This is a genomic window from Arthrobacter sp. ZGTC131 (assembly GCF_002929275.1).
Classification (GTDB): Bacteria; Actinomycetota; Actinomycetes; order Actinomycetales; family Micrococcaceae; genus Arthrobacter.
Window position 1 is genome coordinate 1 of sequence record NZ_PJIK01000006.1, and the last position, 57,671, is coordinate 57,671.

At 66.6% G+C, this 57,671-nt stretch carries 43 protein-coding genes (1 of these 43 running past the window's edge); 21 read left to right on the forward strand and 22 right to left on the reverse strand.

Annotation, left to right across the window (positions count from 1 at the left end; translation table 11 throughout):
• The 3 genes from CXQ90_RS09345 to CXQ90_RS09355 form a co-directional block, all read right to left on the reverse strand.
• On the reverse strand, positions 1–1,631 hold a 1,631-nt coding region (locus tag CXQ90_RS09345; protein WP_258064442.1), incomplete at its 3' end, for a 13E12 repeat family protein.
• Positions 1,632–1,812: 181 nt separating this feature from the next.
• Positions 1,813–2,673 (reverse strand): NAD-dependent epimerase/dehydratase family protein, encoded by an 861-nt coding sequence (locus CXQ90_RS09350; RefSeq protein WP_104138679.1) that lies wholly within the window; start codon positions 2,671–2,673, stop codon positions 1,813–1,815.
• 10 nt (positions 2,674–2,683) lie between these two features.
• Positions 2,684–3,604: an MSMEG_6728 family protein gene (locus CXQ90_RS09355; RefSeq protein ID WP_104138680.1), complete on the reverse strand. Its 921-nt coding sequence runs from the start codon at positions 3,602–3,604 to the stop codon at positions 2,684–2,686.
• A 280-nt stretch (positions 3,605–3,884) separates the two neighbouring features.
• Between CXQ90_RS09355 and CXQ90_RS09360 the strand changes: the two genes are divergently transcribed.
• Positions 3,885–4,412, forward strand: a complete 528-nt coding sequence (locus tag CXQ90_RS09360) for a hypothetical protein (RefSeq protein WP_104138682.1) — start codon at positions 3,885–3,887, stop codon at positions 4,410–4,412.
• Positions 4,413–4,913: 501 nt separating this feature from the next.
• Here CXQ90_RS09360 and CXQ90_RS09365 read toward each other — a convergent pair.
• A complete protein-coding gene (locus CXQ90_RS09365; RefSeq protein WP_104138683.1) occupies positions 4,914–5,606 on the reverse strand; it encodes a transglycosylase family protein in 693 nt (230 codons plus the stop codon).
• 325 nt (positions 5,607–5,931) lie between these two features.
• On the reverse strand, positions 5,932–8,739 hold the full coding sequence (locus CXQ90_RS09370; protein WP_258064443.1) for an excinuclease ABC subunit UvrA: 2,808 nt from the start codon (positions 8,737–8,739) through the stop codon (positions 5,932–5,934).
• A gap of 96 nt (positions 8,740–8,835) precedes the next feature.
• On the opposite strand from CXQ90_RS09370, the gene CXQ90_RS09375 reads away from it, so the two are divergent.
• Positions 8,836–9,840 (forward strand): adenosine deaminase, encoded by a 1,005-nt coding sequence (locus tag CXQ90_RS09375; RefSeq protein WP_104138905.1) that lies wholly within the window; start codon positions 8,836–8,838, stop codon positions 9,838–9,840.
• Between the two features lie 22 nt (positions 9,841–9,862).
• Here the strand turns inward: CXQ90_RS09375 and CXQ90_RS09380 are convergent, their stop codons facing one another.
• From CXQ90_RS09380 to CXQ90_RS09390, 3 genes are all read right to left on the reverse strand, one after another.
• Positions 9,863–10,477, reverse strand: a complete 615-nt coding sequence (locus CXQ90_RS09380) for a hypothetical protein (protein WP_104138685.1) — start codon at positions 10,475–10,477, stop codon at positions 9,863–9,865.
• Positions 10,478–10,616: 139 nt separating this feature from the next.
• Positions 10,617–11,393: a CPBP family intramembrane glutamic endopeptidase gene (locus tag CXQ90_RS09385; protein ID WP_104138686.1), complete on the reverse strand. Its 777-nt coding sequence runs from the start codon at positions 11,391–11,393 to the stop codon at positions 10,617–10,619.
• A gap of 121 nt (positions 11,394–11,514) precedes the next feature.
• Positions 11,515–12,342, reverse strand: coding sequence for a nuclease-related domain-containing protein (locus tag CXQ90_RS09390; RefSeq protein ID WP_258064444.1), 828 nt, complete (start codon positions 12,340–12,342; stop codon positions 11,515–11,517).
• A gap of 254 nt (positions 12,343–12,596) precedes the next feature.
• Here CXQ90_RS09390 and CXQ90_RS09395 point away from each other — a divergent pair, with 254 nt between their 5' ends.
• The gene (locus CXQ90_RS09395; RefSeq protein WP_104138688.1) at positions 12,597–14,894 is read left to right on the forward strand and encodes an FdhF/YdeP family oxidoreductase; all 2,298 of its coding nucleotides are present in this window, start codon (positions 12,597–12,599) and stop codon (positions 14,892–14,894) included.
• A gap of 137 nt (positions 14,895–15,031) precedes the next feature.
• On the opposite strand, the gene CXQ90_RS09400 is transcribed toward CXQ90_RS09395, so the two are convergent.
• Both CXQ90_RS09400 and CXQ90_RS09405 read right to left on the reverse strand, forming a co-directional pair.
• On the reverse strand, positions 15,032–15,415 hold the full coding sequence (locus tag CXQ90_RS09400; protein ID WP_219816651.1) for a DUF6457 domain-containing protein: 384 nt from the start codon (positions 15,413–15,415) through the stop codon (positions 15,032–15,034).
• 245 nt (positions 15,416–15,660) lie between these two features.
• Positions 15,661–15,951, reverse strand: coding sequence for a hypothetical protein (locus tag CXQ90_RS09405; protein WP_104138689.1), 291 nt, complete (start codon positions 15,949–15,951; stop codon positions 15,661–15,663).
• A gap of 262 nt (positions 15,952–16,213) precedes the next feature.
• Between CXQ90_RS09405 and CXQ90_RS09410 the strand changes: the two genes are divergently transcribed.
• Positions 16,214–17,080, forward strand: a complete 867-nt coding sequence (locus CXQ90_RS09410; RefSeq protein WP_104138691.1) for a glycosidase — start codon at positions 16,214–16,216, stop codon at positions 17,078–17,080.
• Positions 17,081–17,189: 109 nt separating this feature from the next.
• On the opposite strand, the gene CXQ90_RS09415 is transcribed toward CXQ90_RS09410, so the two are convergent.
• A complete protein-coding gene (locus CXQ90_RS09415; protein ID WP_104138692.1) occupies positions 17,190–18,383 on the reverse strand; it encodes a mechanosensitive ion channel family protein in 1,194 nt (397 codons plus the stop codon).
• Positions 18,384–18,608: 225 nt separating this feature from the next.
• Between CXQ90_RS09415 and CXQ90_RS09420 the strand changes: the two genes are divergently transcribed.
• Both CXQ90_RS09420 and CXQ90_RS09425 read left to right on the forward strand, forming a co-directional pair.
• Positions 18,609–19,331: a hypothetical protein gene (locus CXQ90_RS09420; RefSeq protein ID WP_258064445.1), complete on the forward strand. Its 723-nt coding sequence runs from the start codon at positions 18,609–18,611 to the stop codon at positions 19,329–19,331.
• Positions 19,332–19,383: 52 nt separating this feature from the next.
• Positions 19,384–19,686 carry an acylphosphatase gene (locus CXQ90_RS09425; RefSeq protein WP_104138695.1) on the forward strand — a complete coding sequence of 101 codons (303 nt, stop codon included), beginning with the start codon at positions 19,384–19,386 and terminating at the stop codon, positions 19,684–19,686.
• A 46-nt stretch (positions 19,687–19,732) separates the two neighbouring features.
• Here the strand turns inward: CXQ90_RS09425 and CXQ90_RS09430 are convergent, their stop codons facing one another.
• Together CXQ90_RS09430 and CXQ90_RS09435 are read right to left on the reverse strand one after the other, a co-directional pair.
• On the reverse strand, positions 19,733–23,509 hold the full coding sequence (locus CXQ90_RS09430; protein WP_104138697.1) for a TM0106 family RecB-like putative nuclease: 3,777 nt from the start codon (positions 23,507–23,509) through the stop codon (positions 19,733–19,735).
• 137 nt (positions 23,510–23,646) lie between these two features.
• Positions 23,647–23,931, reverse strand: a complete 285-nt coding sequence (locus tag CXQ90_RS09435; protein WP_056633635.1) for a DUF1540 domain-containing protein — start codon at positions 23,929–23,931, stop codon at positions 23,647–23,649.
• Positions 23,932–24,297: 366 nt separating this feature from the next.
• Between CXQ90_RS09435 and fdhA the strand changes: the two genes are divergently transcribed.
• Together fdhA and CXQ90_RS09445 are read left to right on the forward strand one after the other, a co-directional pair.
• A complete protein-coding gene (fdhA, locus tag CXQ90_RS09440) occupies positions 24,298–25,509 on the forward strand; it encodes a formaldehyde dehydrogenase, glutathione-independent (protein WP_104138699.1) in 1,212 nt (403 codons plus the stop codon).
• A 549-nt stretch (positions 25,510–26,058) separates the two neighbouring features.
• Positions 26,059–26,604 carry a YceI family protein gene (locus tag CXQ90_RS09445; RefSeq protein WP_104138701.1) on the forward strand — a complete coding sequence of 182 codons (546 nt, stop codon included), beginning with the start codon at positions 26,059–26,061 and terminating at the stop codon, positions 26,602–26,604.
• A 57-nt stretch (positions 26,605–26,661) separates the two neighbouring features.
• Here CXQ90_RS09445 and CXQ90_RS09450 read toward each other — a convergent pair whose 3' ends face one another.
• The gene (locus CXQ90_RS09450) at positions 26,662–27,393 is read right to left on the reverse strand and encodes a GntR family transcriptional regulator (protein ID WP_104138702.1); all 732 of its coding nucleotides are present in this window, start codon (positions 27,391–27,393) and stop codon (positions 26,662–26,664) included.
• Between the two features lie 161 nt (positions 27,394–27,554).
• Here CXQ90_RS09450 and CXQ90_RS09455 point away from each other — a divergent pair, with 161 nt between their 5' ends.
• From CXQ90_RS09455 to CXQ90_RS09490, 7 genes are all read left to right on the forward strand, one after another.
• Entirely contained in the window at positions 27,555–28,991 is a 1,437-nt protein-coding gene (locus CXQ90_RS09455) for an MFS transporter (protein ID WP_104138704.1), read from the forward strand.
• The gene (locus CXQ90_RS09460) at positions 28,988–30,022 is read left to right on the forward strand and encodes an L-idonate 5-dehydrogenase (RefSeq protein ID WP_104138705.1); all 1,035 of its coding nucleotides are present in this window, start codon (positions 28,988–28,990) and stop codon (positions 30,020–30,022) included. The genes CXQ90_RS09455 and CXQ90_RS09460 overlap by 4 nt, the downstream gene beginning before the upstream one ends.
• Positions 30,023–30,107: 85 nt before the next feature.
• Complete coding sequence (gene manD / locus CXQ90_RS09465) at positions 30,108–31,319, forward strand: D-mannonate dehydratase ManD (protein WP_104138707.1); 1,212 nt, start codon at positions 30,108–30,110, stop codon at positions 31,317–31,319.
• Positions 31,320–31,327: 8 nt separating this feature from the next.
• Positions 31,328–32,302, forward strand: coding sequence for a PfkB family carbohydrate kinase (locus tag CXQ90_RS09470; protein WP_258064446.1), 975 nt, complete (start codon positions 31,328–31,330; stop codon positions 32,300–32,302).
• Positions 32,303–32,373: 71 nt separating this feature from the next.
• Positions 32,374–33,759, forward strand: coding sequence for a mannitol dehydrogenase family protein (locus CXQ90_RS09475; protein ID WP_104138708.1), 1,386 nt, complete (start codon positions 32,374–32,376; stop codon positions 33,757–33,759).
• Complete coding sequence (eda, locus tag CXQ90_RS09480; RefSeq protein WP_104138709.1) at positions 33,752–34,378, forward strand: bifunctional 4-hydroxy-2-oxoglutarate aldolase/2-dehydro-3-deoxy-phosphogluconate aldolase; 627 nt, start codon at positions 33,752–33,754, stop codon at positions 34,376–34,378. The genes CXQ90_RS09475 and eda overlap by 8 nt, the downstream gene beginning before the upstream one ends.
• Positions 34,379–34,777: 399 nt before the next feature.
• A complete protein-coding gene (locus CXQ90_RS09490) occupies positions 34,778–35,863 on the forward strand; it encodes a serine hydrolase (protein ID WP_258064447.1) in 1,086 nt (361 codons plus the stop codon).
• A gap of 15 nt (positions 35,864–35,878) precedes the next feature.
• Here CXQ90_RS09490 and CXQ90_RS09495 read toward each other — a convergent pair whose 3' ends face one another.
• The 3 genes from CXQ90_RS09495 to CXQ90_RS09505 all read right to left on the reverse strand — a co-directional run bounded on the left by CXQ90_RS09495 (position 35,879) and on the right by CXQ90_RS09505 (position 39,798).
• On the reverse strand, positions 35,879–37,075 hold the full coding sequence (locus CXQ90_RS09495; RefSeq protein WP_104138712.1) for a TerC family protein: 1,197 nt from the start codon (positions 37,073–37,075) through the stop codon (positions 35,879–35,881).
• A 188-nt stretch (positions 37,076–37,263) separates the two neighbouring features.
• On the reverse strand, positions 37,264–38,013 hold the full coding sequence (locus CXQ90_RS09500) for an SRPBCC domain-containing protein (RefSeq protein ID WP_104138911.1): 750 nt from the start codon (positions 38,011–38,013) through the stop codon (positions 37,264–37,266).
• A gap of 120 nt (positions 38,014–38,133) precedes the next feature.
• Positions 38,134–39,798 (reverse strand): ATP-dependent DNA helicase RecQ, encoded by a 1,665-nt coding sequence (locus tag CXQ90_RS09505; protein WP_258064467.1) that lies wholly within the window; start codon positions 39,796–39,798, stop codon positions 38,134–38,136.
• Between the two features lie 280 nt (positions 39,799–40,078).
• Here CXQ90_RS09505 and CXQ90_RS09510 point away from each other — a divergent pair, with 280 nt between their 5' ends.
• The 3 genes from CXQ90_RS09510 to CXQ90_RS09520 all read left to right on the forward strand — a co-directional run bounded on the left by CXQ90_RS09510 (position 40,079) and on the right by CXQ90_RS09520 (position 45,091).
• Entirely contained in the window at positions 40,079–40,525 is a 447-nt protein-coding gene (locus tag CXQ90_RS09510; RefSeq protein WP_258064448.1) for an ester cyclase, read from the forward strand.
• Positions 40,526–41,016: 491 nt separating this feature from the next.
• On the forward strand, positions 41,017–42,111 hold the full coding sequence (locus tag CXQ90_RS09515) for a TM2 domain-containing protein (protein WP_104138714.1): 1,095 nt from the start codon (positions 41,017–41,019) through the stop codon (positions 42,109–42,111).
• A gap of 277 nt (positions 42,112–42,388) precedes the next feature.
• A complete protein-coding gene (locus CXQ90_RS09520; RefSeq protein ID WP_104138715.1) occupies positions 42,389–45,091 on the forward strand; it encodes a hypothetical protein in 2,703 nt (900 codons plus the stop codon).
• Positions 45,092–45,181: 90 nt separating this feature from the next.
• Here the strand turns inward: CXQ90_RS09520 and CXQ90_RS09525 are convergent, their stop codons facing one another.
• Positions 45,182–46,261 carry a glycerophosphodiester phosphodiesterase family protein gene (locus CXQ90_RS09525; protein WP_104138717.1) on the reverse strand — a complete coding sequence of 360 codons (1,080 nt, stop codon included), beginning with the start codon at positions 46,259–46,261 and terminating at the stop codon, positions 45,182–45,184.
• A gap of 171 nt (positions 46,262–46,432) precedes the next feature.
• Complete coding sequence (locus tag CXQ90_RS09530) at positions 46,433–47,338, reverse strand: helix-turn-helix transcriptional regulator (RefSeq protein ID WP_104138718.1); 906 nt, start codon at positions 47,336–47,338, stop codon at positions 46,433–46,435.
• Positions 47,339–47,564: 226 nt separating this feature from the next.
• On the opposite strand from CXQ90_RS09530, the gene CXQ90_RS09535 reads away from it, so the two are divergent.
• Complete coding sequence (locus tag CXQ90_RS09535) at positions 47,565–48,950, forward strand: MFS transporter (RefSeq protein ID WP_104138915.1); 1,386 nt, start codon at positions 47,565–47,567, stop codon at positions 48,948–48,950.
• Positions 48,951–49,029: 79 nt separating this feature from the next.
• Here the strand turns inward: CXQ90_RS09535 and CXQ90_RS09540 are convergent, their stop codons facing one another.
• From CXQ90_RS09540 to CXQ90_RS09550, 3 genes are all read right to left on the reverse strand, one after another.
• On the reverse strand, positions 49,030–50,553 hold the full coding sequence (locus CXQ90_RS09540) for a serine hydrolase (RefSeq protein ID WP_258064449.1): 1,524 nt from the start codon (positions 50,551–50,553) through the stop codon (positions 49,030–49,032).
• A 77-nt stretch (positions 50,554–50,630) separates the two neighbouring features.
• Entirely contained in the window at positions 50,631–51,707 is a 1,077-nt protein-coding gene (locus CXQ90_RS09545; RefSeq protein WP_104138720.1) for a hypothetical protein, read from the reverse strand.
• A 136-nt stretch (positions 51,708–51,843) separates the two neighbouring features.
• Positions 51,844–54,306 (reverse strand): Ig-like domain-containing protein, encoded by a 2,463-nt coding sequence (locus tag CXQ90_RS09550; RefSeq protein WP_258064450.1) that lies wholly within the window; start codon positions 54,304–54,306, stop codon positions 51,844–51,846.
• A 246-nt stretch (positions 54,307–54,552) separates the two neighbouring features.
• Between CXQ90_RS09550 and CXQ90_RS09555 the strand changes: the two genes are divergently transcribed.
• Both CXQ90_RS09555 and CXQ90_RS09560 read left to right on the forward strand, forming a co-directional pair.
• Positions 54,553–55,917: an MFS transporter gene (locus CXQ90_RS09555; RefSeq protein WP_104138920.1), complete on the forward strand. Its 1,365-nt coding sequence runs from the start codon at positions 54,553–54,555 to the stop codon at positions 55,915–55,917.
• Positions 55,918–56,215: 298 nt separating this feature from the next.
• Positions 56,216–57,671 carry the 5' portion of an MFS transporter gene (locus tag CXQ90_RS09560; RefSeq protein WP_181038503.1) on the forward strand. 56 nt of this gene lie beyond the right edge of the window, so only the first 1,456 of its 1,512 coding nucleotides appear in the window; the start codon lies at positions 56,216–56,218; its stop codon lies beyond the right edge, outside the window.

Below are 57,671 nucleotides of genomic sequence, written 5' to 3' on the forward strand. Positions count from 1 at the left end.
AGGATGGGGATGATGTCGGCGTCGCAGGCGATTTTGCGGATGGTGGCGGGGGTGACGGGCCCGGTGTAGGTGAACGTCCCGGTGCCGGTCGCGGTGCCGGGCAGCGGGCCTGCCGGGGACCCGGGGTAGTTGCCGCTGGCGGCCCCGGGGCCGGGGTTTCCGGTGGTGGTGTAGCGGGGTCCGTTCGTGGCGGCGGTTTCGAGGCGGTTGAGGAGGTCCTGGTAGCTGATGGTGGCCATGATCTGGGGCCGGAGTCCGCCGGTGGCGGGCAGGCATCCCGCGGCCAGGGCTGCCTTGCAGGCGCCGACGAGGCCGTCGAGGAGTTGTTGGGGCCGGGTGCGGCGTTCGAGGTGGACGTTTTCGGCGGCGTTTTCGGCCGCGGCGCCGAACCCCGGCCCGGCGTGAGCTCCCGCCCCGGTGCCTTCATTCGTGTCGGCGCCGGTGCTGGCCGCTGTGACGTCAGTGCCGTCTCCGCCGTCTCCGCTGCTTTCCTCGCCGGTGCCGGGGCCGGTGGTGGGTTGGGTGCGGGGGTTGGTGGCGGTGTTCATGACGGTGAGGAGGTGTTCGTATTGCTCGGGTGTGGCGAAGATTTCGAGGTGGTGGAGTCCGCGGCGGTGGCGGCGGAGAAACGCGCCTTGGCGGTGCCGGAGGTCCTCTTCGGAGGGTTCGGTGCCGTCCTGGTCGATGGCGTCGGCCCAGCGGTGGGTGACGCGGGTGAGGAAGTCCTGGTCGTTCTCGATCGCGGTGCGGGTAAGGACGTGTTCCATCCGGGCCAGATCCTCCGGGGCGGCGATGTGCCGGACACGGTCCAGGGCGGTGGTGATGATGGTCCCGGCGCGGGAGGCGATGGACCCCTCGCCGAGGGCGGCGGCGGTTTCCTCACAGACCGGCGGCTGGGGCAGGCCGGTGATGCCGGTGCGGGGGAGGACGGCGGAGGCGAGGGCGAGGCGGCGGCGGGCTTCTCCGGTGCTGATCCGCAGCCGGACCCGCAGGAACTCCGCGGTGTTCCGGCACCCGTCATCGGCCGGCGACACCCCCGAAACCGCGCCGGTGCCGGCGGCGGGGCCGGACACGGAAGCGGACGCGGCAACGGCCTCTGGAGAAGCGGCCTCGGCCTCGAAGGCGGCAGAGCCTGACGGGGCAGCAGAGGATTCGGTGTCGTGGCCCCAGCCGGTGATCCAGCCGGCAGCTTTGCCTGCCGGCCCGGCGGCGTTGCTGATCGCCTCCGTGCGGGTGCGGTCCACTGCCGCCGCGCCGAGGACCTGGAGGTATTCGAACCGGCGGGAGATCTCTTCGGTCAGCCCGGCGAAATCCGCGGCCTCCGCGAACCCGGCCAGGGCCAGCTCCTCCCGCGCGGACTCGACCGCGGCCTCCAGCAGCCCCCGGCACCGCCGCAGATTCGCCATCGCTCCGCCGCTGAAAACTCCACCGGTAAAAGCTGAATCAGCGGCGGCAGCACCGCCGTCGACGTTTGTGTCCGTCAGCGCTGGTGCGCCGGCTAGGGAAGCAAGGGGGAAAGCCCCGGAATCAGGGACGCTGCGCAGCGACGTAGCACGGCGGGCGGGCATTGCTGCCGCGTCCGCTGCTCCGCGGCCAAACGTACCGCTTACGCCTTCCCCAATGGCTTCCATAAGGAAACTCTCTCAGAGGGGGCTGACAATTAATGCTGGTCGGATTAGACCGCCCCCACAAAAGTCAGACTGAAGTAAACAGCAGAGCCCGCCGCGACCCGGCCCTACGTCTCTGCGACCGCGGACTTCCGCCGCTGCGAACCGGACTGCTCATCACCCCCGGCCAAGGGCAAACGAACACCTACGGATGCCGTACCCCAACACCTGCGAGAATGTCGCGGTACCCTTCGCGGAAAGTGGGGTAGGCAAACGAAAATCCCGTGCCGCGGAGCAGGGTGTTGCTGCAGCGTTTGTTGCCGCCGCGTGCTTCGCCGGCACTGCCCGACGGCGGGACTTCAAGTCCCAGCTCCGAGGCCAGGAAGCGGAGGACGGCGCCCAGTTCGGCGGGATCGTCATCCACACCCACATATACGGGTGCTGGCTCCCCGGCCATGGTGCACAGATGCACGATCGCGCGCGCGGCGTCGTCGCGGTGAATGCGGTTGGTGTACCGCGGGTCGTCGGGAATGACTGCCGTTCCGCCCCGGACCTGGTCAATGAGCCGCGTGCGGCCCGGGCCGTAGATGCCGCCCAAGCGGAGCGACACGGGCGCAGTCCCGGTCCCGCGCAACCGTTTCTCCAGCAGTTCCTCCGCCTCGCGGAGGATACGGCCGGAGAACCCGCCGGGTGCCGGCGTCGTGCGCTCGTCCACCCAGCCTCCGCCGGCGTCGCCATACACTGCGGTGGAGGAGACGAAAAGGACGCGGCGAGGCGTCACGCCGTCACGCTCAAGGGCATCGAGGACATTCGAAAGCCCGTCGACGTAGGCGGCGCGGTAGGCCGCCTCAGTAGGGGAATCGGCAGCAACGGCGACGACGACGGCGGCGGTGTCCGCCGGGACCGGCGGCAATTCAGCTGTGCTCAAATCAGCCGCCGCGCCTTCAATTTCCGCCGGCAGTTTCGCCGGCGTACGCCGCCAGCCCACAACTCGATGTCCGGCGGCGGCAAACCGCAGCCCCGCCTCGGTGCCCAGGTCGCCGCAACCGGCGAGGAGGATAGTCATGCCCCCGGGTTCAGAGGGCCGGGACAGGGAAGAAGACGCGGGGGTCCTGGAGCAGGGCGGGGTAGTCGAACGCTGAGCGGTCCACAACGTCGGTGACTTTGAAGTTGCGGCCGAAGCGGCCGTCGTCGAGCGTGATGGGCCGTCCCAGCACCATCCCGATGGCGAACTTGCTGCCGTTCTCGAGGGGGATGGCAATGGCCGACTTGCCAGGCAGGGTCGAGAAGGCCGCTTCCTGGCGCTGGCGTTTCCTCGACGGCTTTTTGACGAGCTTTTTCGGGAGCTTGCGGGCCACTTTTGCGGGGCGGCGCGATCCTGTGTCGGCGTATACGAACTGGTAGTCGTCGTCGCCGGAGTCCCCGCTGCCGGAAGCCTTGCCGGCCGCTCGGCCCACCGCCGGCAGGGCGACCTTGTCGATCCGCTCGGGGTCGGTCTCGCCCACATGTTCGCGCAGAATCCACAGGACATCGCCTTCGGGATCCTGCGGCAGGAACTCATGCCGTGGCTCGGGCCAGACGTACTCGAGGTCCGCCTCGGTGCCCGGGAACAGCTCTGAGTAGAAGCGCGGTTCCTTGCGGATGAGGTTCGAGCGGTGGCTCAGGTGAAGCTCGGGATCGCCGAGCCAGGGCGGCATGGGAATCTTGGCGGCGTAGTCCGGGTGGGCGGCCTGCGGTGCGAACTCGCGGATGTTCGCCCCGGTGTTGTCGGCGAATCCGCGTTTGGTCCATTCATCCACCATGGCCAGGCCGTACATGGTGAGCGCCGGAACGTAGCCCATCCACATCCGGATCGCGGGGTGGGACTGCCAGCCGTACTCCGGGATCACCAGCGCGCGGAGTGTCTGCAGCGCCTCGACGCGCTGCTTGCCGAGCCTGGCAGGGTCCAGCGCGGCGGCACTTTGCCGGAAATCGGGGTACGGAAGGAAGGTTTGCATCCCTTCAGTCTGACGCCCCGGGCGCGATGTGCCAATTGTGGTGGCCGGGGCCACATGATGGCAGGGGTGCCGGCAGCCGCGCTAATTGCGCTGAGGTGTTCACATTGTGGACCGGTGCATACGGCGAGGCATGTTAACCACTAAGATAGCCGAAACCTCCCCAGCGTCCGGAAGCCTTCACATGACTCTTACCTCGCCAGCGCCCCTTTCAGCCGCGTCCTCGGAGCCGAATTCACACGCGTCACAGGAGCCTCAGCTGTTCGTTCCCAAGTACGGCCGGATGCTTGGCCCCGACGCGAACGGCATCCTTGTTCTCGACGAGTTTACGCTGGATCCCGCGGCCGCACGCAAGGAGCAGCACCGCTTCCGCACCGCATTGGCCTCAGTGGCATTGACCCTGCGCCGGCTGGTTGCCCTCCGGATTGTGATCGCCGTCGTGGCCATCGCCAATCTTCCCCTGTTCCTGATGTCTACGGGTTGGTGGATTTACGCCGTGTCGCTGTCCCTGGTGATCGGTGTGCACCTGGCCGTGAACTGGCTGAACCGCCACGAACCGCGCGTGAAGCAGCGCCACGAACTTGAACTGCACCGGCACCGCGAACGCAGCGCCAACTACCGCAAGGTGCGCGACGCCGTGAAGTTCGTCATTGACACCCCCTCGCGCATGAACGAGCAGCTCTACCTCGAACTGCTGAACGCGAAGCGCGTTGCCCTGCATCTTGCCTCCGGCACGGTCGCGCTCCTGGATACGAGCGACGACTCCGCCTGGAAAGTTCGCATCGTCCGGGAACTTCCGACCACGGCCTAGGGGAACGTCGCGGGCAGGAGGCAGTGACGCAACGCACTCCTGCCCGACGGTAGGCTCAACAGCTAAATACAACGCAAGAAGTACGACGCTGGGCGTCCCCGCAGGAGGGGGACCGCCCGGCGTCGTACTGCTTCGCCCGGCGTCGTACTGCTTTAAGCGGCGCGACCAGGGACGCTGTGAACCGCTTCCGACGGCGCTGCCATTCGGCGTACGGCACCAAGCGGCGCGGCCACGGCGCTGCCACTGCGGGGGCGTTTGTGGTTGCCGCGTTGCGGAGGGCGGACTCAGCGACTTGGCTGCCCTCTTAGGCCGAATTCCTTAGCAGCCGATTCCCGTGAACAAACGACGCCGGGCTTAAACGAACGACGCCGGGCGCCCCTCAAGAGGGGACGCTCGGCGTCGTAGTCACAGTTAAGATGGTCGCCGTCGTGACAAGTGAGCCTGCCACGTCAGAGGCTTACACTCCGGACGGCAAGCCAGTCAGGCAACCAAACCTGTCAATTAGGCAGGCAGCTGCAGAACCTGGCCGACCATAATGAGGTCAGGATCAGTGACGGTGTCAGCGTTGGCGTCGGCGAGGTGCTGCCATCCGCCGTGAACTCCGACCTTCTCGGCGATCTTGCTGAGGGTGTCGCCACTCTGCACGGTGTAGGTCTGGCCACTCACAGCGACCTCGGCAGCGTGCCTGGCCTGGGTCGGGGCCTCGGCGACCACCGGGGCCTGGGCCACGGGAGCAGCCTGGACCTGGACGGGTGCTGCCTGAACCGGTGCAGCCTGGACCGGAGCGGCCTGGACCGGCGCGCTCTGCGGCTGGATCTGCGGAGCAGCTGCTCCACCGCCACCGCTCAGGCCGAGCTTGGCGGCGCAGGCGGGCCATGCGCCCCAGCCCTGGGTGGCCTGGACCTTCTCGGCTACAGCGATCTGCTGGGCGCGGGAGGCGTTTTCAGGCGAACCCGTACCGCCGAAGCCAGCCCAGGTCTGCGGGGTGAACTGCAGGCCGCCGGAGAATCCGTTGCCGGTGTTGGTGGACCAGTTGCCGCTGCTTTCACACTGGGCGAGGGCGTCCCATGTGGAGCCGCTTGCGGTGGGCACTGCCGCGTTTGCGGCTGTGGCGGACAGGGCAAGGCCTGCGGCGGAAACGGCGGCAAGAGTTACTCCGCGGCGCGCGGCAGTGCTGAAAGTTGATTTCTTCATGGTGTGGGATGCTCCTGAGGCCACCCGCGCTCGGTCCGTCCCCGGACGTTGTCGCGCTACCGCCCGCCCCTGACAAACTAGAGGTCATTACGGTGTCCGCCGGCCGGGCAGTAACTGGTGGAGGCGGCACCGGGCATTCATGGGCCCGCGCGTCGCGGGCATGTGTCCACGGTAAGGCAGTCGCGCTCCGTTATCAAATCGAGATCTTTTGTGACAGTCAATCCGACGTGGGCAGTGGAGGCGGCGTCGATGAGGAGGGCGGCGGCCGGCTGGCATCCCGGGGCGGGCGGTTGCCCGCCCGCCACCTCAGGATGCACGGCCGATGTTACGACGCCAAGGCAGCGGCCAGATAGGGTGCCGTTCGGCTGGCAGGTGAAAGCGCGACGGCGGCTGCCGTCCCGGCGGCGACGATCCTACCGCCGGCGTCGCCACCGGCAGGTCCAAGGTCAATGACCCAGTCCGCGGCGGCCACGACGTCCATTTCGTGTTCCACCACGATGACCGTATTGCCGGCGTCCACGAGCCGGTTCAGCTGCGCCATCAGAAGCTGGACGTCCGCCGGGTGGAGGCCGGTGGTTGGCTCGTCCAGCAGGTAAAGAGTGTGGCCGCGGCGGGCACGCTGGAGTTCCGTGGCGAGCTTGATGCGCTGGGCCTCGCCGCCCGACAGTTCAGTGGCAGGCTGGCCCAGGCGGAGGTAGCCGAGGCCTACCTCGAGGAGGGTCTGGAGGCTGCGGGCGGCCGCCGGGACGTCGGTGAGGAACTCGGCTGCGGCGTTGACGGTCATGCCCAGGACTTCGGCCACGTTTTTGCCGCGGTACGTGACTTCAAGCGTGTCCGGGTTGTAGCGCGAACCGCCGCATTCCGGGCAGGGGCCGTAGCTTCCGGGCAGGAAGAGCAGTTCCACGGCCACGAAGCCCTCACCCTGGCAGATCTCGCAGCGGCCCCCCGCCACGTTGAACGAGAAGCGTCCGGCGCCGAAGCCCCGGGCCTTGGCCTCGTCCGTAGCCGCGAACTCCTTGCGGACCGCGTCGAAGAGTCCCGTGTAAGTGGCGAGGTTGGACCGCGGCGTACGGCCGATCGGCTTCTGGTCCACCTTCACCAGTCGGTCCACCTGGTCCAAACCGGACACAGGACCCACCGTCAACGGTGCGGCGAGCTCACCGGAATCCTCCGCCCGTGCCGTGTCCGCTGGTGCTGTAGCCCCTTGTGACGGGTCCGCTTGTGACGTGTCCGCGGGGTCCGCCGGGACGGCGCCGCCGTCGTCCTGTCCCGGGTGCAGCAGTGATCCCACGACCTCTGCGAGCACCTGGCTGACCAGCGTCGACTTGCCGGAACCGGAGACGCCGGTGACGGCGGTGAGTACGCCCAAGGGGAAGTTGGCGTCAAGCTCCCGGAGATTGTGGCGGCTGATGTCGCGCAATTCCAGCCAGCCGCCGGGCTCCCGCGTACCGTCAGCCGCGCCGCCGTCAGCCGCGCCGCCGTCTCCCGCGCCGTCGTCGCCAGCGATATTGTCGCGCGCGCCACCGTCGGACGTGTTTCCAGCAGCCGAACCGGTGGTGCGGGAGCCGCCGTCGTTCTTCTTTCCGGCGGAACCCTTCGAAGCGGCTGAACTGCCAGCACCGTTCGGGAACAGGAACGGCCGGGTCAGGGAGGCCTCAACCTCGGCGAGGCCGGCCACGGGGCCGCTGTAGAGCACCTCGCCGCCGCCCTCACCGGCGCGCGGGCCGACGTCGACGAGCCAGTCCGCGTGGCGCACAATGTCCATGTTGTGCTCCACCACGAACACTGAGTTGCCCGAGGACTTGAGCTGGTCCAGGACGGCGAGGAGTGGTTCGGCGTCGGCGGGGTGCAGTCCGGCGGACGGCTCGTCCAGCACGTAGATCACGCCGAAGAGCCCGGAGCGCAGCTGCGTGGCGATCCGGAGCCGCTGCATTTCGCCGGGGGAGAGGGTGGGCGTGGATCGGCCCAGCGCCAGGTAACCCAGCCCGAGCTCCAGCAGCACGTTCACCCGCTGCAGGAGATCGCGGGTGATGGCCACCGCCACCTCGTTGCTTTCGGGCGAATCCTGCTTGCCCGAATCGTGCTTGGCAGAGTCCTGCTTCCGTGAAGCGGGCTTGCGCGAGGCAGTTCCGGCCTCCGTGAGCTCAGTGGTGGGGCGGATAATGTCCGCCAGTTCGGCCATGGGCACGGCGTTGAGGCCGGCGATGGTGTGGCCCGCGAAGGTCACGGCCAGCGCCTCCGGAGTCAGCCCGGTGCCGCCGCAGCGCGGGCAGGGCCCGGTTTCCATGAACCTGAGCACGCGTTCGCGCATGGTGCTGCTTTTGGAGTCGGCGAGGGTGTGGAGGACGTAGCTTTTGGCGCTCCAGAACCGGCCTTTGTAGGGCTTGGCCACTCGGTCGCGCTCGGGCGTCACTTCCACCACGGGCTGCTCCTCGGTGAAGAGGATCCAGTCGCGCTGCTTCTTGGGAAGCTTCCGCCACGGCGTGTCCACGTCATAGCCGAGGTGGCTGAGGATGTCCCGCAGGTTCTTGCCCTGCCAGGCACCCGGCCACGCCGCAATGGCGCCGTCACGGATGCTCAGCGAGGTGTCGGGGACCAGCGACGCCTCGCTGACGGTGTGCGCGATGCCGAGCCCATGGCATTCCGGGCAGGCACCGGCGGCGGTGTTGGGGGAGAACGCGTCGGAGTCCAAAGGTGCCGCGCCGGAGGGATACGTGCCAGCGCGCGAAAACAGCATGCGGAGTGAGTTTGAAAGCGTGGTCACCGTGCCCACGGTGGACCGTGAGCTGGGTGCGCCGCGGCGCTGCTGGAGGGCGACGGCGGGTGGCAGCCCGGTGATCATTTCCACCTTGGGGTTGTGCCCCTGCTGGATGAGCCGGCGCGCGTAGGGCGCCACCGATTCGAAGTAGCGGCGCTGGGCTTCCGCGTAAATGGTGCCGAAGGCCAACGAGGACTTGCCCGAGCCGGAGACGCCGGTGAAGGCGACGATCGCATCGCGGGGAACGTCCACGTCCACGCTGCGGAGATTGTTCTCGCGGGCACCCCGCACGCGGACGAAGCCGTCGGTGTGGTGGTCCGGTGCCAGCGTGGTTGTCAGCTCGGGCAGATAGTCAGCAGGCTGTTCACTTCGCATCTGTTCGACTCTAGCGGTGATGTCTCTGCCGGGGTCTATTCTTGCGGTGTGGATACTTACGACGGCGCCGCCGAACCGAACGATCAGACCGCACTGTTGAACGAACCGGAGGCTGCGGCAGCGCCGCCCGTCCTGCCCGTGGCTGAGCTGCACCTGCACATTGAGGGCACCCTGGAACCTGAACTGATCTTCGCGCTCGCGGAGCGCAACGGCATCGAACTGCCGTACGCAGGCCTGGACGAGCTGCGGGCGCGGTACGAATTCACGGACCTGCAGTCGTTCCTGGACCTGTACTACGCCAACATGGCCGTGCTCCGGACCGAGGCGGACTTCGCGGACATGACCCGGGCCTACCTGGCGCGGGCAGCGGCCGCTGGGGTTCGGCACGCGGAAATCATGATGGATCCGCAGGCGCACCTTGCCAGGGGAGTCTCGCTGGAGACCTGCGTCAACGGCGTTGCCTCGGTGCTGGCCACGTCCCAGGAGGAGTTCGGGATTTCCACGCTGCTGATCGCCGCCTTCCTGCGCGACCTGTCCGAAGAGTCTGCGCTGGAGGTTCTTGAGGCCCTGCTGGCCATGAATGCGCCGATCGCCGGCATCGGACTGGATTCTGCCGAGGTGGGAAACCCGCCAGCCAAGTTCGAGCGGCTGTTCGCACGGGCCGGCGAAGCAGGCCTGCGGAGGATCGCCCACGCAGGCGAAGAGGGCCCGCCGTCGTACATTATTGAGGCGCTGGATGTGCTGGGAGTGGAGCGGATTGACCACGGTATCCGCTGCATGGAGGATCCCGATCTGGTGGAGCGGCTGGTGGCCGACCGCGTGCCGCTGACGGTGTGCCCGCTGTCCAATGTGCGGCTCCGTGCGGTGGACATGCTCGCCGACCATCCGCTTCCTGCGATGCTGGCAGCCGGGCTGAACGTCAGCGTCCATTCGGATGATCCGGCGTATTTCGGCGGCTATGTGGACGACAATTTTGCCCAATTGGAATCGGTGATGTTGCTGTCCGAATTCGACCGCGTCCGCCTCGCTGCGAACTCGATCGGTTCCTCCTTTGCCACAGACGAGCGCAAGGCGGAACTGCTGGCCGAGCTGTCTGGCTGAGCTAGCCGGCTACGCTGTCTGGCTACGCGGGACGTTCGGACTGTGCCGCCGTCCTGCCTCCGGTGCGCACGATCCACCAGCCCACGGCAGCCAGGGCCAGCCCAATGGGGATACCGTACGGCGGAAGGCCCGCGTTGTAGCCCAGGAAACCGGCCACGATGAATGCCACGCCCGCCCACGCCGGGAACATCCGCGACCGCCAGCCGGCGATGCCGAAGACTATCCAGCCAAGGGCAAACAGCACATAACTGGACAGTCCGCCGATGGCCAGCATGCCGGAGCCGCCGGCGAGGATGGCGCCTGGCGCGACGTCGGCGATCCACGGCCCGGCGAACCCGTCGAACCACATGTTGCCTGCCATGTCCAGAGTGCCCACCAGCGCGAAGCAGAAGCCGACGGCGCCGAGTCCCCCGGTGCGGCTCGCAGAGCGGAAGTACACGGAGACGAGGGCGAGGACCAGCCCGATGAACACCACCCAGTACAGTGCGTTGGCCACCTGGAACGGTGGCTGCCGCATCATCTTGAGCCGGTCGAGGCTGCGGTCGGCGGTGAGCAGGCGCGCGGCGTCCGCGGCGGCGAAGGCGAGTCCCGCCACTAGGGCGATCGGACCGGCGGCCGAGGCTAGTGGTGAAGACATCTTCTCCTCCTGGGGATCGGTCGTGACGACGAGCGCGGACGCGGGGTTCCGGGCCGGGGCGCGGGCGCGGACACGGGGCTTCGGGGCCGCCGGTTTACATGGGACGCATCCTGAGGGAAAAACGCCGGACGGCGGTGGCTCAGCGGGGTGCCTTGCGCCAGGCTTCCCGGTCGAACAGCACGGTGGCAAGAACCGCCAGGACGACAACGACGAAGTAAATCAGTTCGGCGCGGCCGGCGTCTGCGCCCGTGAAGCCAAAGGAACCCACGGTGAAAGTGCCCTGGCTGGTGTGGAACAGGAGTGTCAGCAGGACGCTGCCGCCCGTGTGGTTGAACAGCCACACGTATAGGAAGGTGATGGCGAACGTCGTCGGAAGTCCGATCAGGCTCAGCCCCTGGAAGAGGACCAGCGGCAGGTGCCAGAATGCCACCAGGACACCAAGAATAGCCGCGGACTGCAGCGGCGGGCGGGCGGCCTGGAGCAGCGGAAGGGCGTAGCCGCGGAAACCAGGCTCTTCGCCCAGCGGCCCGTCCATGGGATTGATGAGGCGGATCGCAAACACCATCAGCATCCCGCTCCACGTCAGGCGCGCAAGGCCCGGTGCCGACGCCCCGAGGGCTATGGTGGCGAACGCCGTCGCCAGCACCATAACGGCCGGGAGCAGCAGGGCCACGGCGTACCAGACCCAGCCCACGCGCCAGCGGATAAGCCGGCGGCCCCATGCCCGGAATCCGGCTCTGCCCTCCGTCAGGGCTATCACGATGATCGCGGCAGCCAGCGGGCCTATCGGCAGGAACTCCATCCGCGGCATCAGCCCCGCCGCGTAGGCCGGCCACGAGGACCAGGAGATCGCATACGCCAGGACGAAGAAGGCCAGCAGCCTGTGGTGTTTCAGCCAAGAAGTGGATCGACGCATGACGGGCTCCAAACGATCATTGTTTGGTGGTCCGATTGTCCGCCCCGCCCGCGCGGGGGCACCAGAGGAGACGGGCTTCACCGATGCGTAGCAGCGCTGGGTGGGGACCGCTGGGGCGTCACTAGCGCGAAATCACTGCCGAGGCCACGGACAACACGTTGCTGGCCGCCAGGGCGGCGCCCGCGAGGAAAGCAAGCAGCCATCCGATGCGTCGTCGCCGGGCGCCACGCACCTGATCCCGCAGCTCGACGAAACCGGCCGCGACGTCGTCGTCGTTATCGCCGCCTGCAGGGCTGCTGTGCCAGGTATCCGGAAGTACTGCCACAGCGGCTACTCGAGCGACCAGATCCGGGCTCAGAACGGGCTTTCGTGTGCGGAGCCAGCGCATTAGCTGATTGTGGGTCAGGACTGTCACCTGAGCCGGTTTTTCACGGATGGTCAGGGACTTGGGGTCCACGATCACCACCAGTCCCGCGACGGGTATCGCCAGCCCCGCGCGCTTGGACAACAGCCGTGCTGCCCGCGTTGCCTCGTGCGTTGCATTGCGAATATGGGGCTGCCTTTTTCCCGCAATCATGAGGGTCTGACCAGCAACCCACACCGGCTGGTCAGAGTGATTTTTTGTATTGATCGTGAAGACGCCCGGCGGCCCGATCACCACGTGGTCGATGTCGGACGACCCTGTACCAACCGGAACGGCGTGAAGCACGGTCCATTCCGGCCCCAGGTTGTCCAGGGTTTTTCCGACGGCGATTTCGCCGAGTGCGCCTTTGTACCAAGCGGACGTTTCCACAGTCAGGGGGCTTACGCCGAAGAGCCGGGCAAGCCTGGATTGCGGTTCCTGGCCTGCCTGGAGACGCAGGAGTTCGCCCATCACCGCCTGGCCGGGAATCCTGGAGCTAAGGAGCGGCTGGACGGGATGTTGGGAATTGCTGTTCGAGGTCAGCACGGATCGCCCCCAAAAGTACGTGTCATGAGGCGATCCTATTCGGGAGGGACAGCCAACCGGCGGACGCCTCCTGCAGTCACACGCCGCGGCGTCGCAGTCACGCGCGGCGGCCGGAGCGGCCAGGGCGGAATGCGAACACGGAATGCTTGCAGCGGCCTGCCATACCTGCTACGCCTGTGAAAGGGGGAACACAAAGGCGGGTCCCGGGCCGGAGCAGCAGGAACCCGCACGGGGCGAGTCAAGGAGTGTGCAGCATGCCGCGCAAGAACCCGCGTGTGGAAAAGGCTGACGAAAAAGACCTTGAGGTGGGCAAGCCGAAGGAATGGGTCGCCGGAATGCCGGGCGTCTACCACTCGATGCAGCCGGCGCTGAAGCACATGGGCGTGGGCAGGACCGGAAAAACGCTGCTGGGGCTGAACCAGAAGGACGGCTTCGACTGCATGAGTTGCGCGTGGCCTGATCCCGGCGACCGCAAGAGGTTCGAGTTCTGCGAACAGGGTGCCAAGGCCGTGACGTGGGAGGCCACGCCGGTGGTCATTGCCTCGGAGTTCTGGGCGGAGCACCCGGTCAGCGAACTGCGGCAACAGCCTGAATACTGGCTCGGAATGCAGGGCCGCCTGACGGAGCCGGTCTTCAAGCCGGCCGGGGAGGACTACTACCGGCCGGTGAGCTGGGACGAGGCCTTCGGGATCGTTGGCGGCAAACTAAAGGGTCTTTCCAGCCCGGACGAGGCCGCGTTCTACACCAGCGGCCGGACGTCCAACGAGGCCGCGTTCCTGTACCAGCTGTTCGTGCGGGCCTACGGGACCAACAACCTGCCGGACTGTTCCAACATGTGCCACGAGTCCTCAGGTTGGGCCATGGGCCAGACCATCGGCATTGGGAAGGCCACCATCTCCTACGACGACTTCGCCAAGGCACAGCTGATCATCATCATGGGCCAGAACCCGGGCAGCAACCATCCGCGCATGCTCACCGCCCTGGAGGAAGCGAAGAAGGCCGGCTGTGAGATTGTCGGCGTCAATCCATTGCCGGAAGCCGGGCTCATGCGCTACAAGAACCCGCAGAAGATCAGCGGAATCGTGGGCCGCGGCACAGAACTCGCGGACCAGTATCTGCAGATCCGCCTGGGAGGCGACATGGCGCTGCTGCAGGCCCTCTCCAAGCGCGTCCTTGAGGCTGAAGCGAAGAACCCCGGAACCGTCCTGGACAGCGAGTTCCTCGCGGAACACTGCCAGGGGCTGGACGAACTCAAGGTTCACCTTGCGGAACTGGACGAGGAGACCGTCCTCCAGGCCACGGGCCTGCGCAGCGACGAGATTGACGAGCTGGCCGCACGCTATTTGAAGGCCGAACGGGTCATCATCACGTGGGCCATGGGCATCACCCAGCACAAAAAGGGCGTCGCCACCATCAAGGAGATCATCAACCTGCTGCTGCTCCGCGGCAACATGGGCAAGCCCGGCGCCGGAGCCTCTCCCATCCGCGGGCACAGCAACGTCCAGGGCGACCGCACCATGGGCATCTGGGAGCGGATGCCACCCGCATTCCTCGACGCACTCGGCAAGGAGTTCGATTTCGACCCGCCGCGAGACCCGGGAGCGGACTCCGTGGAGACGATCCGGAAAATGCGCGACGGCGGCATAAAGGTTTTCGTGGCATTGGGCGGCAACTTTGTCTCCGCCATTTCGGACACGCATGCTGCGGAAGCAGCCATGGAAAACACCGACCTCACGGTCCAGATTTCCACGAAGCTCAACCGGTCGCACACCGTAACGGGCCGGGCCGCGCTCATTTTGCCGACGATGGGACGCACCGAGATCGACATGCAGGCGTCCGGCCCGCAGTTCGTCTCCGTGGAGGACACAGTCTGTGCCGTGCACGCCTCCGAAGGCAGGGTAAGGCCCGTTGCGCCGAACCTGCTGTCCGAGGTGGCCATCGTCTGCCGCCTTGCCCGCGAGACCGTGGATGGCAAGACCAGTGCGGACTGGTCAGGGTTCGAGAAAAACTATGACCTCGTCCGCGAACACATCTCCCACGTGGTGGCGGGCTGTGAGAACTACAACGACCGGATCAGGCAGGAAGGCGGCTTCGTGCTGCCGAACGGACCAAGGGACTCCCGCACCTTCACCACCCCCACCGGCAAGGCCATGCTGACGGTCAACCACCTGGAGCATGTGGAGCGGCCCCCCGGAACCCTGATCCTGCAGTCGGTCCGGTCGCACGACCAGTTCAACACCACCATTTACGGCTACAACGACCGCTACCGGGGGATCAAGAAAGGCCGCGACGTGGTCTTCGTCAGTCCTGAGGACATTGCCGAGCTCGGGCTCAGCGACGGTCAGTTCGTCGATCTCCACGGGGTTTATGAGGACAACGTGGAGCGCGTGATGCGGAAGCTGCGGGTGGTGTCCTATCCCACGGCCAGCGGATGCGCGGCAACGTACTATCCCGAGTCCAATGTGCTGGTTCCGCTGGACAGCGTCGCGGAGGGAAGCAACACCCCGGCGTCGAAGGCGGTCATCGTGCGGTTGGAGCCCAGCACTCCGTGAGGACGCTGCGCTTAGAGAGCGCCGCGCTGGAGAAGCACTGCGCCAGACCGGACGTGAAGAAGCCGCGTCAGGACAACGCGCTAGAGCGGACGTGACCCCACTCAGGACACTGCGCTAAAGCGGACGTGGGGCGGCGGTCACTGCCCGGTGCTCGACCAGCCCCCGCTGTCCGGGCCTCCGTCGGCTCCGTCCTCGCAGAGCCGCAAAGCCACTTCTGCGGCGGACTGGACTGCTTCGGTAGGAGTCGTGTTTCCGCTGCGCGCAGCCAGACCGGCCGCGTAGCCGACGAGCAGGGCAGTGACCGGTCCCGCCCCGCGGTTGACAGCGCTGGCGGATCCGTCCGACAGCCGGTCAACCAGCTTCTGGTCGAGATCCAGGTCCAGGATCTGGAGCGCCTGCGTGAGCCGCTGAGTCCACTGGGACAGCTCCTGGTCCTCGGAGGCACCGCTGGCAGCGTCGCCGGTGCCGCTGGTGCTGCTGGTGCTGGTGGTGCCGTCTGTGCCCTCGATGTTGCCCGTCATTGGTTCCCTTTCGGTTGCTACGTCGGATGCCGAACGGACTACGTCCTGGGCTCAGGGATGTGCAGACCGCCACTATAGGCACTCCGCCTCTGGGGCCACAACGGCCGGGCCATCGTCGACAGCCGCATTTCTGCACCACTATGGCCGGACGGCGCCGCCGGCGCGCCCGTGTTTAGGCGGGCCGGGAGTGGCGCAGCAGCCCAAAGAGGTGCAGAAATGCGCGCGGCGGACCAGGGAAGCGGAGGTTACTGCTCCGCGCCGCCGTGCAGCCCGTCGTCGCTGCTGTCCCCGGAAGCTATATCGCCCGTGTCGTCGGACAGGTCCATGTTCCCGCGCGCTTCGTCCATGGTGGGCCCGCCTGCGGGGACGTTGTAGGTTTCGGGCCGGATGCCGTGTGCCTGTTCCTCGATCAGCGCCTGTTCTTCGCTGAAGCGGATCACGTTCGCGTCATCGCCGGCGTCACCCGGAATGTCTTCACGGATCTCCGAAGGGTTCGGAATTACAAAGCCGTCTTCATTCGAGCTGTGTTCGGTCACTGGTTCGTCCCTTCCTTGCGGTGGCTTACATGGTAAGCCTACTTTCTATTTCACATCCCCGCGCAAATCCGGCGGGTCGCCCGGCCCCAAACAGCAGCATCCGGAAGGCCGCAGACGCCCGCGGATCTGAGACTTCAGACTCAGTTAGGGTGTAATCCTCGTCATAGTCGGTCACGACACGAACTGTTTACCATTTCAAGTCGCCAGATTCACCGTGTTCTTGGCAAACTACTGTGGGAACAATCGCTCTATAAGGGGAACCATGCGCAAGACCGCCGCAGAAAACACCAACTTCCGGCTCAAGACCGTGCTGGACGTTCTGGCAGAGGGGGAGCTGTCTGGTGATCCCCAGAATGCCGGCTCCGTCCTGGCTGAAGCTCTCATCCGGGTTCCGCTGAACGCATACGAAGCCGAGCTGCTCAGCGGGGGAATTCCCCGCGGCCACAAGTCGCTCACCACCGCAACGGCCAAGCTGGTCAAGGCCGGCTGGCTGATCAAGGGCCGCTCCGGCTGGACCATCACCGACGACGGCCTGCGGGCCACTGTCGCCTTCGCGGATGCTGAGACCTTCTCCGCAGCGCTCGACGCCGGCACTCCGGTTCCGGCCGGCACGCCCCTTCCGGTGGCCGCGGCCGCCAAGCCGGCCGCCGAGAAGGCCCCGGCCAAGGCGGCGAAGTCCGAGAAGGCACCCTCCAAGGCCGCAAAGGTCGTGGACAAGGCTGCCCAGCTGATCGAGGACGCGGTGGCTCCGGTTGCCAAGGCGGTGCGTGGCAAGAAAGCTGCGGCCGAAACTGAAGCCGCCGCCGTCGCAAGTTCCGCTGCAGCGGTCGAGCAGCCGGAAGCCGTTGCGGTTGCCGGCGACTTCAACACCCTGCTTGGTGCCCCGGAAAACTGGGCGCCGCAGTACGACGAAGCGCAGATGCAGCTGGACGTCCTGGACCAGCTGTGGGAGCTCTCGGCTGACATCCCGGCCGGTTACTACACCTTCAAGATCGCGCTGAACCGCTCTTGGGAAGAGAACTACGGTGCGTTCGGCGCGTTTGATGGTGCCAACCACGAACTGCACCACGACGGCGGCCGGCTTACCATCCGCTACGACCACCGCACCAGGGACATCACCGTCAACTGATTTCCCGCTGAGGAAGCAACGACCGGCCGGGTCGAGAACCCGGACAGTCTGAAGCCCCGTTGCCGCAACCGCGGCAGCGGGGCTTCGCCGTTCCCGGCCGGCGGGCTTGTCACTCGTGTGCGGAAAGAGTCTTTTCCCTGTCCTCGAAGACCTGTTCACCCGGGCCGGTGAAGGCACGGGACCGTTCCACAGCTTCGATGGAGCCGGTGAAGAGCTGGGAATCGTGGGGGTCGGAGGGCTGCCGGGGATGGGCGTCCAGCTGCGGCCGCTGCAATGGCGAGGGCCGTACCTCAGCGGAACTAATGGTCTCCCAGCGCAGGTGGGGGAGGGCCTGCGGATGGTGCTGCTGCAGGAATCCGACCAGTTCTTCCCTGATGAGGCAGCGCAGGTCGAACAATGCCGCGCTGTCCGCGGCGCTGACCAGGATCCGCACGCGGACGAAGCCGCTGGTGGCATCGGTGACCTGGAGGATTCCCACGCGTTCGTCCCAGAGCTCCGTGCCGGCCAGCAGCGACTTGAGCTCGGTGCGCATGGCCTCCACCGGCGCGCGCCAGTCGAGGTCGAACTCCACGGTGCCCATGACTTCGGAGCGGCGGCGCGTCCAGTTTTCGAAGGGGGTGGTTGTGAAGTACGTGGAGGGCAGGATGAGCCGGCGGTCGTCCCAGATGTGGACCACCACGTAGGTCAGCGTGATTTCTTCGATCCGGCCCCATTCCTTCTGCACCACCACGACGTCGTCCACGCGGATGGCGTCGGTGAAGGCAAGCTGGACCCCGGCAAAGACGTTGACCAGGGCTGACTGCACGGCCAGCCCGGCCACGATGGAGAGCAGCCCGGCCGACGCCAGGATGCCTGCGCCAAGGGCGCGGACGTCGGGGAAGGTGAGTAGCGTGATGCCGAAGGCAAGGATCACGATCAGGGCGATGCCGACGCGCCGCGCGAGGATCACCTGGGTGCGGAGCCGACGGGCGCGGCGGTTGTCTGCCACGTCCACGCTGTAGTGCGTGAGCATGAGCGCTTCGATGATCATCAGGATGGCCACTGCCAGCCAGGCAACGGAGGCGATGAGTGCGATCAGCAGGACGTGGTCCACATTTCTGCGCCACTCGGCATCCTCCGTGGTCAGCGCCAGGGCGATCCGGACGCCGATGAGGCACAGGGTCAGGCGAAGCGGAACCCGCCCCATCCGGGACGTTTCGCGGAGCGCGGTGAGCCTGCGGTTGAGCCGGACGAGAACCCGGCGGAGGAGCCACGAGAGGAAAAGTCCTGCGGCCACGGCAATGGCGATTGCGAGAAAGGGCATTGCTTGGTCTAGGAGGTCTGGCATGTCTTAACCTCTATCAACCTTCGCCGCGGCCCTGAAATCGAGCCTTGAACGAACCCCCCTTCGTTATGCGGGCAACGCTTTGGATTCAGTAGGCTTCTGTCTCTTTCCGAATCGATGGATAAACCTCCAGAATTGGGAGCACCGTTCGCATCTCAAGGAGGAGCTTTGCGTCATTTAGGGAATTTGTCAGGGGCCGCGGTTGTGGCTGCCGTCGTTATTACGCTGTCCGGCTGCGGGCCGGCCTCGCCCGGGGCCGGAGAGACGGTGTCGCCAACCGTTTCGCCGGGCGCTTCCGATTCCACCACCTCGCCGGGGACCGGGTCCCAACCGGCGACCGACAGCCCGGCGTCCGCCAGCGCCTCGGGCTCGGCGACCCTGCCGGCGGGCTGGAAGACGTTCACGACGTCCGATGGCGAGTTATCGTTTGACCACCCGTCCGAGTGGAGCATCAAGGACCCTGCGGGCGCCACTCCGCAGGGCGGCGGCGTGTTCGTGGAGGTTAAGAACCCGGCGGGCAAGTCGATGGCAACATTGCGCACCAACATGGTCACCGGCGCGGAATGCACCACGAAGCAGCCGTACGGCATGCTCGATTCCGAGCCGCTGCCTGCCCTCAAGCAGTCAGGCAGCACGCCGCGGTTCACCTTCGAATCCAGGCAGGACAGTACCGCAACCGACCCTGCGAAAATGACCGTGCTGGCCTACGGCATAACGTCGGCGCCGGAACCCACCGGGCCCACGGCCTGTCCGATCTTCCACTTCTTCACTTGGCCGCCGAGCGGGGCGATGTTCGGCGGTGTCTACAACCCTTTTGACACGACGCCGGGCAACGCGCCCAACGTGGACACGCCCGAGGCATACATGGGTACGCCTGAATACAAGAACATCCGGGCCATGATCACGTCGCTTCGCCCGGCAAGCTAGTCCTTGCTGGTCAAGCCTGTCGAGACCCCGGCGCCGGCGCTACATTGGATCCATGACTGACTCCAAGGCTTCAGAACCGGCCATTGTCCGTCTCACCGCCCGCGTCACGGGCATGGTCCAGGGCGTCGGCTTCCGCTACTGGACGGCCCGGAAAGCCGACGAACTGGGCCTCACCGGCGCGGTGAGGAACGACGACGACGGCGCGGTTTCCCTTGTGGTGGAGGGTCCGCAGCCGGACATCATCGAATTCCGGCGCTGGCTGAGCTCACCGCAGGCGCCGGGCCAGGTTGCGCACGTGGACGAGAGGATGTCGCCTGCGGAGGGCGGCTTCAAGAGCTTTCAGGTGGTCGGCTGAGTGCAGGTTGGCAGTTAAGCGCGCGTGGTTGGCTGAGCGCAGGTGGTCAGCTGAGCGCACGTGGTTGGCTGGGCGGCCGCGGGCTGAGCCCAATGAACGCGCCGAGCTCCTCCAGCGCCGACGGCCTGGTGGGCATGTAGTTGGTCAATTCGGGGGAGCGGACGATCACCGCACGCCATTGGCCCCGCGAAACAGCTACGTTGATGCGGTTGCGGTTCAGCAGGAATTCAGCTCCGCGCGGTGCCTCGGCAATGGCAGAGCATGCCATGGACACGAGCACCACGGGCGCCTCCTGGCCTTGGAACTTGTCCACCGTGCCCACCCGCACGTCCGCGAGCCCGGCGTGGTCGAGGGCGTGCCGGATTGCCTGCACCTGGGCGTTGTAGGCGGCCACGACGAGGATGTCGTTCGGTTCCAGCCGGCGCACGGGCTCATCCCTGCCCGGCGTCCATTTGAGCCCGATGTGGTCATTTGCCTGCCGCACGATCATCGCGGCTTCCTCACCTGAGCTGGTGGTGTTGCCGCTGTGCTCAACAAGCACCGTTTCCACTCCGGCCGGAGCCCCGTCCAGCTGGCGCAATGACGCTGCCGGAGCTGACTCCAGCTTGGCGTCGTAGCTCAGCTGGGACACCGCCTTGCACAGCTGGGGGTGCATCCGCCAGGAATCGGCAAGGAAATAGCCCAGCTCGGCAGGCATGGTGGCGTGTCCGGCGGACAGCCAGCCGAGCGCCGACTCGTCAACCGGCTGGGGATGGGACCCTTGGGTGACCTGAGGCAGTTGCTGCGGGTCGCCGAGCAGCAGCAGGCGCTTTGCGGACCTGGCCACCGCAAGCGTGTTGGCCAGCGAGTACTGCCCGGCCTCGTCAATCACCAGGAGGTCCAGCGATCCGGCCGGCACGCACTTGCCGGTCATGGTCCATGCCGTCCCACCGATGAGGCAACCGCCCTGACCGTCCAGGAGGCGGACGATGTCGTCGTCGGCTGTATGCGTCCACGGAACGTCGTGCGGCTGCGCCAGCCGTTTGGCCACAACCCGTGGATCCACGCCGGCCTTCTCGATGGCGGTGCAGAGCATGTTCTCGACGACGGCGTGTGACTGGGCAACGACGCCCACCTTCCACCCGCGGCGAACCAGGCGGGCGATGACGTGCGAGCCGACGTGCGTCTTGCCGGTGCCCGGCGGTCCCTGGACGGCGAGGTAGGAACTGTCCAGATCTTCCAGCGCACTGGTGATGGCGGAGGCGTAGTCGGCGTAGCCGGAGGCATCGTGCGTCACCGGCGGGAGTGTTGGCAGCGCAGCCAGCCGAGGGGGCACTCGGCGAAGGATGTCGACCCCGGCGTGGTTGGGCAGCGACGGGAGAGTGGCGCCGACGAGCTGGGCGAGCTCGGCCAGGGCCGCTTCAATGCTCGCGGTGGGGATGGGCCGGTCGGGGGTCAGCGCCATCGGAAGCTGGAAGTACGGCGGGACCCGTCCGGAAGATTTCTCCGTGAGGGTGATGACGGTCTTGCCTGGTAGATCTGGATGGTCCTCGACCGCCTCTACGACGGTGCCGAAGATTCCGTCCCGGGAGAGTGCCTCCCTCGCGATTCCGGCCTGCGGCGTGCCATCAGCGGCGAGCCCGATGCCGTGAGCTGCGGGCCGCGGCGTGCGTCCGCCGTCGACGTCTCCGAGGCCGTCAGGCAGGGGGTCCTCGAACATGCGGAACCACGTGGAGCCGGCACGGAACTCGGAGGCCTCGCTCATGACTCCGGTGAGCCGCAGCGTCCTGGATTCCGTGCGGGCACGGGCCGTGGGCGGCGCCCAGTCCGACAGCACCTCAGCCGAGTCGACGATGAAGACGTTCCGCTGGTCCGACCATCTGTCCACCTCGGATTCCAAGCGGTCGAAGTGCTCCCACCAGAACTGCTTGCGCTCCCGGCGGTGGTAGCCCGTGGCCGCCGCAACCATAGCCACGGCTTGCTCGTCGGCCGTAAGCTCCCGGGTGTCCGGGACGGCGTCCAGGTACGCACGCAGGCGTTCCTCCTCGGCGGATGGCTCGGCGTCGGGCTCTATGGCGGTGATCTCCGGCGAGGAAAACGCCGCCTGGTCGGCAGCAGCATCCCCGGCAGCAGCCGCCGCGACAGCAGCCCCCGCGATATCACTAGGGACGGCGCCGGCGGCGACGGCAGGCGGCAGGCCCTGCAGGCGCAGTTCCAGCAGCCAGGCGCGGAGGCGCAGCGTGGAGAGGCAGTCGTACTCGTTGTAGTCGGAGATGGACGCGAGTATGGCAGCGGCCTCCGCTTGGGTCCCCGGTCCGCCGTCGCGCGCGGTGCAGTACGCCGCATAGGCAACCACGGAGGCGCCGGCGTCCTTGACGTCTCCGGACCGCAGGTTGTTGCCCATGTACAGCGGCTCGAGTTTCTTGATGGAGTAGGAGGCCTCGGAGATTCTCAGCGAGTGCCGCACCGTGGCGTAAAGATCCACGAGCAACCCTTCGCGAAGCCAGCTGTCCACGATGTCCTCACCGGCGACGTGGGTTAGCGAGAGATTCCGAAGCGCCGTCTTCTCGTAGGGGGCGTAGTGGTAGACGTGCATGTCCGGGTACCTCGCCCGGCGCTGTTCCACATAGGCGAGGAAATCAAGAAAAGCCTGCCTCTCGCCTGCACGGGAGTGTGCCCAGAAGGGCCGGAACGTCGGCTTGGCACCGGGAGGGTCGCCGGGCAGCGGTGCCTCGATGACGCCGAACAGGTATTCCAGCCCCCATTGACCCGTGGCGGGATCCTGCCACAGCGGATCGCCCTCGAAATCGAAGAAGATGTCCCCTTCGCTGGGCTCGGGGATGCTGGCCAGAGCGTTGTCCGCGAGCACTTTGTAGGTGACCGTGTGCTGCTCGCCGTCTTTGACGAAGGTGCGGGAGCCGTCCGGATCCTCGCGGCCGGTCTGCATCCTGGCCTGATCGCGCAGGCGGCGCCTGGATCCCGTGGCCAGCTCTTGGGGGAGCTCGGCGAGGGCATCGATGGTGGTGACGGCGTCGGCTATGAGCTTCTTCCGCTGCACCGAGGTCATGCCCGCCACCATGAGCAGATCACGGTGCTCGGCCACCTGCTGGGCGCAGTAGTCGCACCTGCCGCAGTGGCCGATGCCTGGCTGCTGCCACCTCACCGGCGTATCCGCGGCGCGGTGGGCTGCCGTCAGATCGCGGAACCGGATTCGGCGCTCGCGGTATACCGGAAGCAGGTCGGCGAGTGAGTGGATGCTGTGTTTGAGGTTGCCGAGAACCAGCGTGACATGCGGCGCCGGGGTGAGCCCGAGCTGGATCAGCTGGTCGCCGTAAGCGGCCAGCTGCAATAGGGCGCCCACCTTGGCGTGCCGGGCCAGCTTGGTGTCCCACACTGCATAACGGCCGGCGGGGTCTACGGCGGCGCTGCCCTCCTTGATCAGGAAGTCCGCATAGCCCAGGAATTCGCCGTCGAAAAAGGTTGCCTGGAAGACGACGTCAGCACCTGCATGGAGCGCGGCAGCTGTCTCCTGGTGTTTGCTCGTCAGATCGGTGCGGTCAGTGGTTCCGCGTTCCACGGAGTAAACCCCCGTGCCGCGCGAAGCATCCCAGTCGCCGTACTCGGCGATGAGGCCTGCCAATACCTTGTGCTCGTGGCGATCGCCCAGCTTTCCGGCGCGCGCCTGCATCTCGTCGGCGGGAAACTCGGCCTTGGGGGAGCGTCCCAGCTTCTCGTCGAGGATCCGGAGCGTGCGGTATTCGCACTCGCTGGCGGCCACAAGGTCGCTTGCCGAGAACACCAGATCAGCGGGTGCTCCCGGCGTAACAGGATCGAGCAGGAACATGGGGCCTCCCCATTGGCAGCCTCGCTCCGGGACGGTTTCCCGGTGCGCTGATTCGAATCTAGCAAGAGGCTATGACATTAAAGGCGATGCCAATGAAGAACCCAGGGTGCCTGCGTTTGTTGAGGATGCCTGAGGGTTTACGTGTGGGCGTAGGTGAGGCAGTCGGCGTTGTCAGGACCCGGACCCACATGGACTTCCGGGGCGTTGCACATCAGGTGGTCGTTGTGGACGCACTCCGAGCGCTGGCAGGCCCCGACATTGGCGAGGACCTTGGGCAGGCCGCCGTGAATGCCCGTGTCAATGAAAGTGGCGCAGGACGCGTGGTCGGTGGTGCCGCCAACCGTGATGGCCTCGGCGTTGCAATGAGTGTGGTCGTTGAAGGAACAGTTGGTGACGCTGCAGTCTGCGACGTGCGTGCTCATGGACTTCCTCCGCGATTGAGGCCGCCCGGGCTGGGCGACTCGCTGGTTCCAACGTAGGCCTGTGCGGCGCAATCAAAAAGACCCAATAGTGTTGCGTATTTATTCGGTTCCGCGCGCCAGTTGCCCGTTGGCCGCCCCGATGGTTCCGGCTCGGCAGCTGCCGATGAGGTTGCACTATCAGTTCCAGTTTTGATGCCGTAGACCTCACGTCCGTAGGAGTCCTAGACTGGCCTAACCCTCTACTGTCCAGGCACTGACGACGGCGTCCGGCCTGCCGCCGGGACCTGCCCGGGAGGGCGCATCAGATCGCTCATGAATCACCACCGACCCTTCATCGGGGAGGGTCCGTGACGCCAGGAGGAAAAGATGGAAGGGAACAAAGCCGTTGCCTACAAGGGTCCCGGCAAGGTGGAAATCATTGACATTGACTACCCAAGTTTCGAACTGAAGGACGGGCCGGGCGTTAATCCGGCCAACGTGGGGCGCCAGGTTCCCCACGGCGCAATTCTGAAGACGGTGGCAACCAACATCTGCGGTTCGGACCAGCACATGGTGCGCGGCCGGACCACCGCTCCGCCGGATCTGGTCCTGGGCCACGAGATCACCGGCGAAGTTGTGGAAGTGGGGCCGGGCGTTGAATTCATCAAAGTGGGCGATGTCTGCTCGGTGCCGTTCAATATCGCCTGCGGCCGCTGCCGGAACTGCAAGGAACGCAAGACCGGCGTCTGCCTCAACGTGAACCCGGACCGTCCGGGGAGCGCGTACGGATACGTGGACATGGGCGGCTGGGTGGGCGGCCAGGCCAACTACGTGCTGGTGCCGTATGCCGACTGGAACCTGCTCAAGTTCCCGGATAAGGACCAGGCCATGGAGAAGATCCTTGACCTGGCCATGCTGTCGGATATCTTCCCCACGGGGTATCACGGGGCGGTAAGCGCCAACGTGGGTGTGGGCTCCACGGTGTACATCGCCGGCGCTGGTCCTGTTGGACTCGCAGCGGCGACCAGCGCGCACCTGCTGGGTGCCGCCGTCGTGATTGTGGGCGATCTGAACAGCGAGCGGCTGGCGCAGGCCCGCAGCTTCGGCTGCGAAACCGTGGACCTGACCAAGGGCGGCCCGGTCGAGCAGATCGAGCAGATCCTGGGTGTGCCGGAGGTGGACTGCGCCGTTGACGCCGTGGGCTTCGAGGCGAAGGGCCACGGCCAGGGTGCCAAGGAAGCCCCGGCCACGGTGCTGAATTCGCTGATGGACATCACTGCTGCGGGCGGCGCGCTGGGCATTCCGGGCCTCTACGTGACCGGTGATCCGGGCGGCATTGACGAGGCCGCGAAGAAGGGATCGTTGAGCCTGAGCCTCGGCACGGGCTGGGCGAAGTCGCTGAGCTTCACCACCGGGCAGTGTCCGGTGATGAAGTACAACCGGAAACTGATGATGGCCATCCTGCACGACCGCGTCCACATCGCCAAGAACGTCAACGCGAAGCCGATCCTCTTGGACGACGCTCCCAAGGGCTACGCAGAGTTCGACGCCGGCGCGGCCACCAAGTATGTCCTGAACCCTAACGGCTACCTGAGCTGAGGACGTACCCCGAAGGATGATGGGGTGGCGGTCCGAGCGTCGGGTTGCCCGACAGCCGGCCCGCCGCCTCCGCCAGACGCGAATAGCCCTGCCCCTCCCGAAGGAGTGGCAGGGCTTTTCGCAGCCAACGCACCGGCCGGCGCCCGGCTCTCGCCGCAGGGCGCCGCCCAGCCCGGCGCCCCCACTCGCCGTAGCTCGCCCGGGACAGCAGAGAGCCCCGTACTGCCTTACGGCGATACGGGGCTGCTCCTAGCGGCAGGACCATCACGGATGGGGGATCGCGGTGGACCTATGAATAAGGCTACGGACGTTTCCTGAAAATTAGCTAAGAGTTTGGCGGGCCTGCGGCAGCCTTTCGGGGCGGTCCGGTGCCGGGTGCGGGGACCAACGCTGGGGCTGCGGGGATCGAGGGGGCCGTGGGGGGCCCACGCGGGGTCGCGGGGGTCAACATTCCCCAGTCTCATGTTGATCCTTGACTTCCCCGGCGTGCCGAACAAGTGTTGAAATCACATTATTCGGCAGGTTTTTCGACTCTAAGGAGACACGGACATGACTCTTCCTGCAGGCTTGACCCCCGGCACCTGGACCCTCGATACGTCCCACAGCGAGATCGGATTTACGGTTCGGCACGCCGGGATCAGCAAAGTCCGTGGGCGGTTCACCGAGGCTACCGCCGAGGCCCACGTGGGTAATTCGCTGGCGGCTTCATCGCTGCACGCCACCGTCAAGACTGCCAGCTTCGACTCGGGGGACGCCAACCGCGACGCCCACGTGCGCGGAGCCGATTTCTTTGACGTCGAGCAATTTCCCGAGATGACGTTCCGGGCAACGAGGGTTGAGGGCGACGGCGAGGACTACACAGTGACGGGGGACCTCACCATCCGGGGCATCACCAAGCCGGTGGAACTGGAAGTCGAGTTCACCGGGGTGGCTGTGGATCCGTTCGGTGCCACCCGCGCGGGCTGCGCTGCGGAGGCTGAAATCAGCCGCAAGGAGTTCGGTCTGACGTGGAACGCCGCGCTGGAGACCGGAGGCTTCCTGGTCAGCGACAAAGTGAAGATCGACATCAATGCGGCGCTGGTCAAGCAGGCATAGGGTCGGGCAGGCATAAGGTCACGAACAAACAGGGTCAGGAAGAGCCCCGCACAAGCCTCAGGACAGGCGCGCGATGCTCCGCCGGACAGGGCGGGATGCCGTGCCGTCCGAGAACAGGTCAGGCGACGACGCCTGGATGCGTTTGACGTCCTCGAACACGCCGCGGAGGTGGATGCGGAGCGAGCTGTCCGCGTCCGCAAGGTTGTTGGCTTCCAGCGCATCCACCACCGCCGTGTGCTGTTCGATCAGCGTGGAGACCGGCCGGGTGTCGATGAGGCTCAAACGCCTGGCGCGGTCCAAGTGCGCCTTGGCTGAGTTGACGGCCGTCCAGGCGGACTCGTGCCCCGCCAGCCGGAGGAGTTCGCGGTGGAAGTCCTCGTCCAGCCGGAAGAACTCCTCGACGTCGCCCTTGGCCTCGGCGGCGTGCTGGCTCGCCAGGATGTCCCGGAGCCCGGCTATCCCGGAGGCATCCAGCACCATGTCCCCGAGGGAAGCGCACTCGATGGCCTCGCGGACAAACTGCGCCTCGGACACGCGCCCCAGGTCCACCAGCGAGACAAAGGAACCGATCTGCGGAAAGACCTGCACCAGGCCCTCTTCCCGCAACAGAATGAGGCTTTCGCGCACCGGCGTCCTGCTGACGCCGAGCTCTTGGGCAAGCTCGTTTTCGGACAGCGGCTCACCCGGCGGGAGCTGCAGCGAAATGATCCGACGCCGGAGGGTCTCCAGAGTCTGGTCGCGCACCGAGAGCCGTGCTGATTGTCCTTTTTCGGGTTTGCCGGTTGCCATGTAACCAGTCTAGCGATCGTTGACAAACTAGAATGGTAGTGCTTGTATGGTAGTAAGAAGCCGCCGAAACGCAGTCTCGTGCGCTATCCAGGATGGCGGCCACCTTCGCACCGCAGAACTCTCCCCACCTTCCTTTTTCATCGCCTGCAAAGGAGCAACAGATGACCGAGAGCATCGCACCGCCCACTACCACCAAGAAGGAATCCAGGACCACCCGGGACCTTGCCAAGGTGGCGGTTTCCGGCTGGTTGGGAACGGCCATGGAATTCATGGACTTCCAGCTCTACTCCCTGGCCGCGGCCATCGTCTTCAACAAGATCTTCTTCCCTGAAGTCAGCCCCGTCATTGGCCTCATCGCCGCGATGGCCACCTACGGCGTCGGGTATGTGGCCCGCCTTGTGGGCGCCGTCTACTTCGGCCGCATGGGTGACAGGATCGGCCGCAAGAAGGTCCTCTTCATCACGATTGCCCTCATGGGCGCGTCCACCACTCTCATCGGCGTCCTGCCCACCTACGCAATGATCGGCATCTGGGCCCCGATCATGCTGGTGACCCTGCGCCTGATCCAGGGCTTCGGAGCCGGCGCGGAAATCGCCGGCGCCACGGTGATGCTCGCGGAATACGCTCCGGTCCGCCGCCGCGGCCTGATCTCCTCGCTTGTTTGCCTCGGCACCAACTCCGGAACCCTCGCGGCCTCCGCCCTGTGGGCCATCCTGGTCAGTGTGCTCCCCGAGGACCAGCTGCTCAGCTGGGGCTGGCGCATACCGTTCCTTGCCAGCTTCGTGCTGATGATCTTCGCGGTGTGGATCCGCCGCTCACTCAAGGAAAGCCCGGTCTTCGAGCAGCGTGCAGACGTCGTGGACGGCGTCGCGCTCTCCAAGGCAGAGATCGCCAAGCAGGACCTTGCCAAGCGGGAAGCCGCGCAGCAGAACACCGCCAACCCGGCGGTTCCCGACCTCGCCGGAACCAGCACCATCGAAGCCGCCCTGCACCAGCGCAAGGGCAAGGCCTTCCTGATCGCCCTCGGCCTCCGTTTCGGCCAGGCCGGCAACTCCGGGCTCATCCAGACCTTCCTCATCGGCTACCTGGCAACCGTCCTGCTGGTCGACAAGTCGGTCGGCACCACGGCCATCGTCTACGGCTCCCTGCTGGGCTTCGTCACCATCCCCATCATGGGCATCCTGGGTGACCGCTTCGGCCGCCGGCCCCTCTACCTGGCCCTGAGCACGCTGACCGCTCTGTTCTCCATCCCCATGATGCTCATGGTCACCAGCGGCAACACCACGCTGATCACCGTTGCCATCGTCGTCGGCCTGAACCTCGGCGTGCTGAGCCTGTTCGCCATGGAAAGTGTCACCATGGCCGAGTTCTTCGGAGCCCGGACCCGCTTCACCCAGCTGGCCCTGGCCAAGGAAATCGGCGGCATCCTCGCCACCGCCATCGGCCCGCTGCTGGCCGCCACGCTCACGGCCGTGACCGGACACTGGTGGCCGCTGGCCGCGATGCTGGTGGGCTACTCGCTCATCACCTTGGTCTCCGCCGCCGTCGGTCCCGAGGTCCGCGGCCGCGACATGGTCCGCCTGGAAGACGCGGTATGAAAGCGGTCGTAGTCCACGGCGCCAGCGATCTCCGCATCGACGACCGCCCCGAGCCCGTTGCCGGGCCGGGGGAGGTAGTGCTCGACGTCGAATGGGGCGGCATCTGCGGATCAGACCTTTCGTACTGGCGCCACGGCGCCTCGGGGACGGCGGCGCTGAAGTCGCCGCTGGTCCTCGGCCACGAGGTGGCCGGCCGGATCGCCCAGCTGGGCGCCGGCGTCGAAAACCTCGACGTCGGCCAGCCGGTGACGGTGCACCCTGCGGAACTGGTGGGGGACGGGATCATGCCCGAACGCCTCAAGGGCAGGACGAATCTCTACCCGCAGATCCGCTACTTCGGCTCGGCAGCCTTCGACCCGCACACCGACGGCGGATTCAGCGAACGGAAGCTCGCCAGGGCTTCGCAGATCCGCCCGCTGCCCGACGGCGTGGACACCCTGCACGGGGCGCTCGCCGAACCGCTCGCCGTCGCCATGCACGCCGTCAGCCGGGCAGGTTCGCTTGCCGGCCGGGACATCCTGGTCAACGGTGCCGGGCCCATCGGCTCGCTGGTGATCGCGGCGGCCAAGTACGCCGGTGCGAGGACCGTCATCGCCACGGACATCAACGACGCCTCGCTGCGGATTGCCAAGGCCATGGGCGCCGATGAAGTCCTGAACGTCTCCGGCGGCGGCGCCCTGCCCCAGGACATGGAGCTCGTGTTCGAGGCGACCGGCATCCCGGCAGTGCTGGGCGGCGTCCTCCGGGCCACCGCCCGCGGCGGAACCCTGGTGCAGGTGGGCAACCTGCCCGGCACCCCGGCCCCAGCAGCGCTGGGTGATCTGGTGACGCGGGAGATCACCTGGATCGGTTCCTACCGGTTCGTGGACGAGATCGGCGACGCCCTCCGTGCCATGGCCGGCGGCCTGGACGTCTCCCCGGTCATCACCCACAAGTTCGGCATCGACCAGGCGGAGGAAGCCATGCGCGTCTCCGCGGATCCAACCTCCGGCAGCAGCAAGGTCATGCTCCGCCTCAGCCCAACTGAGTAGCAGTAGGTGCCGTTTTGAGGGTTCATAACGGCACCTACTGCGACCCTACTTGCATAGCTTCCACCATCATCCGAAGGACCAACCAGTGAAGATCACCGACGCACGGGTAGTGGTTTCGTCGCCAGGACGGAATTACGTCACACTCGTTATTGAAACCGAGGACGGCGTTACCGGCATCGGCGACGCCACGCTCAACGGCCGCGAACTGTCCGTGGCGTCCTACCTCTCCGAGCACCTGTGCCCGCTGCTGATCGGCCGCGACGCCCGCCGCATCGAGGACGCCTGGCAGTACTTCTACAAGGGCGCCTACTGGCGCCGCGGGCCGGTGACCATGACCGCGATCGCCGCGATCGACGTCGCGCTGTGGGACATCAAGGGCAAGGTGGCCGGCATGCCGGTCTACGAACTCCTGGGCGGGGCTGCCCGTGAGGGCGTCATGGTCTACGGGCACGCCAGCGGCTCAACGTTGGAGGACCTCAGCGCCGACTTCCAGCACCACCTGGACCTCGGCTACAAGGCCATCCGGGCGCAGGCCGCCGTGCCGGGGCTGGAGAAGACCTACGGGATCGCGCCGGTGGACGGCAAGACGTACGAGCCGGCCAGCGGCAACGTCCCGCAGGAGGACATGTGGGAAACCACGTCGTACCTGGACTTCGCGCCCAAGATGATGGCGCACGTACGCGGGGAGTTCGGCTACGGCGTGCACGTCCTGCACGATGTGCACCACCGGCTGACGCCGATCGAGGCCGGCCGGCTGGGCGCCTCGCTGGAGCAGTACCGCCCGTTCTGGATCGAGGATCCGACGCCGGCCGAGGACCAGTCGGCGTTCCGCCTGATCCGCCAGCACACCACCACGCCCATCGCCGTGGGCGAGGTGTTCAACTCGATCTGGGACTGCCAGCAGCTGATCACCGAACGCCTGATCGACTACATCCGCACATCCGTCTCGCACGCCGGCGGCATCACGCACCTGCGCCGCATCTTCTCGCTCGCGGACCTGTACGGCGTCCGGTCCGGCTCGCACGGCGCCGGCGATCTCTCCCCGGTTTCCTTCGCGGCGGCCCTGCACGTGGACATGAGCATTCCGAACTTCGGCGTGCAGGAGTACATGGGCCACCGGGATCCGGCAGGCGAGGTCTTCAAGACGTCCCACACCTTCACGGACGGCTACATGCACCCGGGCGACGCACCTGGCATCGGCGTCGAGTTCAACGAGGAAGCGGCCGCCGCGTTCCCGTACGATCCGAAATACCTGCCCATCAACCGCCGGCTCGACGGGTCGGTGCACGACTGGTGAGCGCCTCCATGCAAGAGAACCGGGCCTTCGACGTCGTCGTGATGGGGGAGATCCTCGTTGAAGTGGCCACCGACGTGGCGTTCGGCCACGGCGTTCCCGCCCAGCTGGGCATCTCCGGCGACGCGCTGAACGTCGCCGCGGCCGCTGCGGCTGCCGGAGCCCGCACCGGGCTGCTGGCCGTGCTGACCGACGACGACCTCGGCCAGGCGATCGCCGCCAGGATCCGCGAACTCGGCATTTCCGACGAACTTCTGACGTTCCGGACCGGCCAGCAGGGCGTCTACCTGGTGCACTGCGATCCGGACGGGCAGCGGGAGTTCTCTTACGCCCGCTCCGGCAGCGTCGGTTCCACGCTCGGCCCGGATGACGTCGATCCGGCCGTCTTCTCGGCGGCGGGGGCCGTCGCTGCCGGCGGGATCGCGTGCGCCATTTCCGCGTCGTCGCGCGCAGCGGTCCTGAAGGCTGCGGCCCTGGCCGGCCGCTTCGTCTTCGATCCCAACTTCCGCCCCCGGCTTACCTCCGTGGAGGAGGCGACGGCGGTCCTGGCCGAACTGGCGCCCCGGACCTTCCTGGTCACTCCGTCTTTTCCGGGCGAAACGTCCGCGCTCCTCGGCTGTGACTCGCCGAAGGAGGCGGCCGTCAAGCTGCGAAGCCTGGGCGCTGCCAACGTCGCCGTGACCTGCGGGGCGGAGGGAATCCAGCTGGACGGCGACCTGCCGAATGGCGAGCACGACTCGTCCTGGGTCGGCGCGATTCCGGCGCCGTCAGTGGTGGACCAGACCGGTGCGGGCGACGCCTTCGTGGGTACGCTGACCGCCCGGATGGTGCTCGGCGACGCCCTTCCCGCCGCTGCCCGGTTTGGCGCGGCCGCCGCATCGCTCGTGGTGGGCGGCAAGGGCGGCACCGGCTTCATCCCCACCTTTGAGCAGACAAGCGCACATGCCCTGCGCGCCACAGAAGGAGAGCTGTCATCGCACGCCTGAGCGCCGATTCGCTGGCTGCCGGCGGCGGCCAACAGGAACTGCTGCCGCGCGAAAAGCTGCGGCCCGGCATTGTGCACCTCGGCCTGGGCGCCTTCGCCCGCGCCCACACGGCCGTGTTCACCGAAAACGCGATGCTGGCCTCCGGCGATCTTAATTGGGGGATCACCGGAGTCACCCAGCGCTCGGACACCGTGGCGCGCCAGCTGGCGCCGCAGGACGGGCTCTTCACCGTGACCGAGAGGGGGAGCGGTGCTGCGCCGCTCCGCGTGGTGTCGAGCATCGTGGAGGCCATCTCCGGGCGTGACAATCCCGAAGCGGTGGTGGACCGGATTGCCGGCCCGTCGACGTCGGTGGTCACGCTCACCATCACGGAGAAGGGATACCGGATCGATCCCCGCACGGGATCCCTTAACACCGCCGACGAACAGGTCCGGGCCGACCTCGCCGGGCAGCCCCCGCAGACGGCCATCGGACAGATCGCCCGCGGGCTCCAGCAGCGCGCCCGGACTGACGCCGGGCCCCTGACCGTTGTCTCGTGCGACAACCTTCCCGGCAACGGGGAGCTGACCGGCAAGCTGGTGCGTGCCTTTGCCGCCGAGCTCCCGGAGGCCGAGGCGGAGCCGCTGCTGGCCTGGCTCGACGCCAACGTCACGTTCCCCAACACGATGGTGGACCGGATGGTGCCGGCCACGACGGCCGGAGACCTTGACGCCGTCGAACGCGAACTGGGGCTCCGGGACGAGGCCGCAGTGGTGGCCGAACCGTTCATGCAGTGGGTCATCGAGGACAACTTTGCCTCCCGCCGCCCGCGGTGGGAGGACGCCGGGGCCGTGTTCAGCACCGACGTGGCGGCGTGGGAGGCGGCCAAACTGCGCCTGCTGAACGCGAGCCATTCCATGCTGGCCTACCTCGGACTGGCGGCGGGCAAGGCGACCATCAGCGACGCCGTGGGCGAGGACGCCTTTCTCACGGCCTGCCGGCGCATGATGCACGAGGACGCGCTGCCCACCATCGGCCTCCCGGATGGACTGGACGGGGATGAGTACTGCGAGCAGGTGCTCCGCCGGTTCGCGAACCCCGCGCTGGGCCACACCACCGCGAAGGTGGGCAGCGACGGCTCGCAGAAGATCGGCCTGCGGCTGCTGAGCACCGTCCGCGGAAATCTCGACGCCGGCCGCGAACCCCAGTGGGCCGCGCTCGCCGTTGCTGCCTGGATGCGGCACGTGGCGACCACCCCGGTGGATCAGCTGGACGATCCTCTTGCCGCGGAACTCCACGCGGCGCTGCGCGCGACGCGCACCGCCGCCACGGTGGTCCCGGCGCTTCTGGGCTGCCGCAGCATTTTCGACGGCGAACTGGCGGCGAACGCTGTTTTCGCCGGCCTCCTCACGCACTGGTACGGCATTATCGACACGGACGGGCTGGACGGCCTGAGAAAAGAGATCAACCATGGCTGACGCCACCAGCGTTCTGCACGTTTCCCCGGTCATTCCGGTGGTGACCATCGACGATCCGCAGCACGCGGTTCCCGTGGCCCGCGCACTGGCCGACGGCGGCATCCGGATCATCGAGCTCACCCTGCGCACGGACAGCGCGCTCACCTCGCTGAAGCTCATCGCCAACGAGGTTCCGGACATCCTGGTCGGAGCGGGCACGATCCTTACTCCGGTCCAGGCCGACGCTGCGGTCGCGGCGGGTGCGCAGTTCCTGGTCAGCCCGGGCGTGACGCCCGCCCTGCTGGGTCACATGCTCAGCCTGGACGTTCCGGTGCTGCCCGGCGTGGCGACGGTGGGCGAGGTGATGGCGGTGCTGGAAAGCGGGCTCGAGGCCATGAAGTTCTTCCCGGCCGGTCCCGCCGGCGGCCCGGCGTACCTGGCGGCCATCGGGGCACCCATCCCGCACGTTCAGTTCTGCCCGACCGGCGGCATCAGCCTGGCCACTGCGCCGGACTACCTCAGACTGCCGAATGTGCAGTGCGTCGGCGGCAGCTGGCTCACTCCGCGTGCTGCTGTTGACGCCGGGGACTGGCATCAGATCACGGAGCTCGCGCGGCAGGCGGCGGGCCTCGGGGTTTAGGGCCGGGATCTTAGAGCCCGGGGTTTCGGGCCGGGATTAGGGTCCGGAATCCAGCCGGGAGTTGGGCCCGTGTCACCGAACTCTGAAATTCCGTAGTCGTGGGCCGCGGACGCGCGTAAAGTCGGGAAGGACCGGACTACCGACGGTCGAAGGCTGGATAGACGGACACTGAACGGAGGAGTTCACCATGAACTTGGGCAACAAGATCAGGAATGCCGCAGAACGTCTGAAGGGACGGTCGGGAGGTGCCGCCGGAGGACGCGCGGGCATGGCCCGGCCGGTCTCGGGACGCGCACACACCGGCGGAAGCGGAATCGGCGAAAGAATCCGCCACTTCCTGAAGAGGCACTAACCCTGCGCGCCTACGCCGAGTGTCCTGCGCGCCCGTGGTGACAGCTCGTGACTGACATACACCTGACTGACATGCACGGGGACGCCGGACTGGCAGAAAAGTTGCAAAGCGGTCTTGGCCGCCGCCATCCAGTGGCGGCGGCCGCCACCGTTAAAGCCTCCACCGCTAGCGCCGGGACCGATAAATCCGGGGAAGTGACCCTGGCGAGCCTGGGTGCCTCCCTGGACGCGGACTTCGAAATCGGCTCGGTCTCGAAGGGGATTACCGGGCTGCTCTATGCCGATGCCTGCAGCAGGCGAGAAGTCGGCCCGGATTCCACACTGGGGGAGCTGTTGCCGCTGGGCGACTGCCCCGCGGCAGGCCTGAGCCTTGCAGCCGTGAGCCGGCATTCGTCTGGGCTGCCGCGCCTGCCCAGGTCTGCCGCCCCTCTGCGCCGCACGGTCAGGTTCCTCCTGCACGGCACCAATCCCTATGGGGAGAGCTTGGAAGAGCTGCTGGCCCAGGCGCGCACAGTCGGGCTCCCGGCACTGCGGGCGCACTCTTCAAAATCGCACCCTTCAACACCGCACCACGCAACCCCGCAGTATTCGAAACCCCGGTATTCGAACCTTGGCTTCGAACTGCTGGGCCATGCCGTCGCGTCCGGCGCCGGGATGAGCTATCGCGACCTTGTCAGGACCCGGCTGTCCGTTCCGCTGGGCCTTGGCTCGGTGTACGCGCCAGCCGCCGTCGCGGAACTGGGTCCGAAGGCGGTCAGCGGGCGGAGCCGCCGGGGAAGGGCCATGGAGCCGTGGACCGGCGAGGCGCTGGCCCCGGCCGGCGGCATCCGGGCGTCCATCACGGACATGGCACGGCTGGCGCAGGCCCTTCTTGACGGCTCAGCGCCTGGACTGGCCGCCCTGGATCCGGTGGCGAACTTCGCCGGTCCTGCCGCGCGCATCGGTGCCGCCTGGATGACGCTGGAGGTGAAGGGCCGCGCCATCACGTGGCACAACGGCGGCACCGGCGGGTTCCGCTCGTGGTTCGGCCTGGACCGGGAGGCGGGCACCGCCGTCGTGATTCTCTCCGCAACGGCGGCCTCCGTGGACCGGCAGGGGTTCCGGCTGCTGCAGGAGCTGACGGACGGAAGCTGATGGGACGGGGGCTGACTACTTCTCGCTGGCCCGCTCCAGTGCCTGGTCGTGCTCGGCGTGCGCCTGCCGGAGCAGGTCCATGAACACGGTTTCGTTCCGGATGAGCCTCTTGTACTTCTCGGGGAGCTTCTTGAGCTCCTGCTCCTCGCGGACCATCTTGTCGAAGATGCGCTCGCGCTCCTTGATGTCCGTTTCGTAGTTGAGGTCCACGTACACGGTGGCGTGCCGCTTGGCGCCGGAAACCATGTTCTTGGCCTTGCCTTTGGCGCTGAAGATCGAACCGAGGATGGTGACTGTCAGGACGCCGAGGATCACGGCAAGTGAAGTTCCGGTGCTGATTTCAACGACGTTCACGGGTTGGCCGTCGTTGACGAACGGCAGGTTGTTCTCGTGCAGGGCGTGCAGGATGAGCTTGACGCCGATGAAGCCGAGGATGGCGGCGAGGCCGTACGACAGGTAGATCAGGCGGTCCAGCAGTTCGTCGATGAGGAAGAACAGCTGCCGCAGGCCCATGAGCGAGAACGCTGTGGCCGTGAAGACGATGAAGACGTTCTGCGTCAGGCCGAAGATGGCGGGGATGGAGTCGAGCGCGAAGAGGATGTCCGTGCCGCCGATGGCCACCATCACCAGGAGCATCGGGGTGAGGACGCGCTTGCCGTCCACCTCGGTGAAGAGCTTGTCGCCGTCGTAATGTTCCGACGCCGGCAGGAGCTTCTTGGCGAGCCGGACCACCAGGCCTTCGCTCTCCTCGCTGTGGGAATCGGGCTTGAGCAGGTTGCCGGCGGTGATGAGCAGGATCAGCCCGAAAATGTAGAAGACCCAGGCAAAGCTGTTGATGAGCGCCGCGCCGAGGAAGATGAAGCCGGTCCGCGCGATCAGGGAAAAGACGATGCCGAACAGGAGCACTTTCTGCTGGTCTTTGCGGGGCACCCTGAAGCTTGCCATGATGATCAGAAAGACGAAGAGGTTGTCCACCGACAGCGCCTTCTCGGTGACATAACCGGCGAAGTACTCGGTGCCCATCGTGTTGCCGCCGAACATCCAGACGCCCAGGCCGAACAACAGGGCCATGCCCACGTAGATGCCGGACCACACGGCAGATTCCTTCAGCGAGGGCGTGTGGGCTTTGCGGACGTGGAAGAAAAAGTCGAAAGCCAGGAGGGCCAGAATCCCGGCAATTGTCGCAATCCAGACCAATAGGGGAACTTCCATGCTGCCTCTTTCCTGAGCGATGAGGGGCGTGCCGGAGAGTCCGGCCAGGCAACTCTCCCAAGTGGAACACACGCCGGGGGCTTGAAATAACCCTACCCAGTCAGGTCCGGACCGCCGCAACCTTCAATTTCCCGGAGCAGCACCCGCCGGAGGCGCCCCGCTCTCCGGCGCCCCGCTCAGGAGCCCGCTCAGGCGTACATGAGGGAGCCCGGCGTGGTGAGGGTCTGGCCCGTTTCGAGCCAGGTCTTCAGGCCGGAGAGGATCATCGGCCAGCCGCCGTAGAGCTGTTCGTTGGCGCCCTCGCGGAGCTGATCGTGCGTCACGGTCAGGTGACAGGAATCGCCCACCGGCTCAATCTCCCACGTGATCCGCGAGCTGCCCTCGGCCTTGACGTCATCGCCCCAGAGGGCGCGCATGGTCTGCACCAGGCGCCGCGGGGGATCGACCTCGAGGTTCTCGCCCTCGCCGAGAAGGTCCCCTCCCTCGGGCGCCATCTCGAACCGGGACCCCGCCGTCCAGTCCGACCTGATGCGCATCCCGAACTGGTACTTGCTGCGGATCTCGCTGTCGGTGATGGCCTCCCAGAGCCGTTCCGGGGTGGTCTTGATGTAGATTTCGAAAATCTTCTCCATGGGACTTTCCAATCTGGTTTTGAGGTCGCTGAGCGCAGCGGCCCATGGTTCTGCGTATTTGCTCACCCAGCGGTCGTGGACGAGCCGGATGGGCACCGGATTCAGGAAGTGCAGCTTCTCGCGCCCGCGACGGCGGGTGACCACGAGGCCCGCCTCCTCGAGGAGCCTGAGGTGCTTCATGACCCCGAAGCGGGTGATCTCAAACCGGGCTTCCAGAGCAGAGAGCGTCTGGCCGTCCTCGCGGAAAAGCTCGTCCAGCAGTTCCCGCCGGATGGGGTCGGCTAAGGCCTTGAATACGGCGTCCACAAGGCCAGAATAAGTGACCATTTGGTCACATGTCAACCGTTTTCGAGGTGGAAGGCAGCTCCGGCATCCCAACTAATCCACCCGTACTTTCGTATTAGTTGGGTGACCCGGGCAGACCCCTTACTTCGCCAGCGTCAGCAGCCTGCCCTCCGTGACGGCCTGCCGGGACAGCGTCTTGTAGCCCTCCTGCTCGAACAGCACGGTGATCACGTCGTCCTCGTGCCGCATCACTAGGCCCGGCCCCCATTCCTTGTGCACAACGGCGGCCTGGAGCGGAAAAGATTCCCCGCCCGCGGCGGCCGCGGCGCCGTCGTAGTCCTCCTCGTAAGCGGAGCCGTCCGCGCAGTTGTCACAGTTGCCGCACGGCTCGGGAAGGTCCTCGCCGAAGTAGCCCAGCAGGAACTGGCGCCGGCAGCCGTCCGTCTCGGCGTAGCCGCGGGCCATCTCGATACGCGAGCGGTCCACGCGCTGGCGTGCTTCGGCCAGTTCGACGGCGTGTTCCACCACCTTGGGCAGTTTGGCGCTGGCTTCGAGCCGGATGCCGCGCTTGCCCGCCTTCACGGCACGGGTCTCCTGCAGTTCGTTCAGCAGGCCGGTGAGGCGTCGGGCGGAGAGGCCGGTCTGCTCGGCGAGGGCCTTCTGGGTGAGCGGCCCGTCGGCGGCGCGGAGCACCTGAAGGACCGCCAGCAGGGATTCCTCGTCCGGGGTGTGCGTGCCGAAGAACTTGCGGAGGCCCAGGTCCTCGGGGCGATAGTGCAGGACGGCGGCGGCCGGGTTGCCGTCGCGGCCGGAGCGGCCGATCTCCTGGTAGTAGCTGTCCAAGGACTCGGGGATGTCCGCGTGGATGACGAAGCGGACGTTGGGCTTGTCGATGCCCATGCCGAACGCGGTGGTGGCCACCACCACGTCGAGTTCGTCGTCGAGGAACTGCTCGTGGACCCGGTCCCGCTCAGCCTGCTTCCGGCCGGCGTGGTACGCCTCGGCGCGCAGGCCGCGCTCGCTCAACTCGGCTGCGTAGGTTTCGGTGTCCTTGCGGGTGGCGGCGTAGAGCAGGCCCGGCCCCTTGAGCTCGGCCACCTGGTCCAGCACGGCGCGGCGCTTGTCCTTGTCCTCGAGGTGGCGGACCACGTCGAGCCGGATGTTGGGGCGGTCGAAGCCGTGGACCAGCACCAGCGGGTCCTTCATCTTCAGGCGCTGCTGGATCTCGTCGCGCACCGGGGGAGAAGCGGTGGCGGTCAGCGCGGCGACGGGCGGATTGCCCAGGTGCCCGCGGACCTCGCCGAGCCGGAGGTAGTCGGGGCGGAAATCGTGCCCCCACGAGGACACGCAGTGGGCCTCGTCCACCACGAACAGCGAGACCTTCAGGGCCGCGAGCCGCTCCACCGTTTCGGCCTTAGCCAGCTGCTCAGGCGCGAGGAAGATGAAGGCCGCCTCGCCCCGTTCAGCGGCTTCCCAGGCGGCGTCCACGTCGGAATCGCTGCGCCCGGAGTTGATGGCGACGGCGGCTTCCCCTCCGAGGTTTTCCAGCAGCCTGTCCAGCTGGTCCTCCTGGAGCGCAATAAGCGGGGAAACGACGACGGCGGGACCGGCCGCCGGGGCATCCGGACTTTCGCCGTGGCCGGCTTGCGTGCCGTGCAGGTCGTGCGAGCGGTGCAGGTGTAGGGCGGCCACCTGGTAGATGGCCGACTTTCCGTATCCGGTGGGCATCACGGCGAGGACGTCCCGGCCGGTGACAAGGGCGCGCATTCCGGCGAGCTGGCCGTCCCGGAGACGGGCCAGGCCCAAGGTGCCGGCGGCGAGCTGGCGGAGGCCGGCGTCGGGGTCTGAAGTGGTGGCGGCGGGATCCGGCGTGCGGGCGGCCGTGGCGGCGGCATCGCTGGGGGCTTGGTCGACAGTCAAGGGGCTACTCCCGGGGTGACGGTGCAGTGGCCGGATGTCTTCAGCCGTGGGTTCAGCCTAGCGCGGCGCCGCTGTCCCGGGGGAAGTGCGCCATTGGGAAATGCAAAGCACCTGGAGTCATTGATGCGGAATTACGGAAGGAGGAAGATCAAAATGCACCATTCAGGTGCAGGTCAAAACCAATAAGGAGCCGGAAATGGCTGGCGGAACTGGACTGATCAACCGTTTTTACAATGAAGTAATTGTCGGCGGGAATTTGTCGCTCATCGATGAACTGGTGAAGGATGACATGGTCGACCACGAAGAGGGCTTGCCGGGCCAGCCGCGCGGCAAGGAAGGCGTGAAGTTCTACGTCAACACCCTCAGATCGGCCTTCCCGGACCTTGCGGTCAAGTCGATTGAACCCGTTCTGGCCGAGGGCGACCTGGAGGCGGGATACTCGGTGCTCGCGGGAACCCACACAGGGGACTTTGCGGGGATCCCGGCCAGCGGCAATGCCGTTGAGTTTGGGGGAACCGACATCATCCGCGTCGAGGACGGCAAGGTGGCCGAGCACTGGGGATCGACCGACACTTTGCGCCTGATGCAGCAGATGGGAGCCGTCCCCCGTTAGTGGCGCGCGGTGTTTGACGACGACGGCGGACTGCCCGCCGTCGTCCTTTTTGCTTTCCGTCCGGGAGCTTCAGAGGCCGCTGCCCGGGACCTCCGTGGACGGCCGCCCGGCGTGTTGTGAGCCCGCCACGCGGCGATAATGCGCGGAGCCGCTGAAGGCAGGTATCATCCCTTCAGGGGCGGGGACGCCGCACGTCAAATTGGGGGATATCAGAGCATGTGCACGCCATGAAAGCCTGAGGAATTCAGACAAGTTTCCGGAGTCCAGCAAGGCCTCTGAAACGTTCTCGCCGCACCGGGCCACAGCCCGTCACAAGCGGAGGATCCGGCGTGCCCCTGCATGCCGAACCTGCCGTCTAATCCCCTTCCGCCGGACAAACTGCCTGCTGAGCCTTTCGGCTCCGCCGGCGTCCCGGCAACCTCCCTCCCGCGCCCACCACCTCGCCACGCAATTCCGGTGACCCCTGCCGTCGCCAGCCCGAAAGGACAACCATGAGCCAGCCCGGCCCAACCCCGCCGCCACCGCCTTCCCCCGACTACACCACCTACGGTGCGCCTCAGTTTCCCGCCGGGCAGCAGTATGGCGGCGGCGAGGTGTTCGGCGGGCAGCACTTTGGAACCGGCCTGCCCTATCCCCAGCAGTTCGGCGCGGCTCCGCAGAAGTCCTTCCTCACCACCTGGCTGCTGTCCCTGCTCCTGGGCGGCCTGGGCGTGGACCGCTTCTACCTGGGCAAGATCGGCACCGGCATCGCCAAGCTGCTGACCTTGGGCGGCCTGGGCGTCTGGTCCCTCGTGGACCTGATCATCACGCTGGCCGGGAAGCAGAACGACAAGAACCGGCAGCCATTGGCCGGGTACTTGCAGCACAAGGTGCTCGCCATTGTTGTCTCAGCCGTCCTGGTGGTGGGCGGAATGATCATTGGTGCCGTTAGCGGGGCCGTGGCGGCCCTGGCCCTCCAGAGTGCGGCAACCCCGCCGATCATCTCGGCGGCACCGGTTACGGGCGAAACCGCAGCTCCCGCGAACGCCGCGGAGTCGCCGGCGGCGTCGGCGGAAGCAACGGCGGGGGAGGACCGTCCCCGTGTAGAGGCCCAGTCCTTCACCGGCACTGGCGACGACGTCAAAACCGTGGACCTGCAGGGCATGCCCGCCTTGGTGACCTTCACCTGCAAGGCATGCTCCGGCAACACGGTGCTTGGTACCAACGGAGCCGAAATCATGCTGGTGAACACCATCGGCGGCTACACCGGCTCGCACCTCGTGGACACCAGCACCGGGTCGCCCACCACCGAGTTCAGCGTCAGCGCCGATGCGGCCTGGACGCTCAAGGTGGAGGATCTGGACGCCGTCCCCACGGCTGCCGGCAAGGCAAACGGGCACGGTGACGGCGTCATCTACTGGGATGCGCCCAGCGACCGGGCGGCCATCACCAACAAGGGCGAGGGACAGTTTCTGGTGGAGGGCTTTGGCACCGAGATCCCGGAACTGCCCGTTGACGGGGAGGGCAACTACATCGGTACCGTCCAGCTGACGCCCGGTTTCGTCCAGGTGAAGTCCGAGGGCGACTGGACCATCACCGCGAAGTAGGGGAACTGCGTCGCTGAAACGCAAGCTCGGCAGGAAACCACACGACGGCCCCGCCGGACCGGGCAAGGAATTGCCCGGACCGGGGGGGTCCTCTGCATGCACGAAACATCTGACTTGCCGGTCTTTTCCTTTCTTCGGAGGGAGAGCACAATAACCGTGGGGGCTCCGAAGGCCGGCGATAAATATGGGCAGGGAACTTCCGAAGGCGTCCGTTTCGACGCCCAGGGTGATCTCAATAAGTTCTTCCGAGCGACGCAGGCTAGCTGTAGCCAGGGCCATGATTCTTGTTGTGCTGCTGCTTTGCGCCGCTGGAACCGGATACATGCTGGGCAGCGCCGCAGCAGAAGTCGCGGCCGTTACCGCGCCGGCAACACCGACCCCCACTCCGGCACCTTCCACTCCGGCGCCGTCCACGCCAGCAGTGGCGGACAGCCTCAGCAGCCTGTGCGGTCAGGCCGATCAACTAATCCAAGCCGGGAATCCGGCGGAAGCCCTCGCCCTGATCGAAAAGGTCCGCGGCCAGGTGCGAAGTCCCGCGCTGTCAGCAACTACGGCGTGCGAGGCGCAGCGTCTCGCGGCCGTCCTCAAGATCCAGCAACCGCCGGAGGATGCGTCGGCCGAGACCACCTTCGCCCAACAAATCGGCGCCAACTGGGACGGGTTCGCCGCACGGTGGATAGATCCGTTGGTGAAGGCCGGGCCTGCCCTGCTGGGACTGGTGGCTGCGTTCCTGTTGCTCGGGAGGCTCCTTGTCCTCCTGCCGAATATCTCGGGGGCCAGGAAGAGACCTGTGGATCGGGCAGCATTAGCGCTCGCCGGGCTGGCATTCATTCTGATGGGTTCCTGCCTGATCGTCTTGGCGCCGACCAGGGAAAGGGAAACGGATGTCTCTGGGCAGATGGCGGGCGGTGGCCTGCTTGCCCTGATCGGTTCACTGGTGCTGGCAACCTACCTGAGCAGCCGGCTGCGCCTTTCACTGGACGTGCGCGACACGAAAGGGAACAGCAACAAGGTCGATGTGTCGCGGATTGGCGCCCTCCTCTATGAGCTCGGTGGCGACCCGCCGCGCGGACTGGAGGTCCCGGAAGGGGCCGACGTGACGGCCCTGGGCGATGAAGCAATGCCCCTCACTTACACCAACAAGGTTCTGGCTGCCATCCAAAAACTCGTGGTGTCCATCATCGGCGTCACGCCGTGGAAGGTGGTGGTTTCTGCCACGAATGACGGCTCGTTCACTGTGGCCATGGCTCGCAACGGGGCGAGCGTCGGCGCCGCCACCATCGATAGGAATGAGCTGCGCCTGGCGGCTGGTAGCGGCGGTGCGGGCCAAGGGAGTGCAGGCACCGCGACGAAAGGGGCGGCTGGTGCGGAGCTCGAACTGCACAAGATGGCCGCCGCTTATATCCTCACCACGCTGGCCGACAAGCATTATGGGTTCGACGGCCTGTGCGGAACCACGAACTGGCGGAGCCTCGGGCTGCATTACATCGCAACCACTGGCTCTCCGGCTGACCTTGACCGGGAGAAGAGGCTGCTCGGCGCCGCCCTGGATTACGACCATGGGAACATGCTCGCCGAAGTTGCGCTGCAGAACCGCATGTTCCGGAATAGCACCGATCCATCGACAATCAAAACCTACGCCGAGTGGCTGCGGCGCCGGTCCATGAAGATCAGGACCGACATGGGCACTGGTGCAAAATCATTGGCAGGCTATACCCCCCTGCTATACCGGATTGAAAAGACGTTCCTGAGCGTGGTGCTGAACCTTCCGCCCGAGGAGCCGGAATTTCAACGGCTGCTCTCGCTTGGACGCCAGACCGCTAAGAATTTGTTGGACGAACTCGAGCCGACCAAGGGTGTTCCGATGGCCGGGCCCCTTGTCCAAGAGATGCGACTGCATGCGGCGCTCGCCTACCACGACCTTTACGGCGCAGGAGCTGGTGTCCCGCCGGAGCCCAAAGCTGGCCCGGAGCAGCCGGTTGAGCCGGCGCCCAAAGCTGGATCGGTGCAACAGACTGAACCGGCGCCCAAAGCTGGCCCGGAGCAGCAGGTTGAGCCGGCGCCCAAAGCTGGATCGGTGCAACAGACTGAGCCGGAGCCCAAAGCTGGCCCGGAGCGGCAGGTTGAGCCGGAGCCCAAATCTGACCAGGAGCAGCAGGCTGAACCGGAACCAAAGTCCAGGGCCAAGGCGGAAGCCGAGGCCGGTGCCAAGGCTTGGCAAAAGGTTGCAACGCCGGCCACAGGCAAGCCGGTTCCGCATTTCGTCAACCTGTATTACCAGGCGCTCGCCTCCGTGGCTCCGCTGACGGCCTACAACGCAGCATGCAGCATCGCCCGGAACAAAGGCCCGGAAGCTGACGTGAGGCGGCGGCTTGAGTACGCGTTTACCGATTCCGAGAACAGGGACTGGGCACGGCGCGACCCCGAACTGGCGGAACTACGGAAGAAAGAGGAGTTCCTGCACTTCCTTGGAGTGACGCCGAGGCAGGACTACTGGAAGCTGGAGGCGTTCGAACCCTACGAAAAGCAGCTCCGCAAGGCAGGCATCGCAAAACCCGGAGACCTGTACCAGACGGAAACGGGGCAGAGCGACATCAGCGCTTACCTGCAGGTGAGCCCCCTTGTCCTCAAGCGGCTGTGCACGCAGGCCGCGTTGGTGCGACGGGCAGAAGCCGTGCCCTGCAACGGTGATGCCTGGCATATTTACCTGTACCGGGTGGAAGTGGTGGCCGCTTTGGTTCAGGCGGGGATTGACTCGCAGGATGACATCCAAACTCCGTGGATAGGTGACAACGCCACGGATGGGGCGGGCCCCGGCGACCCCGGACCATTCGTCGCCGGTCTGCAGAACACCATCCGCCGGCGCATCCTCATGGCGCCTGATGCAGGCCAGCTGAAGGAGTGGCTGCGCCAGCTAAAGGCGCCGCCCGATCCCGATGAGAACCCGGTGATGATGGGCGCCAAGGATCCCGCTAGTTGAGCCCAGCTGGTCGAGCGGTGTGAGTCTAAGGCGAGGCGGCCGCCCCCGAAAGGGGACGGCCGCCGTCGTACGTTCTAGAAACTGCAGGAATCAGCTGTTCAGCGCATACGCCTTCGGGAGCTTCATACCGCGCTCTTCCATGAGGGTGCGCAGGCGGGTGGGGTAGTCGGTGATGATGCCGTCCACGCCGAGGTCCATCAGGTTTGCCATGTCGGCGGTGGTGTTGACGGTCCACGGGATGACGGGCAGGCCGAGCTTGTGGGCTTCGGCGATCATCTGCGGGGTGACGGAGCGGAACGTGGGGGAGATGACGTCGTAGCCCTGCGCCTTGGCGGCCTTGGCGAGGGATCCGCCGTAGGTGTCGATGTCGATGCCGCCGAGGTTGGGGCTGGCGCCGGGCTTGCCGACCTCGAGCCAGGCGTCGCCACTGGAGAGGGCCACGAGGGGCAGCTGCGGGGCGATCTTCTTGGTCAGGTTCAGTGAGGACCAGTCGAAGGACTGCACGGTGGTGCGCTCGGACATGCCGGCCTTGTAGATCTCGGTGACCACGGCCTTGGTCAGGGCTTCCATGCCTGCGCCGCCGGACTTGCCGGCCTCCACTTTGGTCTCCACGTTGAAGCGGACCTTCTTGGCGTCGTAGTTGCGGGCGAGCTGGTAGACGTCCTTGAGCTCGGCGATCTTGTTGCCCTTGATGACCTGCTGCTCCGGGTAGCCGGTGAGCTGGCTGAAGCCGCAGTTCAGCGTCTTGATCTGGGCCAGGGACAGCTCGGCAACACGGTCGCCGACGTACGGGAATTCGGCGTCGCGTGGGGTGGCCGCCGCGGTGTCGACGCACTTGTTGGCCTGGATGGTGTCGTCGTGCCAGACGATCACCTTGCCGTCGTCGGTCAGGTGGGTGTCCAGCTCGAGGGTGGTCACGCCCAGCTTCAGCGAGTTGCCGAACGCTGCCAGGGACTCCTCGGTCCACTCGCCGCGGCCTCCGCGGTGGGACTGCAGGTCGAAGGAGCCGTTGCTCTCGTCGGTCCTAATGGCTGTTGTTGTCGCCGTCGGCACCGTTCCGCCAGCGTTCGACGACGGCGTGCCGGCGTCTGCGGTCGGGGCGGCGACGGCGGGGCTCGCCAGGGCGGCGATGAGCGCGGCGGCGGCCGCGGCGGTCAGGACTGTGCGCATGGGAATGGTTCCTCCTGGATGAGACCGGTGCCGGCGCTGGGCCGGCTGACCCGTCCACGCTACGGAGGCCAGATGGCGCTGGGTGTGCGGCGAGTTGGATGGGAGGTTAACAAGTGTGCTGATGGTCTGCAGCGGAACGGGGCGCCGCATTTCCCTTCGGGGCCGAGAGGGTCAAGAGCGTTGACGCACGCTGTGAGAACCTGTCGAAGTCGGCGGTAGGCGCGGATCTTGGCGGAGCATTGGGGCCTGCAGGAGCTGGAGCGACTCGAATGCCGGGGTGCCCGGGTCCGCGGTGTACATCAGGACGCGTTGCCCGGAATCGTCCGGCAGTGACAGGACCTCGAATTGGAGCTCCAGGGGCCCAACTTCCGGATGGTGTATACGTTTGAGCCCGGACATGCAGTTCGCCACCGGGTGCTTGCCCCACAGGGCTGCGAACTCTTCGCTTTTCATCGTGAGCTCGCCGACCAGCGAGGCCATCTCCGGATCGTCCGTGGTCCGGCCGGCCACGAGCCGGAGGGAGGCGACCGCGCGGGTGGCTTCCTCCTTCCACTCGGAGTAGAGCTCGCGGGTGTGGTGGTCGAGGAAAAGCATCCGCGTCATGTTTGGTCGGGCCGATGGTGTCCCCGGGGCGTCAAAGTCCAAGTGTCCGGCCACGAGCCGGTGCCCGATCTGGTTCCAAGCCAACACTTCGCTGCGGCGGCCCAAGACGACAGCGGGAGTGGCCGCCAAGGACGTGATCAGACGCAGCGTGCCTGGCCGGACCTTGTCCGGCGTGGTCCGGGTGCGGCGCTTCGCTTTGACCGGCCGGGCAAGCCGGAGAAGGTGCGCCCTCTCGTCGGTGCTCAGGTTCAGGGCGCGGGCGATGGCCTCGATGACGGCCTCGGATGCGTTGTTGCTCAGGCCCTGCTCCAGGCGTGTGTAGTAGGTGTTGCTGACTCCGGCGAGCATGGCCAGTTCTTCCCGCCGGAGGCCGGGCACGCGGCGGGTTCCGTAGTTCAGGAGGCCGACGTCCTCGGGGCGCAGGGCGGCCCTCCGGATCCGAAGGAACTCTCCCAGTTCACTGGCGTTAGTCATGGACCCCATTCTGCCGGTGAAAGCGAAACCGTGCCTGTCACTGTCAGGGGTACCCACGAGGGGGCGTGGTTGATCCCTCCGGCTTCCTTGAGGCTGGGTTGGTGAGAGGCCGCCAATGCGGCCACCCCTGCAGACAAGGACCACCCACATGACCACGCAACCGGACCTGACCACCGGGGTTGGCGCCCCGTCGTCGCCCCAGGCCGAGAACCCAGCACCGGGCAAGATGACCGGGCGCCAGCGGCTGGCGCTCATCGTCCTCCTCGCGGCGAGTTTCACCCTCGCCGTCGACTTCTCCATCCTCAACGTCGCGCTGCCGACCATTGGCGCCGACGTTGGCTTCTCGCTGGAAAACCTCCAGTGGGTCGCCACGGCCTTCGCCCTCTGCGCGGCGGGCCTGACCCTGCTGTTCGGGAGGGTCGCAGACCTGGCCGGGCGCCGCAAAATGTTCCTGATCGGCATGGCCCTCCTCGGCGCCGCGTCCGTGGCCGGCGGCTTGGCCGCAGACCCCGCCCTGTTGCTGATCGCCCGCGTCGGGCAGGGCATTGCCACCGCAATCGTCGTGCCCGCCGCCCTGTCGCTGCTGCTCAGTTCCTTCCCGGAAGGGCCCCTGCGGGATAGGGCCCTCGGCCTCAACGGATCCCTCATGGCTGCAGGCTTCACCACCGGCGCCATACTCGGCGGGCTGCTGACCGATCTGCTGAGTTGGCGCTGGGCGTTCTTCATCAACGTCCCCGTCGCCGTCGCCGTGCTCCTCATCGCTCCCGCCGTCCTCGCCGAAAGCAAGCCCACCACGCAACAGCGGCTGGATGTGCCCGGCGCCATCACGGTCACCCTCGGCCTGCTGGCTCTGATCTTCGGGCTGACCAACGCCGCCGAGCACTCCTGGACCGACCCGTTCACGCTCGCATCCCTCGCGGCCGCCGTCGTGCTTTTCATCGCCTTCGCCGCCGTCGAACACCGCGCCCAGTCTCCGCTGGTGCCGCTCGGCATCCTGAAGCGCTCCGCCGTCGCATGGGGGAACATCGCAGGCGTCCTGGCATTCGTCACGGAAACCTCCCTGGTGTTCCTGTTGACCCTGTACCTGCAGCAGGTCCTCGGCTACACCCCGCTCGGCGCAGGACTCGCCTTCGCTGTGCTGGGCCTTGGAACGGTGTTCGGTGGCGTCCTGGGCCCGAAGGTGATCGGCAAGGTGGGCAACAAGAAGGCCATCGTGTACGGCTTCATCGTTCAGGCCATCGCCACCGGCAGCCTTGTCCTGCTCAGCGCCGACCCGGCCTCCATAGTCCTGCTCCTGGCCGCCACGTTCGTCGGCGGTGTCGCCAACCTGATCGTCATCGTCGGCTTCATGGTCACCGCAACGTCCGGGCTGCCTGACACCGAACAGGGCCTCGCCACCGGCCTGGCAACCATGAGCCAGCAGATCGGCATCACCATGGGCATCCCGGTCATGAGCGCCATCTTCACCGCCCGGATCGTCACCCTCGGGGCAAACGATGTCCCGGCCGTCCTTAGCGGCGTCACGGTCGCCATAGGGGTGAACGCCGGACTCTGCCTGCTGGCCGCACTGCTCGTGGCACTGCTGCTGCGTAAAACCGCCAAGCTGGACTGATCACGCGTTTATGCACGGAGGTAATCGCGTGGTGGACGGCAAGGACACCGAGCACTGGGAAGCTCCGACAACAGGAGGCTCATGCAGCAGATCGGTGCGATCCCCGGGTAGCGGCCCGAATCCGGGAAAGCAGCCACACCGTTCGGGGGACCGGCCAGACGAGGGCGAGCGCCAGCACTGCTACGAGTGAGACTCCGACGTCGGGAAACTGCCGGACAATAACCGCGAGGTGGGTGTCGAACCGGGCGGGGGCGTAGACCAGGCACAGCCACAGTGCGAACCCGTCAAGGGCGAGCGCTGCCGCGCCCACGGCCCACGGCACCCACCGCTTTCGCTTTCTGGTCGGTTTCCGGAGCAGAACGGCGAGGGCCAGCGCCAGGCTCGCCAGTTCCGCGAGCAGCAGGATCAGCGACACCAGCCAGCTGTAGCGCTGGAGCCAGTCCTCTTGCACCACCGCCGGCACCGGCGGCTGCCCGTGGAGAATCCGCAGGATGTTGGTGTCGATGGCCTTGAGCCGGGACGGGGCTGACGTGTCGTTCGCGTTGATGACCAGGGCCACGCCGAGCCGGGAGGCAGGGACCATGGCCTTGTACGTGTGGCTGTTGCCCCATTCCCCCTGGTGCTCCACGAGCAGCGGGAGGCTGTTTGCCTCGGCGGGCGGGCCTTCCGGGCCAACCGACTCCACGAGCGGGCGGGTGAACCAGCCCATGGCGTATTCCTTGGACTCGTCAATCCGCACGTGCGGCTTGAGGATCGCGTCCACGCTTTCCGGCCGGATGAGCGAGCGGCCACGGTACCGCCCCTGGTCCAGCATGGCGGTCAGTTCGTGGCCGATGTCCTCGGCCGAGGAGTACATAGTGGAGGACGGCATTCCGGTGGCGGGGGCGGGCGCGTCGGTCTGCCGCCAGAACGAGCCAAACCACAGTGAATAGCCGGCAGCGGCATTGTCCGAGCGGGCAGCGCCGCGCGTCGGGTGGCTGTGGGCCATCCCCAGCGGCCCGAACACGTGCTGCCGCATGTAGTCCGCGAACGGCTGGCCGGAGACTGTCTGTACCAAGAGGCCGAGGATGTTGAAGTTGGCACTGGCGTAGCGGAATGCGTCTCCAGGCGCTCCGGCCAGCGGCGAGCCCGACAGGCCGCGCACGCCTTCTTCGATGGCGTCCGGGTCCTGGGAGTCGGAGGCTTCGAAGGCCGTGTCCTTGGCCGCCATGCCGCTGGTCTGATGGAGCAAATGGCGCACCGTGATCTCTGCGGAGCGGCTGTCCTGCAACGTGAACCAGGGCAGGTAGGTCCGCACCGGCTCATCCAGCCGCAGCCTGCCGGCCTCGACCTGCTGCATGACGGCCATGGCGGTGAGGGGCTTGGTTGTTGAGGCCAGCAGCACCGGAGTCTGAGGTGTCATCGGCCGGCCGGTGTCGTCGGCGCGGCCGAACGCTGCGGAGTGCACCTGGACCCCGTCTTTTACGACGACGACGGCGGCTCCCGGAAGTCCCATGTCGTCAAGTTGTTCCTTGAGGAAAGCATCCACCACTTCATAGGTTTGCTCGGGAGTGGGAGCGGCAGGTGCGGTCGCCGGGGATCCGGCGGTGACCGTTGCCGGCACGCTGAAACCGAGGACGCCAACCGTCAGGAAGCATGACAGAACAAATCGCGCCGTCCCGGAAATCTTTCGCAGCGTCCTCACAACCGGCCGTCAATTGCCCCGGCGGTGTCCTGTGCGGACCGTGTGGCGGGTCCCCACGAACTGAGCAGGGCAAGGCCTGCGGCGGCCGCCGCGCTGAGCACCACCGCCCCGAGCCAGAGCGATACCGGCCAGCGGATCCCGTCCGCCACCGCAAAAGCCACCAGCTGGCCCGTCCAGACGAGCGCCGCAATCGCTGCCGTGACGGCGGGCAGCCGCCGGCTAAGCCAAACCCGTGGCAGCCGGGCCAGCAGCACGTCCGCCATGATTGCGGCCGTAGTGGCTCCGGCGGCTCCGGCGACGGCGAAGGGGCGGAGGCCCACCATCACCACGGGCAGCCAGGCGGCCGCCGCGACCAACATGGTGACAATCCCGCGGACGGGGCGCCGGGCGGCAGACAGCGTAAAGAGGAAGGGCGCGATGATCAACGCGGTGGTGAGCAGGTAACTGGTCAGGCTGACGACCACCGGCAGTTCCGCCTGCAGGCGGCCAGGGGCGCCCACCGGCGTCGGGATGAAGAGGGCCGTTGGCCCCGGCCGGACGAAGGCGGAGCAGTAGATGAGGAAGAAGGCTCCCAGCCCGGTCATCAGGACGACGGCGAACAGCGCCGCCGGCGTCCACTCAAGGTTCCCGGCGCGGCCGGCTGCCCGGGCGCTTCGGACTGCGGTGCCCAGGATAAGGAAGAGGCTAAAGCCGAGCAACAGGTGGGTGGGGCTGACTAGGGCATCCAGCGAGACTTCGATGCCAAGGATTTCGTGCCAGAGCAGGTCCAGGCCGCCGGCGACGCCGAAGAGAACCACCCCCGCTGCGGTCCCGCGGTAGCCGGGCGGAACGGCCTGCGCGAGCGGCTGCCCCGGTGCCCGGTTCCGCCAGATCACGACGGCGGTCCACGCCGCGGTGGCCAGCATGCCGGAGTAGAGGGCCGCGTGCCACGGCGTGAAGAACGTCTCCAGAGTCGGGAGGTTCAGGTGAGCCCAGCCGTCCAGGAAAACCGCAAGCAGCAGCCAGAGACCCAGGAACTCGGTGACGAGGTCGCGGCGATTATTCGTCACAGTGTTGTCTGCCGTATCGAGCATCGTTGCCCACTTCCACCGAGCTGTCCGGTGAGGGGATGGTACTGCTCCGGCTGGGGCGCTCACAAGGGAAGGACGATCGGCGCGGCACTCACACAGTCCCTAAGCCGCCGCCGCCCCGTCCCCGCCCCGGCCGGTTCTAGCGGAAGATGTTGTAGGGGCTCCATCCTGTGCCGACGATGGTCCGGGTACCCCAGACGCCCTTGCGGAAGGGGTAGTGGGCCAGTCGGCCGTCGCTGAGCCGGCTCATGAGCCCGGAGCTTCCTGCCGTGAATCCGGCCACGCTGGTGGTGCTGTTGACGACGTTCCAGCCGTTGCCCACCGTGCGCCTGGATTCGGCGACGAAACCGCCGGCCCCCGTGGAGCGGTACAGCACCATGCTGCCGTCGGTGCGCTTGGCCAGGATGTCTTGTGCCCCGTTCTGGTCGAAGTCGACCATGGTGAGGTACAGGCCTCTCCAGCCGACACCGGTCCTGATGCGCGGCGTAAGCGATGATCCGCTGCTGTTGCCGTAGTACCAGAGCGTCCCGGCGCCGTCGTAGGCCAGGATGCCCGGGTACCTGTCCGTCGTGCGCCAGCGGCCCACCGTCACGTGGTAGCTGCCCCAGCCGTTGCCGATGGCCCGGGCGGCGGCGAAGCCTCCGCCGGAGTTTCCGGCGTAATAGCTCAGGCGGCCGTCCTGCCACTGAGCGATGATGTCGAAGACGCCGTCGCTGTTCCAGTCCGTTACGAACGCCCGGGCCAGGGTGGACCAGCCGGTGCCGATCCTTTCCCGGGGCAGGAACCCGCCGTTGCCGTTTGACGGGTAGTTCCACAGCACACCGTCGGATGCGGCAGCGACGACGTCGGCCCCGCTGCGGATGGACATCCTGGAGATGGGCGAACCGGTAGCGGTGAAGGTCCAGGTCTTGTCGGCCGCCAGTGCGTTACCGGCAGCATCCTTCACCCCAATGGAGCCGCCCTTGATCGTCGCCGTGTACCTCGTACCCGCCGTCAGATTTGCACTGGGGTTCAGTGTCGCAACCCTGTTCGTGCTGTTGTACGTCACAGCGGCCGGCACCGTCGTTCCGGCCGGTGTCTTCAACGTGAACGTGGCCGACGTGACCGTCGAGGCAGTCATCGGCTCCGAGAACGTCCCCGTCACATTCGCCGTCACCGCCGCACCGGTCACACCAGCAGCCGGAGACGTACCCGTCACCGTCGGAGCCGTCGTATCACCGCCACCACCATCGTCGTCGCTGGGGTCGTAATAGTGCCAGTACCGGCTTGTGGCGTTCACATCGGCGAGCACCAGCAGACCGCTGTTGGCCGTGCCCCGCGCCGCACTGTTGAGGTTCTGCTTCGTCGACGTCACGTTGTGAACATACTGGTCGGCGTCCACGATACGGGCCGTCTTCGCGGTGGTGAAGTCGTCGATGTCGTCCAGCGGCGCGGACTTCTCGTAGATCGCGCCCCCCGACGTATTACAGGCGCCAGCGTTGATCGTGCCACTGGGCTTCGGATAGGTGGCGAAGGTACGCACTCTCGGAGGACTCGTGCTCTCGTCAATCAGGACGACCACCCGGTTGGGGCACTCCGCCACGGTCGCTATCGTGTGCGCCGACCATTCGGATGTCGCACTATTCAATGCCAGCAGCTGGATCAGCGGCTGAGACGCCGCCGTGAACGCCGTCTTAATCGCGGCGAAAACCTGGCCACCCGAGGAGTCCAACCACTTCAGGTTCATGTGGTCATCACTGCTGCGCTGCCCCTTCACCGCCGCCACAGGAGCGGTCCAGGCGGTGTTCGACGCGCCATCGACGTGGTAGCTCCAGTACATGCCGTCGTTGGCGTCACCGACCTGCCGGCTCCACAACACACCTATCCTGCCGGGTCCGAACGCGATCACAGCCGACGTATCGTCTACAGAGACGTTGCTCAGCGACGCAGGATGCGGGAACTCCGTCCCCCACGTCCTGCCATCCGTTCCAGTGGCGTTCAAATAGATCCGGTTCCCCTGCTGCCACGTGGCCCACAACCGGCCAGTCGAGTCCTTATCGATGGTCAGGGCTTCAACGCTGTGGTTGTTGATTCTTGAGGAGTCCCGCAGCGTGTAAGTCTTCGTACTCGAGTTGTAGCTGTAACGCCGCATCGTCGTGGGAAAGTTCGGCTGAGCCGGCAGGCCGTCGTTGACGAACCGGTAGCTCGCCACATGCAACGTCGTTCCGTCCCACAACACGTCATGATGAGTGTTGGCCCGCGTGTCCGTTGCCACGCCCGTATCGACCCACGAGCTCGTCGCGGCATTGAACCGGAAGATATGAAAGTCCGCGCTGGAAGTGTCCCACAGGTTCCCCCACCAGACCCCGTCGTTGAACCACAACCCGCTGGTTGCCCGCTTCGAACCCGTCGGCGTCCCCGTCCCCGTATGCGAGGGACCCTCAACGCCAACGTCACCCGGGGCAGCCGACGCCGCAACCGGCACCATTAGGCCACTCAGCGCAAGCAGCAGCACTGTCAGCAGTGCATGGAGCCCCAGATTCCGCGACCCGCGGCGACGGAGAGCTCCTCGCCGCAACGTTGCTTCCCGGAGTTGAACGTCGACCTGTATCGGGATGGTCACTAGCCTCACCACTCATCGGAGTTGTTTGCCTATGCCAGTCCCGACCAACCCTTCCCGGTTGGGTACGGGAAATTGAAGCGCCTGCTGCTGCGGTCCTGGCAACTTGCGTGCACTCCCCCCTCGGAACATGTTCGACTGAGTAAGTTGTAAAAAGCTTGGGAATTCCTGTAGCGGCCTCAGTCGGCCTCTAGATCCCTCCGTTCACAGAGTTCGCCCCGAAACCGCCTCGTGCGCAAGACTGTTGCCGTGAGCAACCCTTCCCGTGCCGGACTCGCGGTGGCCGGCCTGAGCCTGGGCACGTCGCTGAACCCGCTGAACTCATCGATGATCGCCGTCGCCCTGGTGGTGCTGCGCGAGGATTTCAGGCTCGACGTCGCCACGGTCACCTGGGTGATCACCGCCTTCTACATCACCTCGGCCGCCGGCCAGCCGCTGATGGGCCGGTTGGCCGACAGGTTCGGGCCCCGGCGGCTCTTCATGCTCGGCATGGCGCTGGTGGCGGTGACCTGCGCGCTGGCGCCCTTCTCGCCCAACTTCGTGTTCGTCTGCGTCGCCCGCGCGCTCATGGCTCTGGGGACGGCGACGGCGTACCCGAGCGCCGTCGTCATGGTCGGTGCCCTGGCCAGGCAGGCGAACTCGACCTCCACCCGGCCGCTGGGGCGCATCCAGATGGCCAACACGTCCGGGGCTGCCGTCGGCCCGGTGGTCGGCGGGCTGCTGGTGAGCCTGGTGGGCTGGGAGGCGCTGTTCCTGATCAACGTGCCGCTGGCGCTGGCCGCCCTGCTCATGGTGCGAAGGTTCGCCCCGGCGGACCACGCGCGGGAGCAGGGCAGCGCGGCCAGCCTGCTGCGCGACTCGGACATCCCCGGCATCCTGGCGTTCGTGGGCGGCATGGTGCTGCTGCTCATGGGGCTGCTGGATGCGCTGCCCGGGCTCCGGTGGTGGCTGCTGGGCGGCGCCATGGTCCTGGCAGTGCTGTTTGCCTGGCGCGAGCTGAGCTTCGGGAAACCGTTCCTGGACCTGCGGCTGCTCGGCAGGAACCGGCCGCTGCTGCTGGTGTACCTGGGCTTCACGGTGTTCAGTGCCGTCTACTACTTCGCGTTCTTCGGGCTGCCGCAGCTGCTGCAGGAGGCCGCGGGGTACGACCCCGGCCTGGTGGGCGTGCTGATGCTGCCGCTGGCGGCCATGTCCGTCGTCATCACACCGCTCGCCGTCCGCGCGATCGACCGGTCCGGCGTGCGGCGGGTGCTGATTGCCGGCGTCGTGCTCCTGAGCGTGGCGGCAGCGGCACTCTGGCTCCTGACGGCGTCCTTCGCCGTGCTGCTGGTGCTCGCCCTCACGGCCCTGATGGGCGTGCCCTACGGTTCGGTCAGCATCGCCTCCAACCAGGGGCTGTACCTCTCCGCGGCGCCGGAGGACAAGGGAGTGGCCGCCGGGATCTTCCAGACCTGCCGGTACGTCGGGGCCATCGGCGCCACCGTGATGATCGGCATCTTCTACGGCAACGGGGTGAACCAGGAAAACTGGGGCCGCATGGTGCTGGTCATGCTCGGTCTCTGCGCGGTGACGTTCGTGGTGGCGCTGCTGTGGCGGGAGCGGAAGACGAAGTAGGGGCCGCTGCCAATTCCATTGCCGGAGCAGTGCCGCGGTGGGAAAATGATCGGATAGTTGCACCCACAGAGCCCGAACGGCCGGCGGGACAGGACGGATCACAGGGACATACCCACCGGCGGACATATCGCGCTCTTCTCGACAGCCCGGCGCAGTGCCGGGCACTGGGGCTCGGCCGTAACGCTGAGACCAAAGCCAAAGACGGCGCCAATTGGGGATGACGCACGACCTCCACGGGAGGAATGAAGATGCTGCAGAGCCAATGCCGCATGAAAGTCGACGCGGGAGCGCCGCAGCCATGACCGTACAGCCGAAGAACCGCCGCCTCCGCGTTTCGGACGTCACCGTTGTTGACCATCCCACGCTGAAGAAAGCGCTCGGCGGGACCATCGTGGGCAACACGATGGAATGGTACGACGTCGGGGTGTTCGGTTACCTGATCACCACTATGGGCCCGGTGTTCCTGCCCGAAGCAGACGAAGCCGTGCAGAACCTGTTCCTGCTGGGAACCTTCGGGGCCACGTTTATTGCCCGCCCGCTGGGCGGCGTCTTCTTCGGCTGGCTTGGCGACAAGATCGGCCGCCAGAAGGTCCTGGCGATGACCCTGATGCTCATGGCGGCCGCGACGTTCGCCGTCGGCCTGCTCCCGGGCTACGCGGTGCTGGGCATCTGGGCCGCGGTGCTGCTGGTGGTCACCAAGCTGGTGCAGGGCTTTTCCACCGGCGGCGAGTACGCCGGAGCCACCACGTTCGTCTGTGAGCATTCGCCGGACCGCCGCCGCGGCTTCTTCGCCAGCTTCCTGGACATGGGCAGCTACCTGGGCTTTGCCCTTGGCGCGGCGCTGGTCTCCGTCCTTCAGCTGACACTGGGCCAGGACCAGATGGAGGCGTGGGGCTGGCGCATCCCGTTCCTGATCGCCGGCCCGCTCGGCATCATCGCCATCTACTTCCGGATGAAGATTGAGGAGTCGCCGGTCTTCCAGGCAACCCTGGAAGCGGAGGAGGAATCGGCCCGGCACCCGGAGACGGGTGAGGTGCTCGGCGCCATGGGCCCGGTGGGGATCTTCAGGGTGTACTGGCGCAGGATCGTGCTGGCCATGATCCTCGTGGCGGCCGCCAATACCGTGGGCTACGCCCTCACGTCCTACATGCCCACCTACCTGACCAGCAACAAGGGGTATGACGAGATCCACGGGACCCTGCTGACCATCCCCGTCCTGGTGGTCATGTCGCTGTGCATCCCGCTGACCGGGCATCTCTCCGACCGGATCGGTCGCCGTCCCGTGCTCTGGATCGGAGCCATCAGCACGGTGGTGCTGGCGATCCCCGCGTTCCTGCTGATCTCGCTGGGAACCGTTCCCGCAACGCTCACCGGCCTAGCGCTGGTCGCCTTCCCCGTCACGTTCTACGTGGCCAACCTCGCGTCGGCGCTGCCGGCACTGTTCCAGACAGCCCACCGTTACGGGGCCATGGGCATCGCCTACAACTTCGCCGTCGCCATCTTCGGCGGCACCACGCCGTTCATCATTGCCTCCCTCATCCAGGTGACAGGCAACGACATGATGCCGGCCTACTATCTGATGGTCACCTCGGCGATCGCTGCCGTCACCATCTACTTCCTGCCGGAATCGGCCCAGCGGCACCTGCCGGGATCCATGCCAAGCGTGGACTCTGACGAAGCGGCCCGGGAGCTGGTGGCGACGCAGGACGAGAACCCCCTGCTGGACATGGACACGTTGCCCTTTGACAGCAGCT

What these genes read in the sequence shown, in the direction of transcription:
- CXQ90_RS09350 (WP_104138679.1), bottom strand. Translation starts at nt 2,673, where the DNA reads ATGACTATCCTCCTCGCCGGTTGCGGCGACCTGGGCACCGAGGCGGGG.
- CXQ90_RS09355 (WP_104138680.1), bottom strand. Translation starts at nt 3,604, where the DNA reads ATGCAAACCTTCCTTCCGTACCCCGATTTCCGGCAAAGTGCCGCCGCG.
- CXQ90_RS09360 (WP_104138682.1), top strand. Translation starts at nt 3,885, where the DNA reads ATGCTTGGCCCCGACGCGAACGGCATCCTTGTTCTCGACGAGTTTACG.
- CXQ90_RS09365 (WP_104138683.1), bottom strand. Translation starts at nt 5,606, where the DNA reads ATGAAGAAATCAACTTTCAGCACTGCCGCGCGCCGCGGAGTAACTCTT.
- CXQ90_RS09370 (WP_258064443.1), bottom strand. Translation starts at nt 8,739, where the DNA reads ATGCGAAGTGAACAGCCTGCTGACTATCTGCCCGAGCTGACAACCACG.
- CXQ90_RS09380 (WP_104138685.1), bottom strand. Translation starts at nt 10,477, where the DNA reads ATGTCTTCACCACTAGCCTCGGCCGCCGGTCCGATCGCCCTAGTGGCG.
- CXQ90_RS09385 (WP_104138686.1), bottom strand. Translation starts at nt 11,393, where the DNA reads ATGCGTCGATCCACTTCTTGGCTGAAACACCACAGGCTGCTGGCCTTC.
- CXQ90_RS09395 (WP_104138688.1), top strand. Translation starts at nt 12,597, where the DNA reads ATGCCGCGCAAGAACCCGCGTGTGGAAAAGGCTGACGAAAAAGACCTT.
- CXQ90_RS09400 (WP_219816651.1), bottom strand. Translation starts at nt 15,415, where the DNA reads ATGACGGGCAACATCGAGGGCACAGACGGCACCACCAGCACCAGCAGC.
- CXQ90_RS09410 (WP_104138691.1), top strand. Translation starts at nt 16,214, where the DNA reads ATGCGCAAGACCGCCGCAGAAAACACCAACTTCCGGCTCAAGACCGTG.
- CXQ90_RS09415 (WP_104138692.1), bottom strand. Translation starts at nt 18,383, where the DNA reads ATGCCCTTTCTCGCAATCGCCATTGCCGTGGCCGCAGGACTTTTCCTC.
- CXQ90_RS09425 (WP_104138695.1), top strand. Translation starts at nt 19,384, where the DNA reads ATGACTGACTCCAAGGCTTCAGAACCGGCCATTGTCCGTCTCACCGCC.
- CXQ90_RS09430 (WP_104138697.1), bottom strand. Translation starts at nt 23,509, where the DNA reads ATGTTCCTGCTCGATCCTGTTACGCCGGGAGCACCCGCTGATCTGGTG.
- CXQ90_RS09435 (WP_056633635.1), bottom strand. Translation starts at nt 23,931, where the DNA reads ATGAGCACGCACGTCGCAGACTGCAGCGTCACCAACTGTTCCTTCAAC.
- fdhA (WP_104138699.1), top strand. Translation starts at nt 24,298, where the DNA reads ATGGAAGGGAACAAAGCCGTTGCCTACAAGGGTCCCGGCAAGGTGGAA.
- CXQ90_RS09445 (WP_104138701.1), top strand. Translation starts at nt 26,059, where the DNA reads ATGACTCTTCCTGCAGGCTTGACCCCCGGCACCTGGACCCTCGATACG.
- CXQ90_RS09450 (WP_104138702.1), bottom strand. Translation starts at nt 27,393, where the DNA reads ATGGCAACCGGCAAACCCGAAAAAGGACAATCAGCACGGCTCTCGGTG.
- CXQ90_RS09455 (WP_104138704.1), top strand. Translation starts at nt 27,555, where the DNA reads ATGACCGAGAGCATCGCACCGCCCACTACCACCAAGAAGGAATCCAGG.
- CXQ90_RS09460 (WP_104138705.1), top strand. Translation starts at nt 28,988, where the DNA reads ATGAAAGCGGTCGTAGTCCACGGCGCCAGCGATCTCCGCATCGACGAC.
- CXQ90_RS09470 (WP_258064446.1), top strand. Translation starts at nt 31,328, where the DNA reads ATGCAAGAGAACCGGGCCTTCGACGTCGTCGTGATGGGGGAGATCCTC.
- eda (WP_104138709.1), top strand. Translation starts at nt 33,752, where the DNA reads ATGGCTGACGCCACCAGCGTTCTGCACGTTTCCCCGGTCATTCCGGTG.
- CXQ90_RS09495 (WP_104138712.1), bottom strand. Translation starts at nt 37,075, where the DNA reads ATGGAAGTTCCCCTATTGGTCTGGATTGCGACAATTGCCGGGATTCTG.
- CXQ90_RS09515 (WP_104138714.1), top strand. Translation starts at nt 41,017, where the DNA reads ATGAGCCAGCCCGGCCCAACCCCGCCGCCACCGCCTTCCCCCGACTAC.
- CXQ90_RS09520 (WP_104138715.1), top strand. Translation starts at nt 42,389, where the DNA reads ATGATTCTTGTTGTGCTGCTGCTTTGCGCCGCTGGAACCGGATACATG.
- CXQ90_RS09525 (WP_104138717.1), bottom strand. Translation starts at nt 46,261, where the DNA reads ATGCGCACAGTCCTGACCGCCGCGGCCGCCGCCGCGCTCATCGCCGCC.
- CXQ90_RS09530 (WP_104138718.1), bottom strand. Translation starts at nt 47,338, where the DNA reads ATGACTAACGCCAGTGAACTGGGAGAGTTCCTTCGGATCCGGAGGGCC.
- CXQ90_RS09535 (WP_104138915.1), top strand. Translation starts at nt 47,565, where the DNA reads ATGACCGGGCGCCAGCGGCTGGCGCTCATCGTCCTCCTCGCGGCGAGT.
- CXQ90_RS09545 (WP_104138720.1), bottom strand. Translation starts at nt 51,707, where the DNA reads ATGCTCGATACGGCAGACAACACTGTGACGAATAATCGCCGCGACCTC.